Origin of the sequence: Kitasatospora sp. NPDC058406 (assembly GCF_042722765.1) — a bacterium.
Taxonomy (GTDB): Bacteria; Actinomycetota; Actinomycetes; order Streptomycetales; family Streptomycetaceae; genus Kitasatospora.
On the sequence record NZ_JBHXKE010000059.1, the window covers coordinates 1 to 40,883 of the forward strand.

A 40,883-nucleotide genomic window follows, 5' to 3' on the forward strand; every position below is an offset into this window, starting at 1 on the left:
GCTCCGACGAGCGGGAGGGCGGGGGCGTCCTCGTGGCGCCTACTTCGCGCGCGTGAAGGAGTAGTTGAACTCCGCCGTGCCGAAGGACTGCATCAGCCGGATCCAGAACGGCATGGTCATCTCCAGCGCTCGGGCCCCCGCGATGTCCCCGAGGTCGATCACCGAGCCCGCCGGCCAGCCGAACTCCGCCAGCACCGCCACGACCTCGGCCTTGGCGTCGGCGTCGTCCCCGGCCACGAAGACGTTGTGCTCGCCCGGCAGCCGGGCCGGGTCCACCATCAGCGGCGCGGTCAGGGTGTTGAGCGCCTTCACCACCCTGGTCCGCGGGAACTCCCGCTGGATCCGCTCGCCGACACTGTCGGTGTTGACCGGGTCCAGCGTCACCGCGCCCTCGGGGGAGAACACCAGCGGGTTGGAGAGGTCGATCAGGACCTTCCCCGCCAGCCGGTCCGCACCCGCCGCCCGCAGCGCGTCCAGCGACACCGTCCCGGCGGTCGCGTTCACCACCACCTCGCCGAACTCCGCGGCGTCCGCGAACGTGCCGGCGTGCCCGGTCGGCCCGGCCTGCTCGGCCCAGGCCACCGCGTTCTCGTTCCCCCGGGAACGCGAACCGATCGTCACCTCGTGACCGAGTGCCACCAGCTTGTCCGCAATCGTCCGGCCCACCCCACCGGTACCCATGACCCCGTACCGCACAACCGCACCACCCGTCACTCGGAAACCTGCCGCGACGACCATAGGGCAGCCCGCCCGGCCTGTCCGTTGAACGCCGCGAACGGCCGACCGCCGAGTGGACCACCTCCGCTGGTGGCCCCACCCGCCCCGCCGAACCATGGGCGCCATGAACCGAACCACCCACCCGTGCCGGACCGCCCTCCGGGGCCCGACACCGCCCCGCCGCCCGGGCACCCGCAGCCTGCCGCGCGCCGCGGCCGTGCTCACCGGCCTCGCCCTGCTCGCCCCGGCCGCCGCAGGCACCGCCCGGGCCGACGTCAGCACCGTCTCCTTCTCCGCCGACCGCACCGCCTGGGACCGCGACGAACCCGCGCTGAGCCCCGCCGAGGTCGGCAGGTCCGACTTCGGCGTCCGCTTCTCCACTCCGCTCGACGGCCAGGTCTTCGCCCAGCCCCTGGTCATCGGCCCGACCGTCGTCGTCGCGACCGAGACCAACCACGTCTACGGCATCGCCGCAGGCACCGGGAAGATCACCTGGCACCGGGAGATGGGCCCCGCCTGGGCCTCGGCGGCCATCGGCTGCTCCGACCCCGGCCCCAACGTCGGCACCACCTCCACCCCCGTCCACGACCCCGCCACCGGCACCGTCTACCTCACCAGCAAGGTCGACGACGGCCCCGACGACAAGCACCCGCACTACTACGTGCACGCCGTCGACGCCCAGACCGGGGCCGAACGCAGCGGCTGGCCCGTCACCGTCCAGGGCGACCCGGTCAACGCGCCCGGCAAGCCGTTCAACGCCTACCGCTCCCTCCAGCGCCCGGGGCTGCTCCTCCTCGACGGCCGGCTCTACTTCGGCTTCGGCTCGCTCTGCGGCATCGGCGACTACATCGGCACGCTGGCCGGCCTCGACACCCGGACCCGCAAGCTCACCCTGTTCTCCACCGTCGCGGGCTCCGACACCCAGCGCGCCTCGATCTGGATGGCCGGCAGCGGCCTCGTCTCGGACGGCCCCGGCCGGTTCTTCCTCACCACCGCCAACGGCCAGGGCTCCGGCGCCTCGCCGGCCGTGGGCCCGGGCAACCGGCCGCCCGGCGGCCTCGGCGAGTCGGTGGTCCGCTTCGCCGTCGACGCGGACGGCGGCTTCGCGCCCGCCGACTTCTTCAGCCCCACCAACAACGCCACCCTCGACAAGCGCGACACCGACCTCGGCTCCGGCGGCCCGGTCGCCCTGCCGTCCTCCTTCGGCACCCCCACCCACCCCCGCCTGCTCGTCCAGGTCGGCAAGGACGGCCGGATCTTCCTGCTCGACCGCGACGACCTGGGCGGCATGGGCCAGGGCCCCGGCGGGACCGACAAGGTGGTCGGGCTCACCGGCCCCTACGGCGGTGTCTGGGGCCACCCGGCGGTCTGGGGCGGCGACGGCGGCTACGTCTACACGGTCGAGAACTTCGGCAAGCTGCGCGCCCTCAAGTACTCGGTCACGGCCGCCGGCAGCCCGCAGCTCAGCAGCGCCGGCACCAGCGCCGGGGACTTCCTGAAGATGTCCGGCTCGCCCGTGGTCACCTCGGACGGCACCCGCTCCGGCTCGGCCCTGGTCTGGGTGATCTGGTCCGGCACCGGCCAGTACGGTGAGGGCGGCGAACTGCGCGCCTACGACCCCGTCCCGGTCGACGGCGTCCTCAAGCTGCGCCGCTCCTTCCCGCTCGGCACGGTCAGCAAGTTCTCCGTCCCGGCCACCGACAAGGGACGGATCTACGTTGGCACCAAGGACCACCGCCTGGTCGCCCTCGGACGCCCGGGCGCCTTCGCCTGAGCGGTGGCCGTTGCCCCGCGTCCGCCCGGCCTCACGTGCCGGGCCTGACGGAGAACAGCACGGCCACCGCCGCCACCAGTGCGGCGCCCGGCGCCAGGCCCGCCCACAGGCGGGCCCGGCGCACCAGGTAGGCCAGCGGCCACTGGACCGCCAGCAGCACCACGGTCGTGAGCAGCAGACGGTCCGACAGGGCCAGTCCCGCGTAGGTCTCCGGGCAGGATCCGGGCTCGAAGCACGGGTCGGTCGTCATCTCCGCCACCCCGCGCAGGGGCAGCGCGAACAGCAGGCACGCTCCCGTCACCAGCGTCGAGCGCACCGGCACCAGCCACCACCCGGTCCGGTCCCGGCCCGCGATTCTCCTCATGGCCGGATCCTGCCCGGCCGCACCGCCGCCCCGTCAGCGCACGGGTACTCAGTTCCCCGTGCGCGATGTACTCAGAGCCGGGCGGTGACCGTCTTCGGGCGCCGGTACTCCTGGAGGGCGAGGACGGAGAGGTCGGTGCCGTGGCCGGAGGCGCCGCGACCGCCGTGGGGGAGTTCGGCGGTCTGGACGAGGTGGCAGTTGATCCAGGTCTCGCCTGCGTCCAGGCGGGCCGTGAGGTCGAGGGCGGTGGGGAGGTCGCGCGTCCAGACGCTCGCCCCGAGGGCCTGCGGGACGGAGTTGGCGAGGGCGAGCGCGGCCTCGACGGTGGGGGCGTGCTGGATGGTGAGCAGCGGGCCGAAGACCTCCTCCAGGACGGCGGGGTCGTCGTCCGGGAGGTCGGCGAGCAGGCGGGCCGGGCGCCAGAGGCCGTCGGTCCGGCCGGGTGCGGCGGGCGAGCGCTTGGCGGCGGACGCGGCGACGATGCGGTCGTAGCGGGCGGCCTGGTCGGGGTTGTTGAGCGGGCCGAAGTCCCGGCCGGCCCGCCGCTCGGCGAACGCGGCGGTGAGCGCGGCGAGGACGTGCTCGTAGTGGTCGGACAGGGTGATCACCCGGGCGGGGGCGGCGCAGCTCTGGCCGGCGTTGTAGGTGCACGCCTCGGCGAGCGCGGACCAGGTGTGCGCGGGGGCGTCGGGCAGGACGAGGACGGGGCTGTTGCCACCGAGTTCCAGGCTGACCCGGCGGTGACCGGCCCGGGCGGTGACGTCGGCGCCGGCGGCGGCGCTGCCGGTGAAGGCGATCAGGTCGACGTCGCCGGCGACCAACAGCCGTCCGGTCTCCCGGTCGCCGGGCAGGACGGTGAGCACGTCCTCGCCGAGCGCCTCGGCGGCGTGGGCGGCGAGCAGGGCGGCCGACTCGGTGGTGGTCTCGGCCGGTTTGACCACGACGGTGTTGCCCGCGGCCAGCGCCGGGGCGCCCCGCCAGGCGGCCATCAGCAGCGGGTAGTTCCACGGGACGACGGCGGCGACCACGCCGACCGGCTCCCAGCGCACCCAGCTCTCGTGGCCCGGGAGGTAGCGGCCGGCGGCGGGCGCGCTGTCGGTCCGGGCGGCGCCCGCGTAGAACCGGAACAGGTCGGCGGCCTGCAGGATCTCGCCGGTCGCCTCCGCCTCGGGCTTGCCGGTGCCGGCCTGCTCCAGCACGGTGTACTCGGTGAGGTGCCGTTCGACGAGGTCGGCGAGCGCGTCCAGGCGGCGCTCGCGCTCGCGCGGGGTGAGCGCGCGCCAGCGCGCCCCGGCGGCGCGGGCCCGGGCGACGGTCTCGGTGACCCTCCCGGCGCGGGCGGGCACCAGGGTGCCGCGGGGGTGGCCGGTGCGCGGGTCGGTCAGGTGGATCGAGGGTTCGGTGGACGGTTCCATGGGTGGGCCTCCCGGGCCGGGGCAGCAGGGGGTTGCGGAGCGGTCGGTGGTGGCGGGGCGCTCACCGGCGCGGGGCGGGTCCGGTGGCGGGCGGTCTCACAGGTCGTAGGCGCGCAGCCAGAGTTCGAGCGTGAGCACCAGCCAGAGCTTGCCGCCCTGACGCGGTAGCAGGGTGCCTTCGCGTCGCATCCAGGTACGGACGGTGTCGGGGCGGACCAGGCCGCGCTCGCGGGCGGTGCGGCCGAGCAGCAGGTCGCCGGAGAGGTCGCGCAGCGGGCCGTGCAGCCACTGCTGGACCGGCACCCGCATGCCGCTCTTCGGCCGGTCGACGACGGCCCCCGGCAGCAGGTCCCGGACGGCCTCCTTGAGCACCCACTTCTCCACCGTGCCGCGGAGCTTGAGCGTCGGCGGGGTGGCGAAGGCGTGGTCGACGACGTGCCGGTCGAAGAGCGGGGAGCGGCCCTGGACGCCCTGCGAGGCGGTCAGCCGTTCGACCTTGGTGAGGATGTGGTGGGCGCCCTTGGTCCGCAGGTTGCAGTGGAGCAGCTGGTTGAGGAGCGTGTGCATCGGCCCGGGCCGCAGGTACGGGGCGACGAAGCGGCGCGGCTGCGGCTCACCGGCCAGTGCGCGCAGCGCCTCCGGGGTGAGCAGCCGGGGCAGGTCCTCGTAGCACTTGCGGTAGGACCGCAGGTACGCCTCGGCCCGCGCCTCGGGGTCCGGGTCGTCCCGGTGCATCTCGTGGACCAGCATCGGCAGGTTCTTCGGGCCGCCGAACACCGGGTCACCGCCCTCGCCGTTGAGCGAGACGGTGATCCCGTCGCCGGAGACGGCCTCGGCGAGCATCAGGTTGGGGACGGTCAGCGGATCCCCGACCGGGCTGTCGAGCAGGGCGACGGTGTCGGCGAGCCGGGCGGCGACCTCGGTGCCGGAGACGGTGAGGACCCGGTGGGTCGTCCCGCAGTGGCTCGCCACCAGGCCCGAGTAGCCGAGTTCGTTGGGGAGGTCGTCGCCGAAGCTGATCGAGTAGGTGTGCACGGGGCGGTCGTGCAGCCGGGCGGCGAGCGCGGTGACCAGGGAGCTGTCGACGCCGCCGGAGAGCAGGACCGCGACCGCCTCGCCGGCCGGCAGCCGCCGCTCGGTGGCCCGTTCCAGCAGCGACCGCAGCTCCTGCGCGTACCCGGCGGGCGGGACGAGCCCGTCGTCGGGGAGCAGTTCGGCGGGCTCCCAGTAGGGCTCCTGGCGGGCGGAGCCGTCGGCCGCGAGCCGCAGGACCCGCCCGGGCAGGGCCTCGTGGACGCCGCGCACCAGGGTCTCGTCGCCGGGCAGGTAGGCGAAGGTGAGGAAGGAGCGGACGGCGGCGAGGTTGAGCCCGGTGTCGAGCGCGGGCCAGTGGCGCAGCGTGCGCAGCGAGGTGGACGCGGCCCAGCAGCCGTCGGCGCGGGCGTAGAAGAGCGTGCGGGCGCCGGCGTGGTCGCGGATCAGGACGAGGTCGGGGCCGTCGACCACGGCGAGGGCGAACATCCCGTCGGCGCGCCGGACGCCGTCGGAGCCGAGCCGGAGCCAGAGCCGCAGCAGGAGTTCGCCGTCCGGGCAGGTCCCGGGTGCGGGGGCGCCGGCGGCGGCGAGGGCGGAGTGCAGCTCCGGCCGGTTGTGCAGGGTGACCTCGCCGACGGCGGTGGTGCCGTCGACGGTGAACGGGCCGGTGGCGAAGCCGGGTTCGCCGTGGATCAGGGCGGCCTGGCCGTCCCGGCCGCCCCCGCCCGCCGGGGCTCCGGGTTCGGGGAGGGCCGTGCCGGCGAGCGAGGCGAGGTGGGCGCGGGCCCGGTCGGCGTCGGGGCCGGCGCAGGCGCAGCAGCGGGGCATGGGGGAGTGGTGCCTTTCGTCGAGGGGCCGGCGGCGGGGCGCGGCGGGTCAGCCGAAGTCGTCGCCGTCCCAGTCGTCGCCGGAGTCGTCCCAGCCGTTGTCGGTGTCGTCCCATCCCGCGTCGGACCCGGTGTCGGACCCGCCGCCGTCGGAGCCCCCGCCCCCGCCGCCGTCGGAGGTCTGCTGCCGCTGGGCGGCCTGGCGCAGCGCCTCCTCCTCCGCCTCGGACAGCGTCTCGGGGGGCAGTTGCGCGGCGGTGATCGCCGCGGCGCCGGCCACGCCGAGGGCGCCGACCACCACGCCGAGCCGGCCGCTGAAGGAGGTCCGGTTGACGGTGACGTGTCCGCCGGCCCAGACGGTGCGCCCGTACCCGATGTCGCGGCCGTACTCGGTGGTGCCGTCGGTGTGGAGCCGCTTGACGAGGTCCCGGCCGAGCCGTTCGTCGGTGCCGGACCGGCCGAGGCTGTCCTGCCAGTGGACGAGGTGGCCGGCGCCGCGCCGGCGCCACTCGCTGCGGCCGTCCTCGTACCGCCGGTGCAGTTGGCCGTCGGCCAGCAGTTCGTCGCGGTAGCCGAGGTGGCGTGCGTTGCTCATGGTCGAGGGGTCCTCACACGTCGGGGGGCAGGTCGGTCGGTCAGGGGGTGGGCCAGCTGAGGAAGCCGGCCTCGCGGGCGGTGCGGACCCGGCTCCGCAGCGGGGTGCGGCGCGGGCCGGTGGCGCCGCCCCGGACCTGGCGGATCACGGTGTGCAGCAGCCTGGCCGGTCCGACGGCGGCCAGTTCCACGGTCCGGCCGCCGCCGAGCCAGGCCCGTTCCTCGGGGCGCAGCCCGGCGGGGAGCAGGCCCCGGTAGGCGTGCGGGCCGCGGCCGGTGGTGAGGTGGAGGGCGGTGGCGTGCCGGGGGACGAGGCCCATCGAGCGGACCCGGACACCTGCGGGCCCGTCCACCGCGCCGCCGCTGCCGTACTCCGCCCGGACCCGCTCGAAGCAGGCCAGCCCGGCCGGGCTGGCGTCGTGCAGCACGTGGACCACGGCGTCGCCCGCCCGCTCCAGGGCCGCCGTCAGCCGCGGGTCGAGCGGCAGCCCGTCGGCGGCGACGATCGGGCAGGCGGCCTCCAGGTGCAGGTCGTTGGCCACCAGCATGGCGGCGATCGCGGGGCTCTGGCAGACCAGCAGCCGGGGCAGCCCGTAGTCGTAGAGGTCGCCCTCGGCGGCGGTCCGGGTGCCGGGGGTCACGGCCGCTGCGGGATCCAACGGCGGTAGCAGGCCCGGCAGTTCGTCACGCCGGGTGGCCAGGGCGGCGGCGAACCGGCCGTACCGCACCGGTGGCGCCAGGGTGTACGGGATCCGGCGCGGGCCGGCGTGCAGCGGCTGGAGCACGCGGCACAGCTCGTAGTAGAGCTGGCGTTCGGTGTAGCGCAGGCCGCCGGGCGCCCCGGCCCGGTCGGCGGCGAGGGTCAGTGCGCCGTCCAGCAGCGGACGCAGGGTCATGCGGTGCCCTTCCGGGTGGGCCCGGGCCCGTGGCCGGGCTGCTCCTCGGGCCAGGTCAGGAAGCCGACGGCCAGAGCTCGCCGGCGGGTCTCGATCGGGTTCTCGGGCCGGTCGGGCCGCCGGGGCGCCGGGATCCCGGCGGGGCCGCCGGCGGTGCCCCGCCCGCCGGCCCGTTCGGCGGCCCGGACGGCGACGGCCAGCAGCCGCTTCGGCGGCAGGGCGGCCAGCGGGCTCCACCAGCCCTCGGCGAACCAGGCGCGCTCGCCGCCGGTGAGTCCGGGCACCGTCCGCTCCAGGCGGGCCTGCAACTCCTCGGAGCGGTGCGGGTCGCGCAGCAGGACGAACTTGTCCTGGTCGACGAGCACCGTGCGGACCGGGAGGCCCGCGTCGAGGACCCGCCGGCCGCGCAGTGCGGCTCGGGCGTCGGCCACCAGCAGGCAGCCCTGCGGCGAGGCGTCGTGCAGCACCACCACGGGAAGGCCCGCGGGGACGGCGCGCAGGTCGGTCACGAGCAGCGCGCGGTGGCGGCGGGGGTAGTCGTTGGCCTGGAGGAAGGTGGTCACCGTCCGGTCCGGGCAGAGCAGGACGAACGCCGGTTCGGCGGGCGGCGGGCCGGGCCGGACGAGGTCGTCCTCCACCAGCCCGGACGGCAGCGTCCCGTAGACCTTCTTCCACCGGTCGACCACGGTGCGCCGGAAGTCGTCGGCGTCCCAGCGCAGCTCGACCGGTGCGGGCGGCGCGGGCGTGTCGGCGAGCCAGAACTGGCGGACGCCGGTGCCGATCAGGACCATCCCGCCGAGTGCCAGCAGCACGGTGAGCGAGCCGTTCAGCGCGAGGCCGGCGACCATGGCCGCGATCCCGAGCACGCCCAGGCACGAGCCGCCGCCCCGGCTGCCGAGGAAGGTCGGCTCGGGCCGGCCGCGCCGTTGCAGGGCGTACCGCAACTGGCCGACGGTGCAGGCCAGTCTGCCGTCCAGGGTGAGCTTGGCGGTCAGCTTGCGGATCCGCAGGTCGTTGAGCCCGGTGCCCTCGGACTTCGGGTCGAGGGCGAAGTCCTTGCGGCAGTACGAGCAGCGGTGCCCGCCGCGCTCGCGCTGGCGCAGGCTCTTCGCACAGTGCGGGCAGATCATCGGGGCACCTCCGGGGTCGCCGTGTCCGGGTCCGTCGGGCGGTCGGGCCAGCTCAGGAACCCGAGGTCCGAGGCCGACGCGCGCGCGTCGGCGGGCTCGTCGGCCGGGCCGGGGCGCTTGTCGAAGGTCTTCGCCACGGCCCGCTCGGCGGCCTGCTCGGCCGCCGCCAGCACCCGCTTGGGCGGCTGGGCGGCGATCGGGCTCCACAGCCCCGCGGTGTACCAGGCGAGTTCCTCCCGGGTGAGTCCCGGGAGCCGCGCCAGCTGTTCCGCGAGGGGCACGCGCAGCCGGCGTTCGTACAGCTGCACCGTCCGCTCGCCCCCGGCGAGGGCGGTGCGCGCCGACAGCCCGGCGTCGACGACCCGGCGGCCGGGCAGCGCGGCGCGGGTGTCGGCGACCAGCAGGCAGCCCTGCGGGGAGGCGTCGTGCAGGACCACGACCGGCAGCCCGGCGGGTATCTCCTCCGGACGGCCCACGAGCAGGGCGCGGTGGCGTCCGGGGAAGTCGTTGGCGTGCAGGAAGGCCGTCACCGTCGGGTCCGGGCAGAGCACCGCGAGAGCCGGGGTGCCGGCCGGGCGGACCGGCAGGACGGCGGCGTCGTCGACGACGCCCGCGGGCAGGGCGCCGTAGGTGCTCGTCCAGGAGGCCAGGACCGAGTCCCGGAACCGCCGGGCCGTCCAGTTGACGGGGGTCAGGAGGGGATCGGTCCAGCGGCGCTGCTCGTCCTGCCACTTCCGGAGCTGCTCGGTCCACCGGTCGTGCGAGCGCTGCCACTCCCGGCGCAGGCGCGGGAGCTTGCGGCGTTCCTGCACGATGACCAGCAGGCCGAACAGGAACCAGAGGCCGAGCGCGGCCGGCGCGAGGGCGAGGAGCCGGTGCCCGGGCACCAGGACGGCCCAGAGGACGGCGGCGGCCAGCGGGACGACGGCGCCGGCCGTCGCGCAGCCCGGTCTGTCCGCGTCGGCGGTGGGTTCGGGCGGGGCCTGCGGCGGGCGGGCCTGCTCGGCCCGGGGGAGCTGCCGCGTCACGACGGACCAGCGGAGCTGGTCGGTGGTGCAGACGAGCCGGCCGCCGTCCGTGAGCCGGTCCGCGTGCTGCCGCAGCCGGAGGTCGGTCAGGCCCTGGTCGAGCTTCGGTTCCAGGGCGAAGCGGCGCCGGCAGCGGGCGCAGCGGCGGTCGGTGCGCTCGCGCCGCAGCAGCCGCTGCCGGCAGTGCGGGCAGATCACCGCGGCACCTCCAGGGCGGCCGCCAGGCGGCGCAGCCGGGCGGCCAGCCGTTCGCGGGCGCTGACGCCGCCCACCTGCTGTCCCCGTTCCACGGCCCGCAGCGCCTCGGCGAGTTCGGTGTCCTGCCGGCGCTCCGCCTCGGCGGCGGTGATCGCGTAGTCCTCGTGATCGATGCCGTAACCGGTGTTGGCGGCGAGGATGTTGAGCGGTTCGGCGCCCCGGTTGGCGAAGGAGTGCGGCATCAGCTCGGGGATCCGGATCAGCAGCCCGGGTGTCAGCGGGACGTCCACCACCCGGCGCCGCTCGGCGTCGTACAGGCCGCAGGCCGCGTGGCCGAGGCTGAGCACCAGGTGCTCACCGCCGTGGGCGTGCGGGGTGAAGGCGCTGCGCGGGGCGACGATGCCGAGTTTGTAGGTGGCGTTCGACGGCCGCTCGGGCGAGGTCTTGGCGTCGCCGACCAGGTAGTGGGCGAACTGGCCCTCGTCGATGAAGCGGAGCAGTTCCTCACCGGCGGGCCCGTGCACGGTGTCCGGGCCCAACTCCCGTGCGCCCTCGCGGTCGGCGAGCAGGACGCGACCGTCCGGGCGGAGCCGGTACAGGTCGACCCCGGCCGGTAGCCGCCCGGCGAGCCGTTCGAGCTCGCGCAGCCCGGATTCTATGGACATCGGCCACCCACCCCCACGTTGACCGCAGCGACGTCATCCCCGGTGACGTCGACCGACCTGTGACCGGTTCCCGTCCTCCGGGGCCGGCCTTGTGGATCTTACGCAGGGTGGGTGAACGCGCAAGGGTCAGCGTCCGCGGGCGACCACGAATCCGGGCAGGGCCAGCAGGAACTCCCGCGCCTCGACGGTCCGCTCGACCGCGTCGGCGTCCTCGCCGGCCGGTTCGGGCAGGTCCGCGACGATGCCCTCGATCTCCCGCTCGGCGGCCGCGACCAGCCCGGCGGCGGCCTCCTGGGCGCCGGCCACGCAGTCGTACGCCGCCATCCGGTCGAGCAGCCAGTGGACGTCGTCGGCCGCGTCGGGGCCGCGCCGGGCCCGGGTGCTGCTCAGGTACCGTACGACCCGGGCCCGTTCGGCGGGGGTGGCGCGTTCCAGCAGGTGGATCAGCATGAGGGTGCGCTTGCCCTCCCAGAGGTCCCCGGCGATCTCCTTGCCGTACTCCTCGGCCGTTCCGACCAGGTTGAGCACGTCGTCCTGGATCTGGAAGGCGGCGCCGAGGTACCAGCCGAACCGGTCGAGCCGGGACGCGTCCGTGGAGGCCCCCTCGGCGACCAGCAGGCCGGAGCGGCACGGGTAGAGGAAGGTGTACCAGGACGTCTTCTTGAGGCACATCCGGTAGTAGTCGGTGGCGGTGAGGTCGCAGACGTTGTCCCGGATCCAGCCGATCTCCAGCGCCTGTCCCTCCAGCGACTGGCGGCACATCAGCTCGGTCTCCTCGAACAGCCGCCAGGCGAGCTCCCCGCCGAGCGCCCGCCGGTTGGCCATCACCCGGCGCAGTCCGAGCAGGTTGGTCGCGTTGCCGACGTTCAGTGCCACCTCGACGCCGTACCGGGCGGGGAGCGTGGGCGACCCGCGGCGCAGCTCGCTGCCGTCCTGGATGTCGTCGTGGATCAGGAAGGCGTTGTGGAACAGCTCGACGGTGACCGCCGGGTTGAGCGCCCGCTCCGCGGAGCCGCCGAACGCGGTGCAGGTGACCAGGCAGAGCGCTGCGCGCAGGCCCTTGCACGGGCGGGCCGGGTAGTCGGCGGTGAGCTCGTAGAGGTACGGCGGGCTCTGTTCGGGGATGTGGCGGAGCAGCTCGGCGACGGTCCGCTCGCGGTACCGGGCGAGGACCCGTTCGACCAGCGGCGCCCCGACGGCCGTCGGACCGGCCGCCGTGCTCACCCGTTCGGCCGGGCGGAGGAGCCGTCGCCGGTGGCGTCCCCGGCCCCGCCGGTCGGCCCGCGCTGAGGACCGAAGGCGCTCTGCATGGTGCGGTTGGCGAAGCCGGGGGCGAGGCTGCTCAGGTTGAGCAGCAGTTCGAGGACGTCGTGCGCGTTGGTGGCGAGCCGCTCGGCCTGCTCGGACACCTCGCCGGTGGTGGCCGCGAGCACCCGGGTGCTGACCGCGTCGATCAGCTGGTGGGTGTTCTCCGAGACCCGGCGGACCAGTTGGTCGAACTCCTCCTGGTCGACGCGGTGCTCGCCGGTCAGCCGGGCGGTGGCCGCCTTGGCGTCCGCCAGTCCGGCGGAGAGCTCGCGTTCCAGGACGGCGGCGGCTTCCATGACGGCGCGCGAGCCCTGCTCGCCCAACTCGCTGAACCGACCGGCGTCGGGCATGGCTGACCTCCTGGTTCGCGCCCCGGGCGGGCCGGGGCGGGCCGGGCCGACGCGGAGCAGGGCGCCGGTCTCGATGGCTGATGGTACACGGCCATGTGCGGAGCGTGTCCGTGGTCCTCCGGTGTCACCGCGCCCGTGCGCACCCGTGCCGACGTGCGCCGGAGCCTCCCCGGCGCGTGTTGTGCGCCGCGCGCCGGTGCCCTGCGGGCCGGGCGGCCGGCGGCCCGGCGCGTCTGGCGCCGACCGCCTCCGGTCACTGGTAGTAGTTGCGTGGTCGCGGATCGGTCCGCGCCCGGGGGGTGCTGGACGACGACGGCACGAGGAGCGGTCATGGGTGGCAGAGAGCGCCCGCCGAGGGCGCGGAACGCGCGTCCCGGCAGGCGGGCGACGGGCCCGCAGGCGGGCGGACAGGCGGTGGACGCCCGGGTGGAGATCGCCCGGCTGGAGGGCTACCTGGCCTGGGAGGCGGAGGTGGCGGCGGCCGAACGGGACGCCCGGGCCTTCGCCGACCGGTTCCCCTGGCTCTCGCCCGACGACCGGGAGGCGCTGGAGCGCGCCTACGCGGACGACCGCCTCCGGTACGCCGAGGAGGTCGTGGACCGGGCGGTCGAGCGGTGCCGGCGGCTCGCCGCCCGCTACCGCTCCGAGTGCCGCCGGATCTGCGCGCGCTGGGCGGCCGTCTGCCTCTCCGTGGCGCTGGCGGCGGCGCTGCTCGCCGCCCTCCCGGCGGCCCTGCACGGCTGACGGCCGCCGGTTGCAGACCGGGGCCCGCCGCACACCTTCAGGGTGTGCGGCGGGCCCCGGTCGCGCGGGGGCGTCCGGGTCAGTGGTGCCCGTGGCCGCTGGTGATCTCCTCGTGCTCCTCGGCGGTCGGCTTGGCGATCTGGCCGCCCCCGCCGTAGAAGCCGCGGGAGAGCTTGGCGCGGGTGCGCGTCAGCAGCCCGGTCCTGCGGGCCACCCCGTTCTCGTCCACCTCGGCCGGCAGCTCGACGGGCTGCGGCTGGTCGTGCGAGGTGAGCGTGTACAGCCGTCCGGGCGGCAGCGGCGCGTGCACCTCGACGAACTCGCCGTGCTGGAGGCGCTTGATGACGCCGGTCTCGCGCCCGTGCAGCACCTTCTCCCGGTCCCGTCGCTGGAGGCCCAGGCACCACCGCTTGGTGATGACGAAGACCACGACCGGCGCCACGAAGAACGCGATCCGCACCGCGTTGGTGATCGAGTTGATCGACAGGTGGAAGTGGGTGGCCAGCAGGTCGTTGCCGCCGCCGGCCAGCAGGACCAGGTAGAGGCTGATCCAGGCGGCCCCGAAGGCGGTGCGCACCGGGGCGTTGCGCGGCCGGTCGGCGATGTGGTGCTCGCGCCGGTCGCCGGTGATCCAGGCCTCCAGGAAGGGGTAGGACCAGATCGCCACCAGCACCAGCGGGAAGATCATCAGCGGTACGAAGACACCCAGGTTCAGGGTGTGGCCCCAGAGCCCGATCTCCCAGCCCGGCATGATCCGGATCAGGCCCTCGGAGAAGCCCATGTACCAGTCGGGCTGGGCGTCCGTGGACACCTGGTCGGGCCGGTACGGGCCGTACGCCCAGATCGGGTTCACGGTGGCGATCGCCGCCATGGCCGAGATGACGCCGAACACCAGGAAGAAGAAGCCGCCGGCCTTGGCCATGTAGACCGGCATCAGCGGCATCCCGACGACGTTCCTGTTGGTCCGGCCGGGCCCGGCGAACTGGGTGTGCTTGTGGTAGAAGACCAGGATCAGGTGGGCCACCAGCAGCCCCAGCATGATCCCCGGGATCAGCAGGACGTGCACGGTGAACAGCCGCGGGATGATGACCACGCCCGGGAACTCGCCGCCGAAGATGAAGAACTGGAGGTACGTGCCGACGATCGGCACGGCGAGGATCGCGCCCTCCATGAACCGGATGCCGGTGCCGGAGAGCAGGTCGTCGGGCAGCGAGTAGCCCATGAAGCCGTCGAACATGCCGAGGAACAGCAGCAGCGCGCCGAACATCCAGTTGATCTCGCGCGGCTTGCGGAACGCCCCGGTGAAGAAGACGCGCATCATGTGCACGAACATGGCCGCGACGAAGACGATGGCGGCCCAGTGGTGGATCTGCCGGATCAGCAGGCCGCCGCGGAGGTCGAAGCTGATCTCCATCGTCGAGGCGAAGGCCTCCGACATCGGGACGCCCCTGAGGGGCACGTACGAGCCCTCGTAGATGACCTCGCCCATCGACGGGATGAAGAACAGCGTCAGCCAGACACCGGTCAGGATGATGATGATGAAGGTGTAGAGGCAGATCTCGCCCAGCATGAAGGACCAGTGGTCCGGGAAGATCTTGCGCAGGTTGGACCTGGACAGGGCGTAGATGCCGAGCCGCCCGTCGGCCCAGTCGGCGAACGCCTCGACCTTGTTGGCCGGTGCCGCGCGGGTGCTGGTGGCCGGTGCCGGGCTCGGCTGCTGACCGGCTCTCACGACGGGCTCCCCGGTGTCCGCTGCGGAACGTCCTGGACGCCCGGCCGCTGAGCTGCCGGCCGGCGGAGTGATGTGATCATCGGACCTCTCGATGCGGGGGAGCCGGGTACGCCGGCGCGCGGATCCGCCGACCCGCCGCCCCCGTTGCTCAAAGTGATGGAGCGCTTACTCTGACATGCTGTCGGCACCGCGCCGACTGTGCACGTCCATCGGCCCGTCCGGCCGCTCGTGTCGGCTCGCCCGAGGGTCCCCCGTCGCCTCCGGCGGCCGGGATGCTGCGCCCGGGTGCTGTGCCGGGGCGCCGGAGCGTTTGGTGCGCGCCGTGCCCGGGGAGGGCGTGGCGGCGGGCCTACGCTGCGCCAATGGTGGATCACCGGGAACTCTTTGAGGACGTGACGACCGACCTGGCCCGGGCCGGGTTCGACACCGGACGGGGGCCGTCGGGCCTGCGGATCGGTCACCGCCCCCAGGGGGTGGTAGTGGACTGGCGGCCGGTTGACCCGGCCGACGGGGCGGGCGGGTCCGGCGAGGTGGAGCGGGCCGACCCGCCGCCGGTCGAGGGGATCAGGGCGGCGGTCACCGGTGCGGTCGCCGTGGTCCTGCGGGAGTCCGGCTACCAGGTGGCCGCGACCGGGCGGGACGAGCTGCTGGTCACCGCCGGCCCCGCGCGGGCCGTCGAGGCCCCGGCCGGGCCGGCCCGCGACGAGGTCGCCGTTCCGGAGCAGTGGTGGGGCTGACCGGTGAGGCTCCGCCGCCCGGGCGCAACTCTCCGGTTGCGCCCGGGCGGGGCCAGGTGCAACCATGGAGTTGCATTCACTGGTGACGACGGAGGAGCATCCCATGAGCGAGGACCGGATCGAGCGCGAGACCCTGATCGCGGCCCCCCTGGACCGGGTCTGGGCACTGGTGGCCCAGCCCGGGTTCTGGGTGGACGCGCAGAGCGTGGCCGGCACGGTGGCGCGCGAGGGCGAGTCGACCGTGGCGCGGAGCGCCCAGTACGGGGACTTCCCCGTGCGGGTGGAGAAGGTCGAGCCGCCGACCTACCTGGCCTACCGCTGGGCCAGCGCGTTCCCCGGCGAGGAACTGCGCGAGGACAACACCACGCTGGTGGAGTTCACCCTGACCGAGGAGGGCGACAAGACCCGCCTTCGGGTCGTCGAGAGCGGGTTCGCGGCCCTGGCCGTCTCCGAGGAGCGGCGGAGCCAGGCCGTCCGGGACAACAGCGGCGGCTGGCCCCAGGTGTTCGACGCGCTCCGCACGCGGGCCGAGCAGCGGTCGGCGTGACGGAGCGGCGGAGCGGCGGCGCCGAGGTCGTCGACGGCGTGCTCGGCGCGCTGGCGGACCCGACCCGGCGCCGGCTGCTCGACCTGCTCGCCGCCCAGGGCGAGGCGACCGCGACCACGCTCGCCGGGCGACTGCCCGTCACCCGGCAGGCCGTGGTCAAGCACCTCGCCGTCCTGGACACCGCCGGGCTGGTCACCGGCCGTCGGGCCGGCCGCGAGGTCCGCTACGCCGTCCGGCCCGAGGCGCTGGACGCGACCGCGCGGTGGATGGCCTCGCTCGCGGCGGACTGGGACCGGCGGCTGGCGCGGATCAAGCTGTTGGCGGAGTCCGCGGAGGCGGCCGAGTCCGCCGGGACGGACGCTGGAGGGCCGGGAGGCGCGGGGCCGGTGTCGGAGCCGCAGCCGCCGGACCGGACCCGCGGCTGAACCACCCCGCCCGTCCCGTCCCGCCCGTCCCGGCCGGGACGGGCCGGGAAACGGCGGGTCAGCGGTTCAGGCCCCCGGACCGGGACCGGACCGCGGCCACCAGCTCGCCGACGCCGTGCTCCTTCAGCACGCCGTAGTGGTCGCCGGCCAGCTCGATCACCGTCGGCGCCGTCGCCGAGTAGCCGGAGCTCTCCTCGATGAACGAGTAGTCGTCGCCGGTGGCCTTGAACACGGTCACCGGCGCCGACAGCCGCCGCTCGGCCAGCTCGCGGAAGCTGTAGTCGAACTCGTAGGTCTCCCCGACGATCCGGGCGATCCGGCGGACGACCTCCTCGTCCAGCTCCGGCATCAGCCCGTGGACGAAGGCGGCGAAGCCGTCCTCGTCCCGGACCTCGGCCAGGCACCGGTCCAGCCCCGGCCCGCTGATCGAGCCCGCGAACACCGAGTACAGGATGGTCAGGTACGCCGGGTTGCGGTAGGAGTACTCGCGTCCGTACCGCTCGCCGCCGGCCTTCCGCAGCTCCGGGTTGCCCGGGCAGATCAGCAGCAGGTCGTCCACCCGCCGGCCCGCCTGCTCCAGCTGCCACGCGGCCTCGAAGGCGACCCGGGCGCCGAAGGAGTACCCCCACAGGGTGTACGGACCCTCCGGGCGGATCCGGAGGATCTCCGCCACGTCGGCGGCGGCCATCCGCCGGATCGTCGGGTACGGCGTCTCCCCGGGGTTGATGCCGTACGTCTGCACGCCGTAGAACGGCCGGCCCGCCCGGCCGGCGAGCGGCCGCAGGTTCATCGGGTAGCCGCCCAGACCCGGCCAGCAGAACACCGGGTCACCGGCGCCCCCGCGGTGCAGCGGCACCAGCCGGGAGGCCGGCCCGCCGGAACCGCCGGCGGCGCCGGAGCGGTCGATCCGCTCCGCGAGGTCGGCCAGTCCCGGGCTCTCGAACAGCACCTGGAGCGGCAGCCGGGTGCCGAACTCCCGGTTGACCCGGTTGACCAGCGCCACGGCGGTCAGCGAGTTCCCGCCCGCGGCGAAGAACTCGTCGGCCAGTGAGACGGCCTCGTACTTCAGCGCGGCGCCCCAGACCTCGGCGAGCCGGCGCTCGGTCGGCGTCGACGGCGCCACGAACGGCGCGCCCGTTCCGGCGTCCCGGACCTGCTCGCCGGCGGCGAGGGCCCTGACGTCGACCTTCCCGTTGGCGGTGAGCGGCAGCTCGTCCAGGACCAGCACCCGGTTGGGGACCATGTAGTCGGGCAGCGCGGCGGCCAGCTCGTCCCGGATCATCTCCGCAGGGCCCTTCATGTGCACGGCGTCCTCCCGCATGCCCTCGCTGCGGATCTGCTCGCCACTGACCCGCCCGCCGAGGAAGAAGTACGACGGCCCGGGCGCGATCCCGCACGACGCGAGGACGGCGTCCAGCCGCCGGGCGGCCGGCAGCGGGTGCCCGGTCCTGGAGCTGTAGCCCGAGGACATGAACCCGAAGCCGAGTCCGTTGCGCTGCAGGCGGTGCAGCCGGGTGCCCAGGCCGATGTACTCCAGCCACGGCTCCGCCGCCCGGCTCACCGCCGAGATGCCGAAGTCCGCCCGCCGGTACACCTGCTGGTTGATCGCGATGACGTGCCGGGCCTCCACCAGCTCGTCCGAGATCAGCGTCAGCCCGCCGTCCTCGTACCGGTGGGTGCCGGCCGGAAGGCCCTCGACCCGGCCCGGCCGGGCCTGGACGTAGAGCTCGGTGTCGTCCCGGTACGGCCGACCGTCCTCCGGGACGACCGTGAAGCTGCCCAGGTAGAGGTCCTCGTCGGCGACGTCCAGCCGCCGTCGGACGGCCGGCTCGTGACCGAGCGGCCGCACCGCCAGCCCGTACGCGGGCAGCACCTCCTCCAGGACACCGAGCATGTGCCCGGTCTCGAACTCCAGCACCTCCTGGATGTTGTTCCGGTACACCGGCTCGATCGCGCTGCGCCGGCCGAGGAAGTGCAGGGCCAGGGGCGCGGCGCCGTCGGCCGCGTCGCCGACCCGGACCAGGGTGTGCTCGACCGGGTGGTAGTAGTGGACGCCCGCGGCCAGGCCCTCGGAGCCGTTCGTCTCCAGGTACAGCTGGGTGGCGTACAGCGCGCCGGGGGAGGCGTACGCGTACTTCGGCAGCAGCCGCTCCTCGCTGTGGAACTGTCCGAACCACCGCAGGATCCCGCCCAGCTCGGCCAGGGTCACGCCGCCGTCCCGGCGGGCGGTCCGGTGGTGGTCCGGCCGGTCCGCCGGGTGCGGGGCGGCGAGCAGGGCCAGCAGGTCGTCGCGGGTCACCGGGCCGCCCTCGAAGAACCGGTAGGTCTTGCGGGCGAACGCCTCCCGGCGCTGCCGTCCGCTCTCCTGCCGCCCCGGAAGCCCGACCACCGGCCGGCCGGCCAGCTGACCCGGGCTCCGCAGACCCGGGTTCGACAGCTGCGCCTTCACCTGGAGCTTGCTCGCCTTGGACCGGTGGTGGCCGCCGTGGCTGCCCTGGTCCATCAGGGCCGCCTCCTTGGGGTTCAGCTCCACGCAGGCCACCAGGTTCCGGTGTCCCGTCCGCGCGTCGTCGGTCACCACGGCGGCGGCCCGGCGCACCCAGGTGTGGTCCTCGATCGCGAGTGCGATCTCGTCCAGCTCGACGCGGTACCCGCGCAGCTTGACCTGGCTGTCCGTCCGGCCGGCGCACTGCAGGGTGCCGTCCGGATTCCACTGGGCGAGGTCGCCGGTGCGGTACAGCCGCTCGCCCGGGAGGTACGGCGAGGCGACGAACCGTTCCGCCGTCAGGTCGGGCCGGTTCAGGTAGCCGCGGGCCAGCTGGACGCCGCCGACGTACAGCTCGCCGGTGGCGCCGACCTCCACCGGGGCCAGCTCCGCGTCCAGCACGAAGCAGCGGGTGCGGTCGACCGGCAGGCCGATCGGCACCGAACCCGAGCCCTCGCCGAGGGCCTCCGGGTCGACCCGGTGGGCGGTCGCGTTGATGGTGCACTCGGTCGGTCCGTACAGGTTGACCAGCGAGGCCCGGGGCAGCTCGGCGGTGAGGGCCCGGGCGAGCCGGACGGAGAGCGCCTCGCCGCCCGAGTAGACCGCGCGCAGCGTGGTGCAGCCGGGCAACCGCTCGGTCTCCAGCAGCGCCTGGAGCAGGGTGGGGACGCACTGGAGGGCGGTCACGCCGTGCTCCAGCACCGCGTCGATCAGCCCGTCCGGATCCCGGTAGACGCCCGGCGCCCCCATCACGACGTGGGCGCCGGCGGCGGGCGCGAGGATCTCCCACTGCGCGGCGTCGAAGCTCATCGGCGTCTTCTGCAGCACGGTGGTGTCCGGGCCGAGGTGGCCGGCGTCGGTCAGCCAGCGCAGCTGCGACACGATGCTGTGGTGCTCGATCATCACGCCCTTGGGCCGGCCGGTGCTGCCGGAGGTGTAGATGACGTACGCCAGCGCGTCCGGGGTCGGGCCGGGGGCCGGGTCGCCGGGTCCCCGGCTCTGGTGCGGGATGGGGTGCGTGCCGGCGGCCTCGCGGAGGTCGGCGGGTGTGACGATCCGGACGCCCGGCGGGGCCAGCCCGGTCAGCCGGTGCCGCAGGTGGTCCTGAGCGACGATCACCCTGGTGCCACTGGACTCGATCATGTAGCGGATCCGCTCCTCCGGGTACTCCGGGGAGAGCGGTAGGTAGGCGGCGCCCGTGCAGAGGATGCCCCAGACGCCGGTCATCAGCTCCAGGGACGGTTCGGTGTAGAGGCCGACGCAGTCGTCGGCGCCCGCACCCAGCTGGTGCAGGTGGGCCCCGAGGGCGCCGGCGGCCTCGCCGAGCTCGCGGTAGCTGAGCCGGCCGCCGTCGCCGGTCACGGCCGTGGCGTCGGGCCGGGCGGCCACCTGCGCGCGGAGCAGGTCGGGCAGGCAGACGGAGCGGCGGGCGTCGAGGAGGGCGGCGGACAGGGCGGACTGTGCGGTCATGAGGGGGTTCCCGTGGGTGGGTGCGGATCGGTGCGCCCGGCGCGGGCCGGGCGTGGCTTCCAAGGTCCGCCGCCCGCCGTCCCGGACGCCTGGGGCAGCGGTCGCCTCCTGGCCCGATCCGGTGCCCGGCCCGTGTCGGGCACCGGCCCGGGCAGGGCCCGGTTCCGCCCGCCCCCGTCCCGGGCCTCCGGCCCCGCGCCGGGACCGGTGCCCCGTCCCTGCTGCGTTGCTGCTCCGGCCCCGGCCCTGCTCGCCGTCCGGTGTCCGCCAGCTCCGGACCGGCCGCGCCCTGCCGGTCGAGGAGGTGGTCGAAGTCCTGGTCGGCACCGCGGAGCGGGCGCTCTGCCGCTGGACGGCGGCGCGTGGACCGGCCCCCTGCCGACCCTGCGCCGCCGACCGGAGCGCAGGACCCTGGCCGGGGCTCCGGTCCGGGTCGGCCGGTCAGCCCCGGGTGGTGGGCTCCGCCGCCGCGGCGAGGTGGCCGAGGAAGGCGGTGACCGCCGGCGGGACCGACCGGTCCCGGAGGGTGGCGGTGCGGACCAGGCGGACGGGCGTGTCGTCCGGGTGGAGCGGGACGAGGGCGACGTCCGGCCGGGCGGCGCGGGCGGCCAGGGCGGGGATCAGGGTGACACCCAACCCGACGGCCACCAGGCCGAGTTTGGCGGGCCACCCGGCCACCTCGTACTCGATCCGCGGCCGGAAGCCGCTGCGCACGCAGGCGGCCAGCAGGGTCGACTCGGCCCGCCGACTGGCGGCGATCCAGTGCTCCCCGGCGAGCTCGGCCAGCTGCACCGACGCGCGGCCCGCCAGCGGGTGGTCCGGTGGAAGAGCCACCAGGACCGGATCGTCGACCAGCGGGCGGAGGTCGAACAGCTCGGTGTCGTAAGGGTGTTCGGGATAGGCGGAGACCAGCGCGAGGTCGATCGCGCCGTCCCGGAGCCGGTCCAGCAGGGCGGACGAGAGCCCCTCGGTGAGCGAGACCCCGACCAGCGGGTGCGCGGCCCGGAAGGCTGCCAGCGCGTCCGGGACCAGCGCCGCGTTGGCGCTGTCGAACGCGCCGACCCGCAGCCTGCCGAGGTTCAGCTCGGTGAGCGCCGCCAGGTCGCGGCGAGTGCCGTCCAGCCGCTCCAGCAGCGCCTCGGCGTGCGGCAGCAGGGTGCGTCCGTGCTCGGTGAGTCGCACGCCCCGGGCCAGTCGGTCGAAGAGCGGCGCACCGAACTCGGCCTCCAGGGTAGAGATCTGACGGGATATCGCGGACTGGGTGAACCCCAGCCGCTCGCCGGCGGCGGTGAACGAGCCCAGCCGGGCGGCGGTGCGGAAGACTTCGAGCCAGGCCATGTCCATTCCGCATGGCTACCATGCGAGACATTCGCTTGTCGCCTGGCTCGATGGTTCCTAGCGTGGAGGCCATGGAGAAGATCGCATTTCTCGGCCTCGGCCGGATGGGTCGACCGATGGCCCGCCGACTCGCCGCCGCCGGTTACCCGTTGACGGTGTGGAACCGCACGCCCGGGAGGGCCGAGGGGCTCCCGGAGGCCGCCGATCCGGCGGAGGCGGTGCGCGGGGCGGGCGTCGTCGTCACGATGCTGTCCGACCCGGAGGCGCTGGCGGCGGTGGCCGAGCGGTTCGTGGGGGAACTGGTGCCCGACACGATCTGGACCGAGATGTCCTCCGTCGGTCCGGCGGCGGTGGCCGCCCTGCGCGGACGACTGCCGGACGGCGTGGGGCTGGTGGACGCGCCGGTGCTCGGCAGCGTCGGCCCGGCCGCGTCGGGCGGGCTGACCGTGCTGGCGGGCGGGGAGCCCGCCGACCTCGACCGGGTCCGGCCGGTACTGGAGACGCTCGGTTCGGTGGTGCACTGCGGCGGTCCCGGGTCGGGCGCGGCGCTGAAGCTGGTGGTGATCGGCGCGGTGATCGGGGGAGTCGCCGTGGTGGCGGAGGCACTCGCCCTGGCCGACTCGCTCGGCCTCCCGGAGGAACTGGCCCTGGGCGCGCTGGCGAGCGGACCGCTCGGTGGTGCGGTCGGCCGGGCCCGCTCCGACGACGCCGACTTCCCGGTCCGGCTGGCCGCCAAGGACCTCGCGCTGGCCGGTGGCGGGCCCGTCCTGACCGCCGTGCGCGAGCGGCTGCTCGACCACCCCGAACTCGCCGAACAGGACCTCGCCCGCTGGGTGGACGCGGTCCGGGCCGGCTGACAAGCCCGGCCGCCCGGCCCGCCGGACGGGTGGCCGGGCCGGGGAGGCCGGCCGGTGGTTCCTCCCGCACTCCGGTCGGGACACGCCTTGCCGCGCAGGGCGGGTGACGGCCCGCTCCGGTCTAGGCTCGTGCCATGGTTCGCCGCGACGAGCGCGCCGAGGGCGCTGGACCGTTCACGACCCGGGTCACCTGGCGCAAGGCCGAGGGCGGCCTGGCGGTCTGGGAATCCCGGCCGGCCCGCAAACGCGGCGTGTTCAGGACGCTGGCAGAGTCGGGAGCCGAGGGTGCGCCGCACCGTGCGGACGGCCGGGCGCTGCACCGCCTGCGCACACTCAACACCGTCGCCGCCGTCGCGTTCGTGATCGGCGGCGGGCTGTTCGCGCTCGGCGCCCTCCTCGCGGCGGTCACCGACGTCGGCCCGACGGCGATCGCCTCGGTCTTCTTCGTGGGAGGCCTGTTCTTCAACACCGGCGGCTACGCCTCGCTGCTCCAGGCGGTCAATGCCCCGCGCCGCTCCGGTGGGACGGATGCACCGGTCACCCGGGCCTGGCGCTGGTGGAGCTACGAACCTCAGCGGATCGACTGGCTCAGCACGTTCGTCCTGTTCGCCGGGACCCTGGTGTTCGGTGTGAACCTGCTGGACTCCTTCCTCCAGGGCCTCTCGGTCCGGCAGACGGACCGGCTGGTCTGGGCCCCGGACATGGTGGGGTGCGTGCTGTTCCTGATCTCGGGACACCTCGCGCTGGTCGAGGTCTGCCACGGCCGCTGGTGCGTGCACGCGCGCGGCATCGGGTGGTGGATCGTGCTGGTCAACCAGATCGGGTCCGTGCTCTTCCTGCTCTCGGCGGTGGCGGCGTTCACCCGTCCGGAGACTGGGAGCCCGGTCAACACCGACATCGCGAACTGGGGGACCTTCGCGGGCGCGCTGTGCTTCTCGGCCGGCGGAGTGGTGCAGTACTTCGAGCGGCCGTAGCCGTTCGGGGCGAGTGGCTGTAGCCGTTCGGTGCGAGTGGCGGTTCCCGGACGGCGGTGCCGCGGGGGGAGACGCCGCTGCTGCTGCCGGAGCCCGGTTGATCCCGGACCGGTCAGGCGGCCCAACGGGAGACCGCGAATCCGCTTCCCGCACGCCGTACTTCGACGGCGCCCGCGCCCGCGAAGTGGGCGGGGACCACGAGTTCCCTCGTGTCGGCGGCGCGTTGCAGCACCCGCTGCCGGCTGGCGGCGGCCCGGGCCGGGTCCTCGCAGAAGCAGCTGTTGCAGGCCGGGTGGAGCAACTGCACCGGGCTGTGCAGCAGATCGCCGACGAACACCGCCCGCTCCCCGCGTGAGGCGAGCCGCAGCACCGACGAGCCGGGGGTGTGACCCGGAGCGGGCTCCAGGGTGAGTGCCTCGTCGAGCCGGTGACCGCCCTCCCAGAGCACGGCCTGTCCGGAGCGGACGACCGGCGCGATGCTGTCGGCGAACATCAGCCGCCGTTCCTCCCGCCAGACCCGGGCGTCGGCGTCCGCCGGGGCCGGTCCCGACTCCGGCCCGTCCGGATCGATCGCGGCGTGGTCCGCGGCCGGCAGGTAGTAGGTGGCGTTGGGGAAGGCGGGGACCCACTCGCCGTCCCGGGCGACGGTGTTCCAGCCGACGTGGTCGGCGTGCAGGTGGGTGTTGACCACCACGTCGACGTCCTCCGGACGGACCCCGGCCGCTTCCAGGCGGTCGAGGAAGTCGCTGCGCCGGTCGTGGAAGTGCGGGCTGTGCGGGCGCTGCCGACCGTCCCCGACGCTGGTGTCGACCAGGACGGTCCGACCGCCGTGGCGGACCACCCAGGTCTGGAGCGCCCCCCGGTAGTCGTCCCCGGCCCGGTCCCAGTGGTCGGGGGCCAGCCAGTCCGCGTTCCGCTCCCACTCCCCGGCCGGCAGACCGGGCACGATCCTCTGCGCCGGGACGAACGGCCCCTCCCACTCGACCACCCTGATGATCTCGGCGTCGCCGAGCACGATCCGCTCCATGGTTCCTCCCCGTGTCGTTGTGCACCCGTGTGGTTGTGCACCTGTTCAGCCGCACAGCTGTACAGCTGTGCGGCTGGTTCGTAGGGCGCCACTTCCGTACGCCGCCGGTGTCGAGCCTAGGAGGCGCCGGCTGAGCGCCTCAATGCTTCAGAAGATCAATCGGATACGCGATCGGCTCACAGGTGCGTGGCCGGCCACCGTAGGATGACCGGATGGACGTGGTGAGCGACGCGATCGCGGCCGTGCGCATCGGCCGGCCCTCCTCGGTCCGGCTGCGGGTCGGCGGGCCGTGGTCCACCCGGATCCCCCCGTACGACGGGGCCGGGTTCCACGTGGTGCTGGAGGGCGCTTGCTGGCTGCTGCCCGACGGTGGCGCGCCGGTGGCCCTGGGCGCCGGTGACGCGGTGCTGCTGCCGCACGGGACCGGCCACGTCCTCGCGAGCGCGCCGCTGGAGCCGGCCGAGGCGGCGCGGGCGGTACCGATCGACCGGCTGCTCGGCCCCGGACGGCCGGTGCCGCCGCTCGGCCCCGCCGCGTCGTACGAGTCCGCCCCCGGCTCCGGGACGGGGGCGGCGGTCGAGCTGCTCTGCGGCAAGTACCGCCTGGAGCACAGCCGGACGCACCCGCTGATGCTGGAACTCCCGGACGTGGTCCACCTGGCGAACCGGGTCGGCGGCCACCCGCAACTGCGCTCGGCCGTGGACCTGTTGGGGGGAGAGCTGGCCGCCGACGAGGCCGGTGCGGCGCTGGCCGTGCCGAGCCTGATCGACCTGCTGCTGGTCTACATGGTGCGCGCCTGGCTGGCCGGGCCGCCCGGCGCCGGTGCGGGCGGTGCGGGCGGTGCGGGTGGTGCGGCCGACGGGGGCGGAGCCGGGGCGCCGGACGGTCCGGCCGCCACCGGAGGGCCGGGGCCGGGGCCGGCGGGGGCGCGGGGCGGTGGCTGGTCCGCCGCGCTGGGTGACCCGGTCGTCGCCGCCGCGTTGCGGGCCCTGCACGAGGACCCTGCGCGGGGCTGGAGCACCGAGGACCTCGCCGCCCACGCCGGGGTCTCCCGGGCCACCCTCACCCGGCGGTTCACCGGGCTGGTCGGCCGTCCGCCGATGGCCTACCTCACCTGGTGGCGGATGACGCGCGCGGCGGCGCTGCTCCAGCAGACCGCCGAGCCGCTGGACGTCATCGCCCGCCGGGTCGGATACGCGACCCCGTACGCGCTCTCGCACGCCTTCAACCGGCTCTTCGGGACGACGCCCGGCCGCTACCGGGCTCGCACGTCGCCCCTTCTCTCTGACGGTTGATCAAACTCTTGAACGCTTGAGTAGACCTGCCCTGTTCCTGTCAAGAGGGCCTCGGATGGTCGCTCGGGCTCGGTCCGTGCGCGCTCCGCTCGGCTTTCCCTCAGGTCCGTACCAGGTGGGGCCCATTTTCTGGAGGGATTCGTCCGTTCTGTCATGTCCTGTCATAGCTCGACTCGGAGGAATCTCCAGGTTTCAATCCCGAGTGGGCGTTCATGAAGATAACGAAAGAGTCGGGATTGAGGAGAGCTTGAATTTACTTATTGACGCCAGCTGACGGGGCCGGGTTAACTCCTCCCACCTCGCCGCAGCGCTGCGGCACCTGTCACGGAGGCACCCCCCATGAACGCAACGATGCGTCGCGTCCTCGTCGGCACCGCCGCGGTCTCACTGGCCCTGTCCATGGCCGCCTGCGGCAAGGCCGGTGGCGACAAGAAGGACAGCGCGAGCTCCGGGGACACCAAGTCCATCGGCCTGCTCCTGCCGGAGAACGCATCCTCCACCCGCTACGAGTCCTTCGACCGCCCGTTCATCGAGGCCAAGGTCACCGCCCTCTGCCCGGACTGCAAGGTCCGCTACAGCAACGCCGAGGGCAGCGCCGCGAAGCAGAAGCAGCAGTTCGACACCCTGATCGCGGAGGGCGTGAAGGTGATCGTCCTCGACGCCTTCGACGCCAAGTCCACCCAGTCGTGGGTCAAGGAGGCGGCCGGAAAGGGCGTCAAGGTCGTGGCCTACGACCGGCTGGCCACCGGCCCGGTCGCGGCCTACGTCTCCTTCGACAACGAGAAGGTCGGCGAGCTCCAGGGCCAGGCCCTGCTGGACGCCCTCGGCGGCAGGGCCGCCGACGCCAACATCGTGATGATCAACGGTGACGAGGCCGACCCGAACGCCGCCCTCTTCAAGTCCGGTGCGCACAAGGTGCTCGACGGCAAGATCAAGAAGGTGGTCTACGAGCAGTCCGGCGAGTGGAAGCCCACCGTCGCGGGCCAGAAGACCGGCGCCGCCATCACCCAGCTCGGCAAGGACGGTTTCCAGGCCGTCTACTCCGCCAACGACGGCATGGCCGGCGCCATCATCACCCAGCTCAAGGCGGCCGGCATCACCGTCCCGGTCGGCGGTCAGGACGCCGGCCTCGACGCCGTCCAGCGGATCGTCGCCGGTGACCAGGCCTACACCATCTACAAGGCCTACAAGCCGCTCGCCGACAACGCCGCCGAACTGGCCGTCAGCCTGCTGCAGGGCAAGGACGTCAAGGCCGTCGCCTCCACCACGGTGGACAGCGAGACCGACAAGGGCATCCCGGCCAAGCTGCTGCAGCCCAAGATCGTCACCAAGGCGAACATCAAGGACACCGTGATCGCCGACGGCCTCTACAAGCCCGCCGACATCTGCACCGCGGACTACGCCGCCGGCTGCACCGCCGCCGGCATCAACTAGCAGTTCCCGCAGGGCCGTCCGACCGGCTCTGGCGAACCGCCACGGCGCTCCCCGGCCCACCGGGGAGCGCCGGCCCGAGGCCCGGCCGCTCGCCCGCCGACCGGCACCCCCGACCGCGCGAGCACCCCGGCGAGCACCGCCTCGTCGCGAGCACCGCCGGGTCGGACGCGCCCCGTCGCGACACGACCACGTCGCGAGCACCACCCCCTCGCGGGTCCCACAGCCCCGCGAACACCCACCCACCCCCGCCACGCACACCCACGCAGGAGATGGTTCACGTGACAGGCGCACCCGTACTGGCGCTGCGCGCGGTCTCCAAGCGCTTCGGCGCCGTCCAGGCCCTCACCGACGTCGACCTCGACGTCCACGCCGGCGAGGTCCTCGCCCTGGTCGGCGACAACGGCGCCGGCAAGTCCACCCTGGTCAAGACGATCGCCGGCGTCCACCCCATCGACGAGGGCGCCATCACCTGGGACGGGCGCCCGGTCCGGATCGCCCGGCCCCAGGACGCCCAGACGCTCGGCATCGCCACCGTCTACCAGGACCTCGCGCTCTGCGACAACCTCGACGTCGTCGCCAACCTGTTCCTCGGCCGCGAACTGCGCCGCCGCGGCGCGCTGGACGAGGTCGCCATGGAGCGCCGGGCCAAGGAGCTGCTGGACACCCTGTCGATCCGCATCCCCAGCGTGCGGATCCCGATCGCCGCGCTCTCCGGCGGACAGCGCCAGGTCGTCGCCATCGCCCGCGCCCTGGTCGGAGACCCGCGGATCGTCATCCTCGACGAGCCCACGGCCGCGCTCGGCGTCGAACAGACCGCGCAGGTCCTCGACCTGGTCGAGCGGCTCCGCCAGCGCGGCCTCGGCGTCATCCTCATCAGCCACAACATGGCGGACGTCCGCGCGGTCGCCGACACCGTCGCCGTCCTGCGGCTCGGCCGCAACAACGGCGTCTTCCCGGTCGCCGGCACCACGCCCGAGGAGATCATCTCCGCCATCACCGGCGCCACCGACAACGCCGTCACCCGGCGCCAGGCACGTATCGCGGAGGAAGCGAAGTGACCACCAGCCAGACCACCCCCACCGCCGGGCCCACCGACGGGAGTGCGACCGCGACCGACCCGCGCCTGCTGGTCCGCCAGGGCGGCTTCGCCGGGTACGCCGAGGAGTTCCGCCGCAAGATCCGCAGCGGTGACCTCGGCTCGCTGCCGGTCGTGATCGGCCTCATCCTGATCGCGGTCATCTTCCAGAGCGTCACCGGCCACTTCCTCCAAGCGGACAACCTGACCAACATCACCAAGTGGATCGCCGGCTACGGCCTGATCTCGGTCGGGGTCGTCTTCGTCCTGCTGCTCGGGGAGATCGACCTCTCGCTCGGCTCGGTCGCCGGCGTCTGCGCCGCCGTCACCTCCGTCCTCGCCGTGCGGCAGGGCGTGAACGAGTGGCTGGCGATCATGATCGCCCTGCTCACGGCCGCCGCGATGGGAGCCCTGCACGGCTTCTTCTTCGCCAAGATCGGCGTGCCCGCCTTCGTCGTCACCCTGGCCGGCATGCTCGCCTGGAGCGGCCTCCAGGACTACGTGCTCGGCCGGCTCGGCACCGTCAACAACATCAACGACGGCGTCGTCGCCCATCTCGACAACTACTTCCTCGGCGACGGCGACATCTCCTTCGCCTGGCTGCTCGCCGTCCTCGCCATCGGCGGCTTCCTCGCGGCACAGCTCCTCACCGCCCGGCGCCGCACCGCGGCCGGCCTGCCGGCCAGGCCGCCGGGCGACATCGCGCTGCGCACCGGCGGCCTGGCCCTCGTCGCCCTGGTCGGCGCCTACACGCTCAACCAGGACAGCGGCCTGCCGCTGCCGCTGGTCGTGCTGGTCGGGGTGGTCGTCCTCACCGACTTCGTGCTCCGGCGCACCTCCTACGGACGCCAGATCTTCGCGGTCGGCGGCGGCATCGAGGCCGCCCGCCGGGCCGGCATCAACGTCGCCTGGATCCGGATCTCGGTGTTCATGATCTCCGCCGCGCTGGCCGGTCTCGGCGGGCTCTTCATCGCCTCCCAGCAGGGCTCGGCCGACAAGCTCCTCGGCGGGGGCAACGTGCTGATGAGCGCCATCGCCGCAGCCGTCATCGGCGGGACCAGCCTCTTCGGCGGGCGCGGCAGCACCTGGTCCGCCCTGCTCGGCATGCTGGTGATCCAGTCGATCACCACCGGGCTGGACATGGTGCACGCGGCCCAGGCCATCCAGTACATGATCACCGGCGCGGTGCTGCTCGCCGCGGTGGTGCTCGACTCGGTCTCCCGGCGCACGCAGAAGTCCGCCGGCCGGGGCTGAGACGGGGCCGCCTCCCCGGCGAACGGCCCTCCCGAACGGCCCGGTCCCCACCCCCACGGGGACCGGGCCTCCGCCGTGCGCGGGACGTTGGTCCCTCCCGTCCGTCCGTCCGGGCCCGCACCCTGGAGTGCGGGCCCGCCGGTCCGCGGAGACCGGCGGCGCGAGCCGAGTATGTGAGGAAGTACCGCCGTCCATGTCCGCCGAGACGATCGTGCACCGTTTGGTCGACGCCTTCTTCACCCACTGCCACGAGTGCGGCGAACCCCGTGACTCCGACTGCCACCCGCGCTCCCACTGGCGCCTCTACCTGGACCTCGACGCGGAGACCGTCCGGCGGATCCGCACGTGGGCGCTCGATCCGGCCCAGCCGGTCGGCACCGACGCCGAGCGAGCCGTGCTGTTGCACTGGCTCGAAACGCAGGAGGCCTGAGGCGCGCCGCGCGCCGGTCGCTCGGCCCCCGGGCTGCGGCGCGGCACTCCCGCTCCGCTCCGGCCCCGTGTCCTCGTGTCCCCGCCGGACGCGGGGCCGAGCGGGCCGAGCGGGCGGAGATTGGTGCGGCGGGTGCGGCGGGTGGGGCGCGACGCCGTTCCGCTAGCGTGAGCGACCATGCAGACCCTTGATCCCGCCCGCACCGCCCTCGTCCTGGTCGATCTGATGCCCCGGATCGCCGCTCTGCCGCTGGCCCCGCGCACAGGTGCCGAGGTGGTGGCCGCCTCGCTGGACCTCGCGGAGGCGTTCCGCGCCGCGGGCGCGCCGGTGATCGCGATCCGCGTCGAGCGGCCGGGCGCGGTCGAGCAGCCGCCGGGGAGCGAGCTGGTGGCCGAGGTGGCGGAGGCCGCCGACGAGGTCGTGGTCAAACGCACGATCGGCGGCTTCCACGGCACCGGGCTGGACGAGCTGCTCCGGGCGCGCGGGGTGGAGACCCTGGTGTTCGGTGGCATCGCCACCAACCTCGGTGTCGAGTCCACCGCCCGCGCCGCCTCCGACCACGGCTACGCGCTGCTGTTCGTCGAGGAGGCGCTGGCCGCCCTGACCGAGGAGGAGCACCGGGCGGCGGTCGGCCTGAACCTGCCCCGCTTCGGCGAGGTGGTCGGGCGGGCGGCCGTCCGCCTGGGCTGACCTCCGGCCTACTCCTGCGCCGTCCTCACCGGCCGCCGGGCCAGCTCCAGGGCGTCGCGCAGGCGCCCGCCGGAGGCGGCCAGCAACTGCGCGGCGGCCGGTGCGTCGACCCCGGCGAGGACGACCAGGACGGCGTCCTTGGCCTCGCCGCCGGTCGCGGCCAGTGCGCGCCGCGCGGTCGCCTCGTCCGCTCCGGTGATCTCGGTGACGATCCGGCGGGCCCGGTCACGCAGTTTGGCGTTGCCGGTCCGTACGTCGACCATCAGGTTCCCGTACGTCTTGCCGAGCCGGACCATCACCGCCGTGGAGATCAGGTTCAGCACCAGCTTCTGCGCCGTCCCGGCCTTGAGCCGGGTGGAACCGGCCACCACCTCGGGCCCCACGACCACCTCGATGCCCAGCTCGGCCGCGGCCACCAGGGGTGAGCCCGCCGTGCAGGACAGCCCCACGGACAGGGCCCCGGCCGTGCGCGCGTGCCGGACGGCCGCCACCGTGTACGGCGTGCGGCCCGAGGCCGACAGCCCGATCACGGTGTCGTCGGGCGTCGGCGCCAGCGCGTCCAGGTCGGCGACCGCCCGCTCCGGGCGGTCCTCCGCCCCCTCCACGGCGTGCAGCAGCGCCGGCGGTCCGCCCGCGATCAGCCCGACCACCCGGCCCGGCCCGGTGTTGAACGTCGGCGGGCACTCGCTCGCGTCGAGGACGCCGAGCCGCCCGGCCGTCCCGGCGCCGGCGTAGACCAGCCGCCCGCCCCGGCCCATCCGGGCGGCGACCGCGTCCACCACGGCGGCGATCCGCGGCAGCGCGCCGGTCACCGCGGTGGCGACGGTCCGGTCCTCGGCGTTCATCAGCCGCAGCAGGTCGAGCGTCGCCAGCCGGTCGATCCCGCCCCACTCCGGCCGCACCGTTTCCGTCACCGGTCGCGGCAGCGGCGGGGGAGGAGGCGGGGGCGGTGCGGCCGATGAGGTCGCGGCGGCGGGGTCGGACGGGTGCGCACTCTCCATACGCCCCACCTCCCCCCGCCGGACCGCTGCCAACCCGGCGCGGGCGGGTGGGCGGGCCGTGGCGCCCGGCGGTCAGGCCATCCAGAAGAAGACCGCCGTCATGCGCCGGTCCTCCGGGGTGAGGCCGTAGTAGCCGGTGGCGCTGTGGATGAGGTTGGCGTGGTACAGCAGGAGCCGGTTGTAGCGGTTGGGCACGCGCACGTCCTCGACGAACGCGTCGGACGGGACGCGCCGGGTGCCGAGGGCCTCGACGAGGTTGTGGTGCGGCGCGGTGACGAGGTTGCCGCCGAGCCGCCCTCCCGGGAACTGCTGGCGGTAGAAGCCGGTGCCGGCGTCCCCGGGGGCGCCGGGGCTGAGGTAGAGCACGGCCGCGAAGCGGCAGAGCGCGCGGGAGTCGGTGTGGGGGCGCGGCTGCGACTCACCGGCGCCGACCACCTGGACGCAGTTGTGGTTGAGGGTGCCGCCGGCGGGGGTGCTCCGGACCCAGAGCCGCCGGGCGCCGGTGGCCCTGCGGACCAGGGTCTCGACCCGGGCGAGTTCGTCGGGTTCGAGCCCGGGCATGGTCCGCAGCCCGGGCCAGGACTCCGGCCGGTAGGGGTGGCCCTCGGTCCACTCGCCGCGGTCGAGGCAGCGCCGCCGGACGGCGTCGGGGTCGGGCAGGACGTCGTCGATCACCCAGTAGTCGCGTCCGGGCGTGGGTTTGCGGTACGGGAGGACCGGCAGGGCGGTCCTCCCGGCGGGCAGTGGAGGCATGCGCCGACCATAGGATTCGGGGCCCCCAACGTTCTGCCGTGAGCAGGTCAACCTTTCGTCAAAGGCGTCGGGGGCGGGTCCGGACGGGCGGCGCGGCCCGTCAGTAGGTGGCCGCGAGCAGTCCGCAGACCGCCAGGAAGCCGCAGATCCCGAAGTTGACCAGCTTGTGGGCGAGGAACACCGCCGCGAACTCGCGTATGGTCGCGCTCGGCCAGTAGTACGCGGCCGTCGGCGAGCCGAAGACCTGCCCGTTGACGCCGGTCTTGCGGGCCATGAGCGCGGCGCGGAACGCGTGGAAGTTGTTGGTGACGATGACGCAGCGGTAGTCGGGCCGGGCCTGCTCCATGATCACCTTGCTGAAGACCAGGTTCTCCTCGGTGGTGCGCGAGCGGTCCTCCTGCTCCAGGTGCTCCGGGGGGAAGCCGCGCTCGACGAGGTAGCCGGCCATCGCGTGGGACTCCGCCACCTTCTCGTCCGACCCCTTCCCGCCCGAGGCGATCAGGATCGGCGGGTTGCCGCGCGCGGCCTGCCGGTCGTAGACCTGGCGGCCCCGGTCGAGCCGGCTGGCGAGCAGCGGCGGCACCCGCTCCCCGCCGATCAGGCCGGAGCCGAGCACCACCACGAAGTCGACGTCGCGGCGCGGGCGGTGGCGTCCGTAGAGGAAGGCGTAGCCGACGAAGCAGACGAACAGGAAGGAGACGTAGCCGACCACCAGGACGGCCGTTCCGGCGACGATGCCGAGCCGGACCGAGTGGGTGGCCAGCGCCGCCACGAGCAGGCCGATCACCGCGAGGATGCCGAGTCCGGCGAGCAGCGAGAGCAGGTTGGCGAGCCGCCACCCCTCCTTGCGGACCATGGTGAGCCCGTTGGAGATCAGGAAGCCGATCAGGGCCAGGGTGCCGGTGGCCGGAACCAGGATGATCGCGACCGCCGCCAGCTCCGCCACCAGCGTCGGCGCCTTGCGCAGCTCGGCGATCAGGGCGAGCGCGAGGAAGGACATGGCGAGGCCGAGCAGGACGGCGTTGCTGAACTGGCGGCGGTCCCGCAGGACTCCGATCCCGCAGAGGAGGAAGAAGAAGGCCGCTGGGGTATAGGCGATCATGTTCGTATCGTAGGGGCCCGGCCGGGGTGGCCGGCGGGAGCCTCCGGATCGGCCGCCGCCGGCGTGCGCACCGGCGGGCGGGGCGACTACGGGCGCGCCGGCTCCGGCCGTGCGGGCCGCTCCTGCCCCTCGTGCGAGGCCCCGTCCTTCGGTCCGATGCGCCCGATCCGGCGCACGCCCGGTACCGCCGCGGTGCCCGCGCAGGCGAGCGCCACCAGGGCGGCGGTGACGAGCAGGGGCCCGGTGCTGCCCCAGGCGTCGGCGGCGAGCGGGGCCAGCGTGTAGCCGAGCGGTGCGGCGGCGAGGGAGAGCAGCCAGTCGTAGGAGGTGACCCTGGCCAGCACCTGGGCCGGGAACTCCTGCTGGACGACGGTCTGCCAGACCGGGTTGAGGAAGCCGAGCCCGGTCATGGCCAGTGCGTAGGCGGTCACCGTGACCGGTGCGGGCGCGCTCACGGCGAGGGCCGTCAGCGGCAGCGCGTACAGGGCCAGGCCCAGGTTGGCGACGAGGACGGGCTGTCGCGGCCGGACCCGCCCGGCGATCAGCGAACCGGCCAGCACCCCGAAGGCGGCGGCCTGGGTCATGGCGATCCACACGCCGTCACCGCCGAGCCGCTGGGCCGCGATGAGCGGGCCGAGGGTCAGCAGGACGGCGCTGGCGCCGTTCCAGACGCCGTGGCCGATCAGACTGGTCCAGTACCAGTCGCGTGCGCGCAGCTCGCTCCATCCCTCGGCCAGGTCCGCGCGCAGCGGGCGACGGCCGCCCGGGGTGTGGCGGACCCTCAGCCGCGACATCAGCGCGGCGCTGACCAGGAACGAGGCGCCGTCCAGGACGAACGCCCAGCCGGCGCCCGCCGTGTAGACCAGCAGGCCGGCCAGTGCGGGGCCGCCGAGCCGCGCGGCGTTGGTGGCGGAGGCGAGCAGGGCGTTGGCGCGCATCCGCAGCGGGCCCTCGACGGTGGCCGCGATCAGCGGCGAGGCGGTCGGCATGGCGAAGGCGGAGGCGATGCCGCCGACCGCCTCGGCGACGGCGATGTGCGCCAACCGGGGCTCGCCGCCGAGCAGTTCGAGGCCGACGAGGATCTGGGCGGCGGCCCGGACCAGGTCGGTGGTGAGCGCGATCAGGCGCGGATCGAAGCGGTCCCCGACGACGCCGCCGAGCGGGAGGAGGAGCAGGCGCGGCACCATGGCGCAGCCCAGGACCAGGGCGAGCGCGGAGGAGGAGCCGGTCGCCCGGGTGATCGCGATGGCGAGCGCGGCCGGGACGACGGCGTCGCCGAGGGTCGAGACCGCCCGGCCGAGGAAGAGCAGGCGGAAGTCGCGCAGTCGCAGAGGGTGGGTCACGGACGGGACTATATTTCGGTACCGAAATTTCGGCAACGAAATAATGTGGGTTCGACGTGACAGGCCGTGACGTGCCGCCGCCTAGACTCGTGCCATGACGCGCGCCCCCCGCCCCGACCGACCGGCCGACCGGCAGCCCCCGGACGAGGCGCGGGCGGAGGAGCTCCGCGACTGGACCGACGGCCACGTCGAACGCTGGCAGCCGGTCCTGCCGCACCTCGACCCGGACATCGAGGGCGCCGTCACCCGGATGAGCAAGCTCTCCCGCCACCTCGGCCGCGTGCGCGAACAGGGCGTGGCCGACTACGGCCTGCAGAAGCACGAGTTCGACACCCTGCACGAGCTGGCCGGGCGCGGCGGCCACGCCGCCCCGTCCGAGCTCCGGAACGACCTCAACCTGGCACCGGCCTCGGTGACCGGCCGGCTCGAAGCACTCGAACGGCGCGGGTTCGTCGTCCGCACCCCCTCCACCGAGGACCGGCGGCGGGTCGACGTCCGGCTCACCGAGACGGGCCGCGCGGCCTGGCGCGAGGCGCTGGACGTGGTCGGCCGCGAGGAACGGCGCCTGCTCGGCGTCCTCACGCCGGACGAACGGCGCCGGCTCTCCGACCTGCTGCGCCGCGTCCTGCTGGCCGCCGAGGCGCCCGCGCCGGACCGGCCGGGCAGGCCCGAGCGGCCGGGGAGGTCCACGGCCGCAGGCGGGCACGGCCACTGACCGCGGCGGGCCCGGCCCGGGCCCGCGCGCCGCGGCCCCGGGCGGGGAGCGGCGGGGGTGTCAGTTCCAGCGGCCGACCGTGAGGCGGACCCTGGCCCCCTCGCCGAGGATCGGGGCGGTGGTCGACGGCAGCCGGACCCGGGCGACCCAGGAGTCCGCCTGCGGGTCCTCGTCCGGCAGCGGCCGCTCGTCCTCCGGGTGGAGGTCCTTGATCGTGCCGGTGACCTCGGAGTTCCAGTGCGCCCAGGCCGCCGGGCGCGGCCCGGCGGCCTGTACGTCGACGATCAGGGTGTCCGCGAAGTCGGCGGTCTGCTCCAGGTGGTCGCCGAAGCCGAAGAACCCCTTGTGCTCGCGCAGCGAGAGCACCCGCAGGTCGAGCGCGTAGCGCAGCGGCGCCGCCCCCGGCCGCGGCAGGGCGGTGGAGAGGAACGCGGTCGCCAGGGGGACGGCGCCGTCCCCGTCGGCGCGGTCGCCGTCCGGGTCCCGCCCGCGCCGGCCGTTGCGCCGGGGGTCGGAGAGCTGGATCGGGCACCAGTGCGGTGCCACCCGCTCGTGCATCAGCACCGGCAGCCCGCGCACCTTGAGCTCCACCTCGGCCTGCCAGGTGACGTCGGGGTCGTCCTCCGGCAGCTCCAGGCCGACCAGGTCGGCGCGGACCCGCAGGTCGCCGAACAGGAAGCGGCGCAGGTTCTGGTACCCCTCCTCGGAGTTGACCAGCCCGTACCGCCCGCTGTGGCTGCGGTGGGCGAAGGCGCGGTGGGCTCCGGTGACCTGGGCGTTCTCGATCTGCACCAGCCCGTCGCTGCGCGGGCCGACCGCCGCCGAGGAGACGCCGTGGGCCACGTCGTAGTCGGCGGAATCGGTGCCGACGAAGCAGAACACCCGGTTCAGCGGGAAGCTTCCGGCCGCGTCCTCGGCGGAGCCGGTGCCGTCGTCGTCCGGCATGTCGACGGCCCGCCAGCCCACCGGCGGCCCGGCCTCGTCCCGGCGGCCGGCCGGGGTCAGGTACCGGTACATCCGGGCGGGTCCGAACACGTCCGCGCCGTTGAAGTTGACCATGTCCCGCAGCGCCTCGGGGACGCCGAACCCGACGTCGAAGGTGATGCCGCCGTGCGGCGTCCCGTACGTGAAGAGCTTCGCGACGTAGTCGGCGGCCCGCCGCCCCGGGCGCCGTTCCGGGATGACCTTCTGCAGCAGGCAGCGGCAGATCAGCCCGCCCATCGAGTGGGCGACCAGGTGGACCTGGGGCGCGCCCGTCCTGGCCTGTAGCTTCTCGATCAGGTCCAGCAGGTCGGCGGCGGCCGTCTCCAGGTCGAACCGCTGCGGCCCGGCTCCCCAGGCGCCGGTGCAGCGGTCGTAGAAGCGGTGGATCCAGATGCTGTCGGGGGGAATCTCGTCGTGGTTCTCCAGGTAGTTCTCCTGGCTGCCCTCGACGAGGATGTGGTAGCCCTCGTCGAGGTGCAGGCGCAGTAACGGACTTTCGAACTGGTAGAAGACGGGGTCGTCCTCACGCCCGACGCGGATGTGCGTCGAGCCCTCGTTGAATCCGTAGAACGGATCCGTCACGGCCTTCTCGATCCCGGGGGTGCCTCCGGCGTAGCCCCGGACATAGATGATCGGGAGTCTGGCGGACGGCGTACTCATGGCCGGCCTGCCCTCTCCGCGGCCGGCACCGACCGGCACCGGTCGACCCGTTGGCGTGGGAGCTTCTCCCCTCCAGTGTCGGAGTCCGGAGCCGACCTGTCACCCCCCGAGTGCGGACCGTTGATGGCCCGTCACCATCCGTGCCGGACCGTTCCGGCGGGCGGGCGGTGGGTGCCCGGTGCGCCCGGCGCGTCACCGGGCGTGCCGGGACGGCTACAGGAAGCGCTCCAGGGCGTCGAGGACGGCCCGGCGCATCACCGGGGTGCCGGTGTGCCCCGCCTCGTCGATGACGGTCAGCGTGGCGTCCGGCCAGGCCTTGGCGAGCGACCAGGGGGTGTCCAGCGGGCAGCCGAGATCCAGCTTCCCGTGGATGAGGGCGCCGGGGATGCCGGCCAACAGGTGTGCGTCGCGCAGGAGTTGGCCGTCCTCCAGGAAGCCCTGGTGGGAGAAGTAGTGTGCGGTGATCCGGGTGAAGGCCATCAGGGCGTCGGTCGGGCGGTCGGAGTACGCGTTCGGGGTGCCCAGCGACTCGTGGGAGATCACCGCGTCCTCCCAGGTCGCCCAGTCGTTCGCGGCCTTGCGCCGGACGGCCTCGTCCGGGCTGTTCAGCAGCCGGCTGTACGCGGACACCAGGTCGCCGCCGCGGTCCTCGGGCGGCAGCGCGTCGCGGAACGCCTCCCACGGGCCGGGGAACAGCCGGCCGACGCCCCGGTAGAGCCAGTCGATCTCCTCGGGCCGGGTCATGGTGACGGCGCTGATCACGATCTCGGACACCCGCTCGGGGTGGGCCTGGGCGTACGCGAGGATCAGGGTGGATCCCCAGGAGCCGCCGTACAGCAGCCACTTCTCGACGCCCAGGTGCTCGCGGAGCCGTTCCATGTCGGCGATCAGGTGCGCGGTGGTGTTGTGTTCCAGGGTGGTGGCCGGGTCGGCGGCGTGCGGCTCGCTCCGGCCGCAGCCGCGCTGGCTGAAGAGGATCAGGTGGTACCGCTCGGGGTCGAAGAACCGCCGGTTGCCGGCGTTGAGCCCGGAGCCCGGCCCGCCGTGCACCACCAGGGCGGGCTTGCCCGACGGGTTTCCGGATGCCTCCCAGTGGATCCGGTTGCCGTCGCCGACGTCGAGCAGCCCCTCCGCGTACGGTGTGCCGATCGGATGGAACTCGGACATGCGGCGGCCTCCTCGGGCAGGGGACGGGGTGCCCGTGAGGCTAGCGGCCGGGACGGCGGTAGTCGAACGGTTTTCGGCGGCCGACCGCCGGTGGCCGCCGCACGGGGGACGGGCGGGGGCGGGCGGGAAGCGGTCGGGGCGGGCGGGGGCGGTCGCCCTGCTGCCGTGGCGGACGTGAGCGGTCCGGCGGCCGGCCGGGACGACCGCCGCCAGGCCGCTCCGCCGCCCTCAGCGGACGCCCTCCACCGATGCCTGGGCGGCGTGGGCCAGTTCGCGGCGGGCCTGCCGGAGGCCGCCGCCGGGCTGCGGGGCCGGGGCCGGGATCGGCGGACGGAAGGTCAGCTCCGCCACCAGCCCCCGCACCGCGACCACCCGGGCGAGCGAGTTGAGCAGCCCGTCCTCCCCGACGAACGCCGGCGCGCTGGTCGCCCGCCCGTCGGCCAGCCGGTAGCGGATCGTCATCGGCTGGACCGGGGCGCCCGCCCGGACGGCGGCCTCGAAGAAGGCCGGGCGGAACCGGCCGCTCTCGCGCCCGCACCAGGTGGACCCCTCCGGGAAGACGACCATCGGGTGGCCGTCCCGCAGCAGGGCGGCCACCTCGGAGACCGTCCCGGGAAGGGTGCGGAGCCGGTCGCGGTCCAGGAAGACCGTGCCGCCCCAGGAGACCATCCGGCCGAGCACCGGCCAGTGGCGGACCTCGGTCTTGGCCAGCGAGCGGCCGGGCCGCACGGCGGCGATGAGCGGGATGTCCAGCCAGGACACGTGGTTGGCCACCAGGAGCACACCGGAGTGCTGCGGGTTCGGGCGGTCGTCCGGGCGGTCGTCCGGGGTGGGGGCGATCCGCACCGCCACCCCGAGCGAGCCGAGGAGTGTGCGGGCCCAGAACCGGGCCAGCAGGTCGCGCGGCCCCCGGGGCAGGGTGCTTGCCGGCCGGGTGAGCGCCAGTCCCGTCGCCAGGACCAGCAGGCAGGCCGTCAGCCGCAGCACCCGCCGGGGGAGGGCGACCGTCGGCGCCGGGTCGGTGAGGCAGGACTCGGGTGTGCAGGACGCCGTCGGCAGCCAGACGCTCATGAGACCGGTCCTGCCGCGGGTTCGGTGCCGCCCGCCAGGGAGGCCGCCGGTGCGGTGGCCGCCGTGCCGGCCGTCACCCCGCCCACGCCGGAGAGGAAGTGCCGCAGGTAGCGGGGGTCGGTCCGCTCCAGCGAGAGCAGCACGAACAGGTCGGCGGTGTCGAAGTCCCGGTCGTGGGCGGGCGCTCCGCAGACCCAGGCGCCCAGCCGCAGGTAGCCGCGGAGCAGGGCCGGCAGCGCCGCCCGCTCGGCGCGCGGTACGCCGGTGGCGTCCCAGAGCCGGTGCGGCGCCACCCGGTACTCCTCGGGGGCGATGTGCTTGGCGCCGACGGTGTCCCAGACCCGGGCCGCGGTGGCGCCGCCGTCGTCCAGCGGGATCGAGCAGCAGCCGCCCACCCAGGTGTTGCCGGTGTCGGCCAGGTAGCGGGCGATGCCGCCCCACATCAGGTTGATGACGGCGCCGTTGCCCCGGTGCTCGGGGGCGATGCAGGAGCGGCCCAGCTCGACCAGGCCGTCGCGCAGCGGCGCCAGGTTGCGGAGGTCGAACTCGCCGTCCGAGTAGAGCCGGCCGGCCCGGCGGGCGGCCTCGGGGCGCAGCAGCCGGTAGGTGCCGACCACGGTGCCGTCCTCGCCCTCACGGACCAGCAGGTGGTCGCAGAACTCGTCGAACGGGTCGACGTCCAGCCCCGCGACCGGGCTGTGCAGGGTGGCGCCGAGCTCGGCGGCGAAGACGCGGTGACGCAGCCGCTGGGCGGCGCGGACGTCGTCCTCGTCCCGGGCGAGGGCGACCGTGTAGACGGCGGGCGACGGCACGGCCGGGCGCGGGGCGGGCACCGCGGTGGGGTGGACGGGGGTGACTGCGGGCGGAGCGTACGTGGGGACGATGGTCATGGCGGACCCTCCAGGGCAGCACGGACGACGGCAGCCACGGAACTCCGTGGCACCGGGCAGGCCCGCGTCCTCGGCGGGCGTGCTGACCGGCACCCGTATGTCTCTCCAAGTCGGCTGGCGTCCACGTTGCGGTTCGGCGGAGAGCAGATGTGCACCTGCTGAATGCGGTCACCCGTCGTGTGCGGGACACCTGGCGGGCACCAGGACGCCGTCCGCTGCTCGGCTCGACGGGGTGGCGGACGCGGGCCCGGCCGTGACGGCGGTCGCCCGGCGGCTCCTCGGCGGCCCGGGAGGTCCGGGAGGTCCGGTCGTCCACCGGGCCGGGGCGGCGCCGGAGACGGGCCCGCCGCCGTCCCCCCGGGAGGACTGCGGGGGGACGGCG

Annotated in this window: 37 protein-coding genes; 14 read left to right on the plus strand and 23 right to left on the minus strand. The window is 74.6% G+C overall.

All coding sequences use genetic code 11. The features are described 5' to 3' along the window. Positions 1-39: 39 nt before the first annotated feature. A complete protein-coding gene (locus ACFWOG_RS14110) occupies positions 40-681 on the minus strand; it encodes an NAD(P)-binding domain-containing protein (RefSeq protein ID WP_355404538.1) in 642 nt (213 codons plus the stop codon). Positions 682-841: 160 nt separating this feature from the next. On the opposite strand from ACFWOG_RS14110, the gene ACFWOG_RS14115 reads away from it, so the two are divergent. Continuing rightward, positions 842-2,491, plus strand: coding sequence for a PQQ-binding-like beta-propeller repeat protein (locus tag ACFWOG_RS14115; RefSeq protein WP_380358142.1), 1,650 nt, complete (start codon positions 842-844; stop codon positions 2,489-2,491). A gap of 31 nt (positions 2,492-2,522) precedes the next feature. Here ACFWOG_RS14115 and ACFWOG_RS14120 read toward each other — a convergent pair whose 3' ends face one another. The 10 genes from ACFWOG_RS14120 to ACFWOG_RS14165 all read right to left on the minus strand — a co-directional run bounded on the left by ACFWOG_RS14120 (position 2,523) and on the right by ACFWOG_RS14165 (position 12,301). After that, a complete protein-coding gene (locus ACFWOG_RS14120) occupies positions 2,523-2,855 on the minus strand; it encodes a hypothetical protein (RefSeq protein ID WP_329875597.1) in 333 nt (110 codons plus the stop codon). 71 nt (positions 2,856-2,926) lie between these two features. Beyond that, complete coding sequence (locus ACFWOG_RS14125; protein WP_380358145.1) at positions 2,927-4,270, minus strand: aldehyde dehydrogenase family protein; 1,344 nt, start codon at positions 4,268-4,270, stop codon at positions 2,927-2,929. 96 nt (positions 4,271-4,366) lie between these two features. Further along, a complete protein-coding gene (locus ACFWOG_RS14130) occupies positions 4,367-6,133 on the minus strand; it encodes an asparagine synthetase B family protein (RefSeq protein WP_380358148.1) in 1,767 nt (588 codons plus the stop codon). A gap of 48 nt (positions 6,134-6,181) precedes the next feature. Beyond that, on the minus strand, positions 6,182-6,727 hold the full coding sequence (locus ACFWOG_RS14135; protein WP_329875603.1) for a hypothetical protein: 546 nt from the start codon (positions 6,725-6,727) through the stop codon (positions 6,182-6,184). Positions 6,728-6,767: 40 nt separating this feature from the next. Then, positions 6,768-7,622, minus strand: coding sequence for a hypothetical protein (locus ACFWOG_RS14140; protein ID WP_380358151.1), 855 nt, complete (start codon positions 7,620-7,622; stop codon positions 6,768-6,770). Beyond that, positions 7,619-8,752, minus strand: a complete 1,134-nt coding sequence (locus ACFWOG_RS14145; RefSeq protein ID WP_380358154.1) for a hypothetical protein — start codon at positions 8,750-8,752, stop codon at positions 7,619-7,621. Before ACFWOG_RS14145 ends, ACFWOG_RS14140 begins: the two co-directional genes overlap by 4 nt. Further along, a complete protein-coding gene (locus ACFWOG_RS14150) occupies positions 8,749-9,978 on the minus strand; it encodes a hypothetical protein (RefSeq protein ID WP_380358156.1) in 1,230 nt (409 codons plus the stop codon). Before ACFWOG_RS14150 ends, ACFWOG_RS14145 begins: the two co-directional genes overlap by 4 nt. After that, entirely contained in the window at positions 9,975-10,643 is a 669-nt protein-coding gene (locus tag ACFWOG_RS14155; RefSeq protein WP_380358159.1) for a cupin domain-containing protein, read from the minus strand. Before ACFWOG_RS14155 ends, ACFWOG_RS14150 begins: the two co-directional genes overlap by 4 nt. A gap of 126 nt (positions 10,644-10,769) precedes the next feature. Then, positions 10,770-11,867 carry a polyprenyl synthetase family protein gene (locus ACFWOG_RS14160; protein ID WP_380358162.1) on the minus strand — a complete coding sequence of 366 codons (1,098 nt, stop codon included), beginning with the start codon at positions 11,865-11,867 and terminating at the stop codon, positions 10,770-10,772. After that, on the minus strand, positions 11,864-12,301 hold the full coding sequence (locus ACFWOG_RS14165) for a hypothetical protein (RefSeq protein WP_329875615.1): 438 nt from the start codon (positions 12,299-12,301) through the stop codon (positions 11,864-11,866). The genes ACFWOG_RS14160 and ACFWOG_RS14165 overlap by 4 nt, the downstream gene beginning before the upstream one ends. Positions 12,302-12,631: 330 nt before the next feature. Here ACFWOG_RS14165 and ACFWOG_RS14170 point away from each other — a divergent pair, with 330 nt between their 5' ends. Then, entirely contained in the window at positions 12,632-13,045 is a 414-nt protein-coding gene (locus tag ACFWOG_RS14170; protein WP_380358165.1) for a cytochrome C oxidase subunit I, read from the plus strand. 79 nt (positions 13,046-13,124) lie between these two features. Here the strand turns inward: ACFWOG_RS14170 and ACFWOG_RS14175 are convergent, their stop codons facing one another. Then, positions 13,125-14,777: a ubiquinol-cytochrome c reductase cytochrome b subunit gene (locus tag ACFWOG_RS14175; RefSeq protein ID WP_329951742.1), complete on the minus strand. Its 1,653-nt coding sequence runs from the start codon at positions 14,775-14,777 to the stop codon at positions 13,125-13,127. Positions 14,778-15,139: 362 nt separating this feature from the next. Here ACFWOG_RS14175 and ACFWOG_RS14180 point away from each other — a divergent pair, with 362 nt between their 5' ends. The 3 genes from ACFWOG_RS14180 (at position 15,140) to ACFWOG_RS14190 (ending at position 16,486) form a co-directional block, all read left to right on the plus strand. Further along, positions 15,140-15,514 carry a hypothetical protein gene (locus ACFWOG_RS14180; RefSeq protein ID WP_380358168.1) on the plus strand — a complete coding sequence of 125 codons (375 nt, stop codon included), beginning with the start codon at positions 15,140-15,142 and terminating at the stop codon, positions 15,512-15,514. A gap of 103 nt (positions 15,515-15,617) precedes the next feature. After that, positions 15,618-16,061, plus strand: coding sequence for an SRPBCC domain-containing protein (locus tag ACFWOG_RS14185; RefSeq protein ID WP_380358171.1), 444 nt, complete (start codon positions 15,618-15,620; stop codon positions 16,059-16,061). Then, positions 16,058-16,486, plus strand: coding sequence for an ArsR/SmtB family transcription factor (locus ACFWOG_RS14190; RefSeq protein WP_380358173.1), 429 nt, complete (start codon positions 16,058-16,060; stop codon positions 16,484-16,486). The genes ACFWOG_RS14185 and ACFWOG_RS14190 overlap by 4 nt, the downstream gene beginning before the upstream one ends. 58 nt (positions 16,487-16,544) lie before the next feature. Here ACFWOG_RS14190 and ACFWOG_RS14195 read toward each other — a convergent pair whose 3' ends face one another. Beyond that, positions 16,545-20,441 carry an amino acid adenylation domain-containing protein gene (locus ACFWOG_RS14195; RefSeq protein ID WP_380358176.1) on the minus strand — a complete coding sequence of 1,299 codons (3,897 nt, stop codon included), beginning with the start codon at positions 20,439-20,441 and terminating at the stop codon, positions 16,545-16,547. A 441-nt stretch (positions 20,442-20,882) separates the two neighbouring features. Continuing rightward, positions 20,883-21,779 (minus strand): LysR family transcriptional regulator, encoded by an 897-nt coding sequence (locus ACFWOG_RS14200; RefSeq protein WP_380358179.1) that lies wholly within the window; start codon positions 21,777-21,779, stop codon positions 20,883-20,885. Between the two features lie 71 nt (positions 21,780-21,850). On the opposite strand from ACFWOG_RS14200, the gene ACFWOG_RS14205 reads away from it, so the two are divergent. Beyond that, complete coding sequence (locus tag ACFWOG_RS14205; protein ID WP_329875631.1) at positions 21,851-22,636, plus strand: NAD(P)-dependent oxidoreductase; 786 nt, start codon at positions 21,851-21,853, stop codon at positions 22,634-22,636. A 134-nt stretch (positions 22,637-22,770) separates the two neighbouring features. Continuing rightward, positions 22,771-23,610 (plus strand): hypothetical protein, encoded by an 840-nt coding sequence (locus ACFWOG_RS14210; RefSeq protein WP_380358182.1) that lies wholly within the window; start codon positions 22,771-22,773, stop codon positions 23,608-23,610. A 112-nt stretch (positions 23,611-23,722) separates the two neighbouring features. Here ACFWOG_RS14210 and ACFWOG_RS14215 read toward each other — a convergent pair whose 3' ends face one another. Continuing rightward, positions 23,723-24,637, minus strand: a complete 915-nt coding sequence (locus tag ACFWOG_RS14215) for an MBL fold metallo-hydrolase (protein ID WP_380358185.1) — start codon at positions 24,635-24,637, stop codon at positions 23,723-23,725. 212 nt (positions 24,638-24,849) lie between these two features. On the opposite strand from ACFWOG_RS14215, the gene ACFWOG_RS14220 reads away from it, so the two are divergent. The 6 genes from ACFWOG_RS14220 to ACFWOG_RS14245 all read left to right on the plus strand — a co-directional run bounded on the left by ACFWOG_RS14220 (position 24,850) and on the right by ACFWOG_RS14245 (position 30,815). Then, a complete protein-coding gene (locus ACFWOG_RS14220) occupies positions 24,850-25,932 on the plus strand; it encodes an AraC family transcriptional regulator (RefSeq protein WP_380358188.1) in 1,083 nt (360 codons plus the stop codon). Positions 25,933-26,271: 339 nt separating this feature from the next. After that, a complete protein-coding gene (locus ACFWOG_RS14225) occupies positions 26,272-27,366 on the plus strand; it encodes a substrate-binding domain-containing protein (protein ID WP_355408976.1) in 1,095 nt (364 codons plus the stop codon). Between the two features lie 269 nt (positions 27,367-27,635). Next, a complete protein-coding gene (locus ACFWOG_RS14230; protein ID WP_380358192.1) occupies positions 27,636-28,424 on the plus strand; it encodes an ATP-binding cassette domain-containing protein in 789 nt (262 codons plus the stop codon). Then, entirely contained in the window at positions 28,421-29,695 is a 1,275-nt protein-coding gene (locus tag ACFWOG_RS14235; protein ID WP_380358195.1) for a sugar ABC transporter permease, read from the plus strand. Before ACFWOG_RS14230 ends, ACFWOG_RS14235 begins: the two co-directional genes overlap by 4 nt. A gap of 193 nt (positions 29,696-29,888) precedes the next feature. Continuing rightward, positions 29,889-30,125 carry a hypothetical protein gene (locus tag ACFWOG_RS14240; RefSeq protein WP_329875645.1) on the plus strand — a complete coding sequence of 79 codons (237 nt, stop codon included), beginning with the start codon at positions 29,889-29,891 and terminating at the stop codon, positions 30,123-30,125. A 177-nt stretch (positions 30,126-30,302) separates the two neighbouring features. Continuing rightward, positions 30,303-30,815: an isochorismatase family protein gene (locus tag ACFWOG_RS14245; protein ID WP_380358198.1), complete on the plus strand. Its 513-nt coding sequence runs from the start codon at positions 30,303-30,305 to the stop codon at positions 30,813-30,815. An 8-nt stretch (positions 30,816-30,823) separates the two neighbouring features. Here the strand turns inward: ACFWOG_RS14245 and murQ are convergent, their stop codons facing one another. The 4 genes from murQ to ACFWOG_RS14265 all read right to left on the minus strand — a co-directional run bounded on the left by murQ (position 30,824) and on the right by ACFWOG_RS14265 (position 35,014). Further along, entirely contained in the window at positions 30,824-31,816 is a 993-nt protein-coding gene (murQ, locus tag ACFWOG_RS14250) for an N-acetylmuramic acid 6-phosphate etherase (RefSeq protein WP_380358201.1), read from the minus strand. 72 nt (positions 31,817-31,888) lie between these two features. Beyond that, entirely contained in the window at positions 31,889-32,569 is a 681-nt protein-coding gene (locus ACFWOG_RS14255; protein ID WP_380358204.1) for a DUF6445 family protein, read from the minus strand. A 100-nt stretch (positions 32,570-32,669) separates the two neighbouring features. After that, positions 32,670-33,671: a YdcF family protein gene (locus tag ACFWOG_RS14260; RefSeq protein ID WP_380358205.1), complete on the minus strand. Its 1,002-nt coding sequence runs from the start codon at positions 33,669-33,671 to the stop codon at positions 32,670-32,672. An 86-nt stretch (positions 33,672-33,757) separates the two neighbouring features. Further along, the gene (locus tag ACFWOG_RS14265) at positions 33,758-35,014 is read right to left on the minus strand and encodes an MFS transporter (RefSeq protein ID WP_380358208.1); all 1,257 of its coding nucleotides are present in this window, start codon (positions 35,012-35,014) and stop codon (positions 33,758-33,760) included. A gap of 94 nt (positions 35,015-35,108) precedes the next feature. On the opposite strand from ACFWOG_RS14265, the gene ACFWOG_RS14270 reads away from it, so the two are divergent. Next, complete coding sequence (locus ACFWOG_RS14270; RefSeq protein ID WP_380358211.1) at positions 35,109-35,729, plus strand: MarR family winged helix-turn-helix transcriptional regulator; 621 nt, start codon at positions 35,109-35,111, stop codon at positions 35,727-35,729. 60 nt (positions 35,730-35,789) lie between these two features. Here the strand turns inward: ACFWOG_RS14270 and ACFWOG_RS14275 are convergent, their stop codons facing one another. From ACFWOG_RS14275 to ACFWOG_RS14290, 4 genes are all read right to left on the minus strand, one after another. Then, entirely contained in the window at positions 35,790-37,373 is a 1,584-nt protein-coding gene (locus ACFWOG_RS14275; RefSeq protein WP_380358214.1) for a lipase family alpha/beta hydrolase, read from the minus strand. A 213-nt stretch (positions 37,374-37,586) separates the two neighbouring features. Beyond that, on the minus strand, positions 37,587-38,540 hold the full coding sequence (gene pip, locus ACFWOG_RS14280) for a prolyl aminopeptidase (RefSeq protein WP_329951725.1): 954 nt from the start codon (positions 38,538-38,540) through the stop codon (positions 37,587-37,589). 228 nt (positions 38,541-38,768) lie between these two features. Further along, positions 38,769-39,611 carry a lysophospholipid acyltransferase family protein gene (locus ACFWOG_RS14285; RefSeq protein ID WP_380358217.1) on the minus strand — a complete coding sequence of 281 codons (843 nt, stop codon included), beginning with the start codon at positions 39,609-39,611 and terminating at the stop codon, positions 38,769-38,771. Next, entirely contained in the window at positions 39,608-40,501 is an 894-nt protein-coding gene (locus ACFWOG_RS14290) for a GNAT family N-acetyltransferase (protein WP_380358220.1), read from the minus strand. The genes ACFWOG_RS14285 and ACFWOG_RS14290 overlap by 4 nt, the downstream gene beginning before the upstream one ends. Positions 40,502-40,883 lie beyond the last annotated feature (382 nt).

Excerpts from the sequence above, each read along its gene's own strand:
- ACFWOG_RS14215 (WP_380358185.1), bottom strand. The coding sequence starts at position 24,637 with ATGGAGCGGATCGTGCTCGGCGACGCCGAGATCATCAGGGTGGTCGAG.
- ACFWOG_RS14125 (WP_380358145.1), bottom strand. The coding sequence starts at position 4,270 with ATGGAACCGTCCACCGAACCCTCGATCCACCTGACCGACCCGCGCACC.
- ACFWOG_RS14180 (WP_380358168.1), top strand. The coding sequence starts at position 15,140 with ATGGTGGATCACCGGGAACTCTTTGAGGACGTGACGACCGACCTGGCC.
- ACFWOG_RS14140 (WP_380358151.1), bottom strand. The coding sequence starts at position 7,622 with ATGACCCTGCGTCCGCTGCTGGACGGCGCACTGACCCTCGCCGCCGAC.
- ACFWOG_RS14170 (WP_380358165.1), top strand. The coding sequence starts at position 12,632 with ATGGGTGGCAGAGAGCGCCCGCCGAGGGCGCGGAACGCGCGTCCCGGC.
- ACFWOG_RS14155 (WP_380358159.1), bottom strand. The coding sequence starts at position 10,643 with ATGTCCATAGAATCCGGGCTGCGCGAGCTCGAACGGCTCGCCGGGCGG.
- ACFWOG_RS14205 (WP_329875631.1), top strand. The coding sequence starts at position 21,851 with ATGGAGAAGATCGCATTTCTCGGCCTCGGCCGGATGGGTCGACCGATG.
- murQ (WP_380358201.1), bottom strand. The coding sequence starts at position 31,816 with ATGGAGAGTGCGCACCCGTCCGACCCCGCCGCCGCGACCTCATCGGCC.
- ACFWOG_RS14260 (WP_380358205.1), bottom strand. The coding sequence starts at position 33,671 with ATGATCGCCTATACCCCAGCGGCCTTCTTCTTCCTCCTCTGCGGGATC.
- ACFWOG_RS14210 (WP_380358182.1), top strand. The coding sequence starts at position 22,771 with ATGGTTCGCCGCGACGAGCGCGCCGAGGGCGCTGGACCGTTCACGACC.
- ACFWOG_RS14115 (WP_380358142.1), top strand. The coding sequence starts at position 842 with ATGAACCGAACCACCCACCCGTGCCGGACCGCCCTCCGGGGCCCGACA.
- ACFWOG_RS14230 (WP_380358192.1), top strand. The coding sequence starts at position 27,636 with ATGGTTCACGTGACAGGCGCACCCGTACTGGCGCTGCGCGCGGTCTCC.
- ACFWOG_RS14240 (WP_329875645.1), top strand. The coding sequence starts at position 29,889 with ATGTCCGCCGAGACGATCGTGCACCGTTTGGTCGACGCCTTCTTCACC.
- ACFWOG_RS14270 (WP_380358211.1), top strand. The coding sequence starts at position 35,109 with ATGACGCGCGCCCCCCGCCCCGACCGACCGGCCGACCGGCAGCCCCCG.
- ACFWOG_RS14120 (WP_329875597.1), bottom strand. The coding sequence starts at position 2,855 with ATGAGGAGAATCGCGGGCCGGGACCGGACCGGGTGGTGGCTGGTGCCG.
- ACFWOG_RS14185 (WP_380358171.1), top strand. The coding sequence starts at position 15,618 with ATGAGCGAGGACCGGATCGAGCGCGAGACCCTGATCGCGGCCCCCCTG.
- ACFWOG_RS14225 (WP_355408976.1), top strand. The coding sequence starts at position 26,272 with ATGAACGCAACGATGCGTCGCGTCCTCGTCGGCACCGCCGCGGTCTCA.
- ACFWOG_RS14255 (WP_380358204.1), bottom strand. The coding sequence starts at position 32,569 with ATGCCTCCACTGCCCGCCGGGAGGACCGCCCTGCCGGTCCTCCCGTAC.
- ACFWOG_RS14165 (WP_329875615.1), bottom strand. The coding sequence starts at position 12,301 with ATGCCCGACGCCGGTCGGTTCAGCGAGTTGGGCGAGCAGGGCTCGCGC.
- ACFWOG_RS14220 (WP_380358188.1), top strand. The coding sequence starts at position 24,850 with ATGGACGTGGTGAGCGACGCGATCGCGGCCGTGCGCATCGGCCGGCCC.
- ACFWOG_RS14135 (WP_329875603.1), bottom strand. The coding sequence starts at position 6,727 with ATGAGCAACGCACGCCACCTCGGCTACCGCGACGAACTGCTGGCCGAC.
- ACFWOG_RS14145 (WP_380358154.1), bottom strand. The coding sequence starts at position 8,752 with ATGATCTGCCCGCACTGTGCGAAGAGCCTGCGCCAGCGCGAGCGCGGC.
- ACFWOG_RS14285 (WP_380358217.1), bottom strand. The coding sequence starts at position 39,611 with ATGAGCGTCTGGCTGCCGACGGCGTCCTGCACACCCGAGTCCTGCCTC.
- ACFWOG_RS14110 (WP_355404538.1), bottom strand. The coding sequence starts at position 681 with ATGGGTACCGGTGGGGTGGGCCGGACGATTGCGGACAAGCTGGTGGCA.
- pip (WP_329951725.1), bottom strand. The coding sequence starts at position 38,540 with ATGTCCGAGTTCCATCCGATCGGCACACCGTACGCGGAGGGGCTGCTC.
- ACFWOG_RS14200 (WP_380358179.1), bottom strand. The coding sequence starts at position 21,779 with ATGGCCTGGCTCGAAGTCTTCCGCACCGCCGCCCGGCTGGGCTCGTTC.
- ACFWOG_RS14290 (WP_380358220.1), bottom strand. The coding sequence starts at position 40,501 with ATGACCATCGTCCCCACGTACGCTCCGCCCGCAGTCACCCCCGTCCAC.
- ACFWOG_RS14275 (WP_380358214.1), bottom strand. The coding sequence starts at position 37,373 with ATGAGTACGCCGTCCGCCAGACTCCCGATCATCTATGTCCGGGGCTAC.
- ACFWOG_RS14195 (WP_380358176.1), bottom strand. The coding sequence starts at position 20,441 with ATGACCGCACAGTCCGCCCTGTCCGCCGCCCTCCTCGACGCCCGCCGC.
- ACFWOG_RS14130 (WP_380358148.1), bottom strand. The coding sequence starts at position 6,133 with ATGCCCCGCTGCTGCGCCTGCGCCGGCCCCGACGCCGACCGGGCCCGC.
- ACFWOG_RS14245 (WP_380358198.1), top strand. The coding sequence starts at position 30,303 with ATGCAGACCCTTGATCCCGCCCGCACCGCCCTCGTCCTGGTCGATCTG.